Source organism: Halopseudomonas sp. T1L2, assembly GCF_055397385.1.
In genome coordinates, this window is the sequence record NZ_AP040865.1 from 2,856,567 (window position 1) to 2,912,439 (window position 55,873).

Annotated in this window: 54 protein-coding genes and 1 pseudogene (2 of these 55 only partly in view); 28 read left to right on the plus strand and 27 right to left on the minus strand. The window is 62.5% G+C overall.

What is annotated here, in order from left to right:
• Window positions 1-494, plus strand: partial view of a putative bifunctional diguanylate cyclase/phosphodiesterase gene (locus tag ACZ5WQ_RS13560; RefSeq protein ID WP_464382473.1) — the final stretch only. Its footprint begins 2,374 nt before the window's first position; only the last 494 of its 2,868 coding nucleotides appear in the window; the start codon falls outside the window, past its left edge; the stop codon is at window positions 492-494.
• Window positions 495-501: 7 nt separating this feature from the next.
• Here the strand turns inward: ACZ5WQ_RS13560 and zwf are convergent, their stop codons facing one another.
• Window positions 502-1,941, minus strand: coding sequence for a glucose-6-phosphate dehydrogenase (gene zwf, locus ACZ5WQ_RS13565; protein ID WP_088275823.1), 1,440 nt, complete (start codon window positions 1,939-1,941; stop codon window positions 502-504).
• A 162-nt stretch (window positions 1,942-2,103) separates the two neighbouring features.
• Between zwf and hexR the strand changes: the two genes are divergently transcribed.
• Window positions 2,104-2,973, plus strand: coding sequence for a transcriptional regulator HexR (gene hexR, locus ACZ5WQ_RS13570; protein ID WP_088275824.1), 870 nt, complete (start codon window positions 2,104-2,106; stop codon window positions 2,971-2,973).
• Here the strand turns inward: hexR and arsJ are convergent.
• The 3 genes from arsJ to ACZ5WQ_RS13585 all read right to left on the minus strand — a co-directional run bounded on the left by arsJ (window position 2,948) and on the right by ACZ5WQ_RS13585 (window position 5,614).
• A complete protein-coding gene (gene arsJ / locus ACZ5WQ_RS13575; RefSeq protein ID WP_269688396.1) occupies window positions 2,948-4,180 on the minus strand; it encodes an organoarsenical effux MFS transporter ArsJ in 1,233 nt (410 codons plus the stop codon). The two genes, hexR and arsJ, sit on opposite strands and share 26 nt — an antisense overlap.
• Entirely contained in the window at window positions 4,180-5,187 is a 1,008-nt protein-coding gene (locus ACZ5WQ_RS13580; protein ID WP_228245975.1) for an ArsJ-associated glyceraldehyde-3-phosphate dehydrogenase, read from the minus strand. The genes arsJ and ACZ5WQ_RS13580 overlap by 1 nt, the downstream gene beginning before the upstream one ends.
• 70 nt (window positions 5,188-5,257) lie before the next feature.
• The gene (locus ACZ5WQ_RS13585; protein ID WP_269688673.1) at window positions 5,258-5,614 is read right to left on the minus strand and encodes a metalloregulator ArsR/SmtB family transcription factor; all 357 of its coding nucleotides are present in this window, start codon (window positions 5,612-5,614) and stop codon (window positions 5,258-5,260) included.
• A gap of 98 nt (window positions 5,615-5,712) precedes the next feature.
• Here ACZ5WQ_RS13585 and arsB point away from each other — a divergent pair, with 98 nt between their 5' ends.
• Window positions 5,713-6,771, plus strand: coding sequence for an ACR3 family arsenite efflux transporter (gene arsB / locus ACZ5WQ_RS13590; protein ID WP_464382474.1), 1,059 nt, complete (start codon window positions 5,713-5,715; stop codon window positions 6,769-6,771).
• A gap of 18 nt (window positions 6,772-6,789) precedes the next feature.
• Entirely contained in the window at window positions 6,790-7,068 is a 279-nt protein-coding gene (locus tag ACZ5WQ_RS13595; protein WP_083723822.1) for a peptidylprolyl isomerase, read from the plus strand.
• Here the strand turns inward: ACZ5WQ_RS13595 and ACZ5WQ_RS13600 are convergent.
• Entirely contained in the window at window positions 7,056-7,625 is a 570-nt protein-coding gene (locus ACZ5WQ_RS13600; protein WP_233048554.1) for a helix-turn-helix domain-containing protein, read from the minus strand. The two genes, ACZ5WQ_RS13595 and ACZ5WQ_RS13600, sit on opposite strands and share 13 nt — an antisense overlap.
• Window positions 7,626-7,748: 123 nt before the next feature.
• On the opposite strand from ACZ5WQ_RS13600, the gene ACZ5WQ_RS13605 reads away from it, so the two are divergent.
• Window positions 7,749-8,909 (plus strand): benzoate/H(+) symporter BenE family transporter, encoded by a 1,161-nt coding sequence (locus tag ACZ5WQ_RS13605; RefSeq protein WP_233048555.1) that lies wholly within the window; start codon window positions 7,749-7,751, stop codon window positions 8,907-8,909.
• Here the strand turns inward: ACZ5WQ_RS13605 and ACZ5WQ_RS13610 are convergent.
• Both ACZ5WQ_RS13610 and ACZ5WQ_RS13615 read right to left on the minus strand, forming a co-directional pair.
• Window positions 8,900-9,454, minus strand: coding sequence for a DUF1003 domain-containing protein (locus ACZ5WQ_RS13610; protein ID WP_088275833.1), 555 nt, complete (start codon window positions 9,452-9,454; stop codon window positions 8,900-8,902). The genes ACZ5WQ_RS13605 and ACZ5WQ_RS13610 overlap by 10 nt on opposite strands.
• A gap of 32 nt (window positions 9,455-9,486) precedes the next feature.
• Window positions 9,487-10,248 (minus strand): TOBE domain-containing protein, encoded by a 762-nt coding sequence (locus ACZ5WQ_RS13615; protein WP_464382475.1) that lies wholly within the window; start codon window positions 10,246-10,248, stop codon window positions 9,487-9,489.
• 76 nt (window positions 10,249-10,324) lie between these two features.
• Between ACZ5WQ_RS13615 and modA the strand changes: the two genes are divergently transcribed.
• The 3 genes and pseudogenes from modA to modC all read left to right on the plus strand — a co-directional run.
• Window positions 10,325-11,074: a molybdate ABC transporter substrate-binding protein gene (modA, locus tag ACZ5WQ_RS13620; protein WP_269688393.1), complete on the plus strand. Its 750-nt coding sequence runs from the start codon at window positions 10,325-10,327 to the stop codon at window positions 11,072-11,074.
• Between the two features lie 2 nt (window positions 11,075-11,076).
• Window positions 11,077-11,772, plus strand: a complete 696-nt coding sequence (gene modB / locus ACZ5WQ_RS13625) for a molybdate ABC transporter permease subunit (RefSeq protein WP_269688392.1) — start codon at window positions 11,077-11,079, stop codon at window positions 11,770-11,772.
• Window positions 11,769-12,842, plus strand: a pseudogene (gene modC / locus ACZ5WQ_RS13630) (molybdenum ABC transporter ATP-binding protein); the annotation flags it as partial. The gene modB and the pseudogene modC, both read left to right, overlap by 4 nt.
• Here modC and ACZ5WQ_RS13635 read toward each other — a convergent pair.
• Window positions 12,838-13,545 carry a restriction endonuclease gene (locus ACZ5WQ_RS13635; protein ID WP_464382476.1) on the minus strand — a complete coding sequence of 236 codons (708 nt, stop codon included), beginning with the start codon at window positions 13,543-13,545 and terminating at the stop codon, window positions 12,838-12,840. The pseudogene modC and the gene ACZ5WQ_RS13635 sit on opposite strands and share 5 nt — an antisense overlap.
• A gap of 33 nt (window positions 13,546-13,578) precedes the next feature.
• Window positions 13,579-13,881 carry an ArsR/SmtB family transcription factor gene (locus tag ACZ5WQ_RS13640; protein WP_088275839.1) on the minus strand — a complete coding sequence of 101 codons (303 nt, stop codon included), beginning with the start codon at window positions 13,879-13,881 and terminating at the stop codon, window positions 13,579-13,581.
• A gap of 101 nt (window positions 13,882-13,982) precedes the next feature.
• Between ACZ5WQ_RS13640 and ACZ5WQ_RS13645 the strand changes: the two genes are divergently transcribed.
• Together ACZ5WQ_RS13645 and ACZ5WQ_RS13650 are read left to right on the plus strand one after the other, a co-directional pair.
• A complete protein-coding gene (locus ACZ5WQ_RS13645) occupies window positions 13,983-15,071 on the plus strand; it encodes an NADH:flavin oxidoreductase/NADH oxidase (protein ID WP_233048559.1) in 1,089 nt (362 codons plus the stop codon).
• 79 nt (window positions 15,072-15,150) lie between these two features.
• Window positions 15,151-15,771, plus strand: coding sequence for a flavin reductase family protein (locus ACZ5WQ_RS13650; protein WP_464382477.1), 621 nt, complete (start codon window positions 15,151-15,153; stop codon window positions 15,769-15,771).
• 2 nt (window positions 15,772-15,773) lie between these two features.
• Here the strand turns inward: ACZ5WQ_RS13650 and ACZ5WQ_RS13655 are convergent, their stop codons facing one another.
• From ACZ5WQ_RS13655 to ACZ5WQ_RS13680, 6 genes are all read right to left on the minus strand, one after another.
• A complete protein-coding gene (locus ACZ5WQ_RS13655; RefSeq protein WP_338212473.1) occupies window positions 15,774-16,106 on the minus strand; it encodes a DUF3325 family protein in 333 nt (110 codons plus the stop codon).
• A complete protein-coding gene (locus tag ACZ5WQ_RS13660; protein WP_464382478.1) occupies window positions 16,103-17,677 on the minus strand; it encodes a PepSY-associated TM helix domain-containing protein in 1,575 nt (524 codons plus the stop codon). The genes ACZ5WQ_RS13655 and ACZ5WQ_RS13660 overlap by 4 nt, the downstream gene beginning before the upstream one ends.
• Window positions 17,674-17,976 (minus strand): iron transporter, encoded by a 303-nt coding sequence (locus ACZ5WQ_RS13665; RefSeq protein ID WP_464382479.1) that lies wholly within the window; start codon window positions 17,974-17,976, stop codon window positions 17,674-17,676. Before ACZ5WQ_RS13665 ends, ACZ5WQ_RS13660 begins: the two co-directional genes overlap by 4 nt.
• A gap of 97 nt (window positions 17,977-18,073) precedes the next feature.
• Window positions 18,074-20,131, minus strand: coding sequence for a TonB-dependent receptor domain-containing protein (locus ACZ5WQ_RS13670; RefSeq protein ID WP_464382480.1), 2,058 nt, complete (start codon window positions 20,129-20,131; stop codon window positions 18,074-18,076).
• 141 nt (window positions 20,132-20,272) lie between these two features.
• The gene (locus ACZ5WQ_RS13675; RefSeq protein ID WP_464382481.1) at window positions 20,273-21,604 is read right to left on the minus strand and encodes a HAMP domain-containing sensor histidine kinase; all 1,332 of its coding nucleotides are present in this window, start codon (window positions 21,602-21,604) and stop codon (window positions 20,273-20,275) included.
• Window positions 21,604-22,311 carry a response regulator transcription factor gene (locus ACZ5WQ_RS13680; RefSeq protein ID WP_464382482.1) on the minus strand — a complete coding sequence of 236 codons (708 nt, stop codon included), beginning with the start codon at window positions 22,309-22,311 and terminating at the stop codon, window positions 21,604-21,606. Before ACZ5WQ_RS13680 ends, ACZ5WQ_RS13675 begins: the two co-directional genes overlap by 1 nt.
• A gap of 189 nt (window positions 22,312-22,500) precedes the next feature.
• Here ACZ5WQ_RS13680 and ACZ5WQ_RS13685 point away from each other — a divergent pair, with 189 nt between their 5' ends.
• A complete protein-coding gene (locus ACZ5WQ_RS13685; RefSeq protein ID WP_228245991.1) occupies window positions 22,501-24,090 on the plus strand; it encodes an ABC-F family ATPase in 1,590 nt (529 codons plus the stop codon).
• Between the two features lie 15 nt (window positions 24,091-24,105).
• On the opposite strand, the gene ACZ5WQ_RS13690 is transcribed toward ACZ5WQ_RS13685, so the two are convergent.
• The 4 genes from ACZ5WQ_RS13690 to ACZ5WQ_RS13705 form a co-directional block, all read right to left on the minus strand.
• Complete coding sequence (locus tag ACZ5WQ_RS13690; protein ID WP_233048565.1) at window positions 24,106-24,804, minus strand: DUF1294 domain-containing protein; 699 nt, start codon at window positions 24,802-24,804, stop codon at window positions 24,106-24,108.
• 42 nt (window positions 24,805-24,846) lie between these two features.
• Window positions 24,847-25,995: a glycerate kinase gene (locus ACZ5WQ_RS13695; protein WP_464382483.1), complete on the minus strand. Its 1,149-nt coding sequence runs from the start codon at window positions 25,993-25,995 to the stop codon at window positions 24,847-24,849.
• Entirely contained in the window at window positions 25,995-27,353 is a 1,359-nt protein-coding gene (locus tag ACZ5WQ_RS13700; protein WP_338212480.1) for a GntP family permease, read from the minus strand. The genes ACZ5WQ_RS13695 and ACZ5WQ_RS13700 overlap by 1 nt, the downstream gene beginning before the upstream one ends.
• Window positions 27,354-27,846: 493 nt before the next feature.
• Window positions 27,847-28,953 carry a sugar diacid recognition domain-containing protein gene (locus ACZ5WQ_RS13705; protein WP_088275852.1) on the minus strand — a complete coding sequence of 369 codons (1,107 nt, stop codon included), beginning with the start codon at window positions 28,951-28,953 and terminating at the stop codon, window positions 27,847-27,849.
• A gap of 95 nt (window positions 28,954-29,048) precedes the next feature.
• On the opposite strand from ACZ5WQ_RS13705, the gene ACZ5WQ_RS13710 reads away from it, so the two are divergent.
• Window positions 29,049-29,255: a PA3496 family putative envelope integrity protein gene (locus ACZ5WQ_RS13710; protein ID WP_228245996.1), complete on the plus strand. Its 207-nt coding sequence runs from the start codon at window positions 29,049-29,051 to the stop codon at window positions 29,253-29,255.
• On the opposite strand, the gene ACZ5WQ_RS13715 is transcribed toward ACZ5WQ_RS13710, so the two are convergent.
• Window positions 29,249-30,199 (minus strand): LysR family transcriptional regulator, encoded by a 951-nt coding sequence (locus ACZ5WQ_RS13715; protein WP_088275854.1) that lies wholly within the window; start codon window positions 30,197-30,199, stop codon window positions 29,249-29,251. The two genes, ACZ5WQ_RS13710 and ACZ5WQ_RS13715, sit on opposite strands and share 7 nt — an antisense overlap.
• A 222-nt stretch (window positions 30,200-30,421) precedes the next feature.
• Here ACZ5WQ_RS13715 and ACZ5WQ_RS13720 point away from each other — a divergent pair, with 222 nt between their 5' ends.
• The 6 genes from ACZ5WQ_RS13720 to ACZ5WQ_RS13745 all read left to right on the plus strand — a co-directional run bounded on the left by ACZ5WQ_RS13720 (window position 30,422) and on the right by ACZ5WQ_RS13745 (window position 37,708).
• Window positions 30,422-31,837, plus strand: coding sequence for an acetyl-CoA carboxylase biotin carboxylase subunit (locus tag ACZ5WQ_RS13720; protein WP_088275855.1), 1,416 nt, complete (start codon window positions 30,422-30,424; stop codon window positions 31,835-31,837).
• 80 nt (window positions 31,838-31,917) lie between these two features.
• Complete coding sequence (gene oadA / locus ACZ5WQ_RS13725; RefSeq protein WP_285677008.1) at window positions 31,918-33,729, plus strand: sodium-extruding oxaloacetate decarboxylase subunit alpha; 1,812 nt, start codon at window positions 31,918-31,920, stop codon at window positions 33,727-33,729.
• Window positions 33,730-33,840: 111 nt separating this feature from the next.
• Window positions 33,841-34,548, plus strand: coding sequence for a carbonic anhydrase (locus ACZ5WQ_RS13730; RefSeq protein WP_088275857.1), 708 nt, complete (start codon window positions 33,841-33,843; stop codon window positions 34,546-34,548).
• 164 nt (window positions 34,549-34,712) lie between these two features.
• Window positions 34,713-35,204, plus strand: coding sequence for a 5-(carboxyamino)imidazole ribonucleotide mutase (gene purE / locus ACZ5WQ_RS13735; protein ID WP_088275953.1), 492 nt, complete (start codon window positions 34,713-34,715; stop codon window positions 35,202-35,204).
• A gap of 10 nt (window positions 35,205-35,214) precedes the next feature.
• A complete protein-coding gene (locus tag ACZ5WQ_RS13740) occupies window positions 35,215-36,297 on the plus strand; it encodes a 5-(carboxyamino)imidazole ribonucleotide synthase (protein ID WP_464382484.1) in 1,083 nt (360 codons plus the stop codon).
• Window positions 36,298-36,539: 242 nt separating this feature from the next.
• A protein-coding gene (locus ACZ5WQ_RS13745) for an IS3 family transposase (RefSeq protein ID WP_464382447.1) occupies window positions 36,540-37,708 on the plus strand; the annotation gives its coding sequence in 2 pieces (ribosomal slippage) (window positions 36,540-36,801 and window positions 36,801-37,708; 1,170 coding nt in all).
• A 258-nt stretch (window positions 37,709-37,966) separates the two neighbouring features.
• On the opposite strand, the gene ACZ5WQ_RS13750 is transcribed toward ACZ5WQ_RS13745, so the two are convergent.
• Window positions 37,967-39,187 carry an acyl-CoA dehydrogenase family protein gene (locus ACZ5WQ_RS13750; RefSeq protein ID WP_228246000.1) on the minus strand — a complete coding sequence of 407 codons (1,221 nt, stop codon included), beginning with the start codon at window positions 39,185-39,187 and terminating at the stop codon, window positions 37,967-37,969.
• Window positions 39,188-39,347: 160 nt separating this feature from the next.
• On the opposite strand from ACZ5WQ_RS13750, the gene ACZ5WQ_RS13755 reads away from it, so the two are divergent.
• The 10 genes from ACZ5WQ_RS13755 to ACZ5WQ_RS13800 all read left to right on the plus strand — a co-directional run bounded on the left by ACZ5WQ_RS13755 (window position 39,348) and on the right by ACZ5WQ_RS13800 (window position 50,251).
• Window positions 39,348-40,001: a TetR/AcrR family transcriptional regulator gene (locus ACZ5WQ_RS13755; RefSeq protein ID WP_269688379.1), complete on the plus strand. Its 654-nt coding sequence runs from the start codon at window positions 39,348-39,350 to the stop codon at window positions 39,999-40,001.
• A 126-nt stretch (window positions 40,002-40,127) separates the two neighbouring features.
• Window positions 40,128-43,790 carry a PAS domain S-box protein gene (locus ACZ5WQ_RS13760; protein ID WP_464382485.1) on the plus strand — a complete coding sequence of 1,221 codons (3,663 nt, stop codon included), beginning with the start codon at window positions 40,128-40,130 and terminating at the stop codon, window positions 43,788-43,790.
• An 8-nt stretch (window positions 43,791-43,798) separates the two neighbouring features.
• Window positions 43,799-44,788, plus strand: coding sequence for an HD domain-containing phosphohydrolase (locus tag ACZ5WQ_RS13765; protein ID WP_464382486.1), 990 nt, complete (start codon window positions 43,799-43,801; stop codon window positions 44,786-44,788).
• 80 nt (window positions 44,789-44,868) lie between these two features.
• Window positions 44,869-45,393: a DUF3299 domain-containing protein gene (locus ACZ5WQ_RS13770; RefSeq protein WP_373315121.1), complete on the plus strand. Its 525-nt coding sequence runs from the start codon at window positions 44,869-44,871 to the stop codon at window positions 45,391-45,393.
• A gap of 92 nt (window positions 45,394-45,485) precedes the next feature.
• A complete protein-coding gene (locus ACZ5WQ_RS13775) occupies window positions 45,486-46,424 on the plus strand; it encodes an alpha/beta fold hydrolase (protein WP_464382487.1) in 939 nt (312 codons plus the stop codon).
• Window positions 46,421-47,122, plus strand: coding sequence for a tRNA (N6-threonylcarbamoyladenosine(37)-N6)-methyltransferase TrmO (gene tsaA, locus ACZ5WQ_RS13780; RefSeq protein ID WP_228246005.1), 702 nt, complete (start codon window positions 46,421-46,423; stop codon window positions 47,120-47,122). Before ACZ5WQ_RS13775 ends, tsaA begins: the two co-directional genes overlap by 4 nt.
• 107 nt (window positions 47,123-47,229) lie before the next feature.
• Window positions 47,230-48,435, plus strand: a complete 1,206-nt coding sequence (locus tag ACZ5WQ_RS13785) for a GGDEF domain-containing protein (protein WP_228246006.1) — start codon at window positions 47,230-47,232, stop codon at window positions 48,433-48,435.
• Window positions 48,436-48,465: 30 nt separating this feature from the next.
• Window positions 48,466-48,849 carry a DUF3301 domain-containing protein gene (locus ACZ5WQ_RS13790; protein ID WP_464382488.1) on the plus strand — a complete coding sequence of 128 codons (384 nt, stop codon included), beginning with the start codon at window positions 48,466-48,468 and terminating at the stop codon, window positions 48,847-48,849.
• A 54-nt stretch (window positions 48,850-48,903) separates the two neighbouring features.
• A complete protein-coding gene (locus ACZ5WQ_RS13795; protein ID WP_464382489.1) occupies window positions 48,904-49,872 on the plus strand; it encodes a CobW family GTP-binding protein in 969 nt (322 codons plus the stop codon).
• Between the two features lie 25 nt (window positions 49,873-49,897).
• Window positions 49,898-50,251 carry an NADH:ubiquinone oxidoreductase gene (locus ACZ5WQ_RS13800; RefSeq protein WP_464382490.1) on the plus strand — a complete coding sequence of 118 codons (354 nt, stop codon included), beginning with the start codon at window positions 49,898-49,900 and terminating at the stop codon, window positions 50,249-50,251.
• A 1-nt stretch (window position 50,252) separates the two neighbouring features.
• Here the strand turns inward: ACZ5WQ_RS13800 and ACZ5WQ_RS13805 are convergent, their stop codons facing one another.
• The 6 genes from ACZ5WQ_RS13805 to atpD all read right to left on the minus strand — a co-directional run.
• Window positions 50,253-50,708 carry a DUF192 domain-containing protein gene (locus tag ACZ5WQ_RS13805; RefSeq protein ID WP_228246010.1) on the minus strand — a complete coding sequence of 152 codons (456 nt, stop codon included), beginning with the start codon at window positions 50,706-50,708 and terminating at the stop codon, window positions 50,253-50,255.
• Window positions 50,705-51,559, minus strand: coding sequence for a flagellar brake protein (locus tag ACZ5WQ_RS13810; RefSeq protein WP_228246011.1), 855 nt, complete (start codon window positions 51,557-51,559; stop codon window positions 50,705-50,707). The genes ACZ5WQ_RS13805 and ACZ5WQ_RS13810 overlap by 4 nt, the downstream gene beginning before the upstream one ends.
• A gap of 63 nt (window positions 51,560-51,622) precedes the next feature.
• On the minus strand, window positions 51,623-52,837 hold the full coding sequence (cfaB, locus tag ACZ5WQ_RS13815) for a C17 cyclopropane fatty acid synthase CfaB (protein ID WP_464382491.1): 1,215 nt from the start codon (window positions 52,835-52,837) through the stop codon (window positions 51,623-51,625).
• 105 nt (window positions 52,838-52,942) lie between these two features.
• The gene (glmU, locus tag ACZ5WQ_RS13820) at window positions 52,943-54,304 is read right to left on the minus strand and encodes a bifunctional UDP-N-acetylglucosamine diphosphorylase/glucosamine-1-phosphate N-acetyltransferase GlmU (RefSeq protein WP_464382492.1); all 1,362 of its coding nucleotides are present in this window, start codon (window positions 54,302-54,304) and stop codon (window positions 52,943-52,945) included.
• Between the two features lie 203 nt (window positions 54,305-54,507).
• A complete protein-coding gene (locus ACZ5WQ_RS13825) occupies window positions 54,508-54,951 on the minus strand; it encodes a F0F1 ATP synthase subunit epsilon (protein ID WP_088275877.1) in 444 nt (147 codons plus the stop codon).
• A 42-nt stretch (window positions 54,952-54,993) separates the two neighbouring features.
• Window positions 54,994-55,873 carry the 3' portion of a F0F1 ATP synthase subunit beta gene (gene atpD / locus ACZ5WQ_RS13830; RefSeq protein ID WP_088275878.1) on the minus strand. 497 nt of this gene lie beyond the right edge of the window, so 880 of the gene's 1,377 nt are visible here — the last part of the coding sequence; its start codon lies off the right edge, out of view; its stop codon occupies window positions 54,994-54,996.

Below are 55,873 nucleotides of genomic sequence, written 5' to 3' on the forward strand. Positions count from 1 at the left end.
AGGAGGGTTTTGCCAGCCGCGTCCGACAGGCGCTGGAACGCCATAACCTGCCGGCCCGTCTGCTGGAGCTGGAGTTGACCGAAAGCATGCTGGCCGAGCACAGCGAGGCGATCGTCGACAATATCAACGCACTGCAGGCGCTGGGTGTCAGCCTGTCGGTCGATGACTTCGGCACCGGCTATTCGTCACTGGCCTACCTCAAGCGTTTCCCGATCAGCACCCTGAAGATCGACCGGGCCTTCATCGCAGCGCTTAACGACGCGCCCGGCGACGATGCCATTGTTCGCGCCGTGATTGCCATGGCCCACAGCCTGTCGCTGCAGGTCGTGGCAGAGGGCGTGGAGACCGAGGCCCAGCTGCAGTTCCTCAAGGAAAACGGCTGCGATGATGTCCAGGGCTACCTGATCAGCCGGCCGATCGACGCCGAGGCCTTTACCACCCTGCTGGAGCAGAGCCAGCCCGCCCGTGACCTGCTCGATACGCTCGGACGCTGACGCCCGCCTAGCGCTGGTCCAGCCAGCGGTGACCGCGCCGCTCGAGCAGGCTGTCGGCCGCTTCCGGGCCCCAGCTGCCAGCGGGGTAACGCTTGGGTGACCGATAGCAGTCACGCCAGCCGTCGATGATCGGATCAACCCAGCGCCAGGCGGCACCGATTTCGTCACGCCGCATGAACAGGGTAGCGTCCCCTTCGATGACATCCAGCAGCAGCCGCTCGTAGGCGTCCCAGCGGCGACGGGTAAAGGCCTCGTCGAAGTTCAGGTCCAGCTCCACTTCCTGCAATCCCATCCCGCGGCCGGGCGACTTGGCCATCAGCGACAGACGAATACCCTCATCCGGCTGCAGGCTGATGGTCAGCCGGTTATTTTCCGGGCTGTCACCATGCTGCGGGAACAGCTTGTGCGGCACCGGTTTGAACTGGATAACAATTTCGGACTTGCGCTGCGCCATGCACTTGCCCGTGCGCAGGTAAAACGGCACACCGGCCCAGCGCCAGTTGTCGATCTCGACCTGCAGGGCAACAAAGGTCTCGGTGTTGCTGTCGTGGTCGACACTTTTCTCGAAGTAGTAGGCCGGCAGCCGCTCGCCGGCATGCTCACCGGCAGCATACTGGCCACGTACGGTGCGGTCCTGGACGTCCATACCGGTAATCGGCCGCAGCGCCTCGAGAATCTTCAGCTTCTCGTTGCGCACCGCCTCAGGCTCGAAATGCACCGGCGCTTCCATGGCCACCAGGCAGAGCAGTTGCAAGAGGTGGTTCTGCACCATGTCACGCATCGCCCCGGCGCGGTCGTAATAGTCACCACGATTTTCCACGCCGACACTTTCCAGCACGCTGATCTGCACATGGTCGATATGCGCATTGCGCCACAACGGCTCGAACAGGGCGTTGCCAAAACGCAGCGCCAGCAGATTCTGTACCGCTTCCTTGCCGAGGTAGTGGTCGATCCGGAACACCCGCGACTCATCAAACACCTGGCCTATCTGCTCGTTGATCATGTTCGCCGTCTGCAGGCTCTCGCCCAGCGGCTTTTCCAGCACCACGCGGGCATGCTCGTCTACCAGGCCAACCGAGGCCAGGTGCTGAACTGTGGGCGCAAACAGATTCGGCAGGGTCGCCAGATAAAACACCCGAACCCGACCGGTGCCAGGCTTGAGAACCTTGGTCAGCCGCGGAAAGGCCACCCGCTGGCTGACATCCAGCGACAGGTAGTCCAGGCGCTCGGCGAACACCTCCCAGACGCTTTGGTCAAAATCGCGGCGTGAGACATGCTGACCAACATGGCGCTTGACCAGCTTGCGATAGCTTTCAAGGCTGTGCTCGGCGCGGGCCAGCGCCAGAATCCGCGTCTCCGGGTGCAGATGACCGTCGCGATGCAGGTAATAGAGCGCTGGCAGCAACTTGCGCATGGCCAGATCGCCGGTGCCGCCGAACACCACCATGTCACACCTGATTCCCGCCCGAGCCACGTCAAATCCTCCTGCCCGCCACACCCCGGCCGTTTTTGTAGTATAACTACAAGCATTACTACACCACGGGTGATCGAACTATCCCAGATACGGCAGCCAAGCTGCCCCTCATTCGCTGCCAGACATCATGCCATCATGAACATGCTCCAGCACATCGCTGCCCACCGTGACCAGCTCAGAAAGTCCGAGCTGAAGGTCGCCGATTTTGTCATCGCGCAGGCCGCGCAGGTGATGCACTCATCGATGGCCGACCTGTCGCAGCAGGTCGGCGTCAGCGAGCCCACCATCGTACGCTTCTGCCGGGCAATTGGCTGCAGCGGATTTCAGGATCTCAAGCTGAAACTGGCCCAGAGCCTCGCCGCCGGTGCCAGTTTCGGGCAGTTCTCGATCAGCGAGGACGACAGCGTCGACACCCTGTCGCACAAGATCTTTGACACCACCCTGGCCACCCTGATGGATGTGCGCGAACGCCTTGATCCTGCCGCCATCGAACAGGCCATCAGCGCCCTGACCCACGCCCGCCGCGTAGAGTTTTACGGCTTTGGAGCCTCCGGCGCCGTGGCCAGCGATGCCCAGCACAAGTTCTTCCGCCTGCTGGTCTCCACCGCCGCCTATTCCGACCCGCACATGCAGGCCATGTCTGCCGTGACCCTGGGCCCGGAAGATGTGGCGGTCGCGATCTCGCAGACCGGACGCACCAAGGACCTGCTGCATTCGGCCAGTCTGGTGGTGGAAACCGGCGCAACCCTGATCAGCCTGTGCCCGAGCCGAACGCCGCTGGCCGAACTCGGCCAGGTGCACATCCCGATCGACGTGCCCGAAGACACCGATATCTACACGCCGCTGTCGTCACGCATCGCCCATCTGGTGGTCATTGATGTGCTGGCGATGGGCATGGCCATGCGCCGCGGCCCGGAGTTGGTCAACCACCTCAAGAGCGTCAAGCGCAGCCTGCGCGGCCTGCGCCTGTCGAACAAGGCTAGTCGCAGCGAGCTGGGCGAGTAGCCGCCTCAGGCAGCGCCAGCGAAATCAGACCGGCTGCCAGTACCAGCACCGCCGACAGCCAGAGGCAGGCCACCAGCCCGTACTGCTGATAGATCCAGCCGGACAACAAGGTGCCAAGTAACCGCCCCGCTGCATTGGACATGTAGTAAAACCCTACATCCAGCGACACCGCATCGCGCGCAGCCCAGGATACGATCAGGTAACTGTGCAGCGCCGAATTGAGCGCGAACACCACGCCAAACACCAGCAAGCCGCCGAGCAGCGCCCAGCGCGATTGCCCATCCAGCATCAACCCAAGCGCAATCAGCGCCGGCACCACGGCCAGCGCCAGCGCCCAACCAGCCGCTGCGCGTCCGCCCGGCTGGTGACCACTGCCGCGCCCGGTCACGGCTGGTGCGCGGGCCTGCACCACGCCGTAACCAATTACCCAGAGCGCCATAAAGGCACCCACCGACCAGACATCCCAGCCAAATACCGCCGACAGATAGACCGGCAGGGCGACCACAAACCAGACGTCACGCGAGGCAAACAGGCATAGCCGAGCGGCCGACAGCAGGTTGATCGCCCGGCTCTTGGACAGCAGGTCACGAAACTTGGGTTTGCCCTTGGCGCGGCCCAGATCGCGGCGCAGCAGGCGCAAGCTCAGAAGCCAGACCAGCGCCAGCGCGATGGCCATCGCCAGCACCGCACCACGGAATCCGAGCAGCGCCAGCAGCCCCGCGCCAAGGAAGAAGCCAACGCCCTTGAGCGCGTTCTTCGAGCCGGTCAGCAGTGCCACCCAACGGTACAGCGCGCCCTGCTGTTCGTCTGGCAGCAGCAGCTTGACCGCGCTCTTGGCGCTCATCTTGTTCAGGTCCTTGGCGATGCCCGACAGCGCCTGCGCCGCCATCACCCAGCCCACCGTGAGCCAGCCGGTCGGCACCGCCAGCATGCCGAGCGCCAGCACCTGCAACGCCAGGCCGATATTCATGGTGCGGTTCAACCCGATCCGCGCACCCAGCCAGCCACCAAGCAGGTTGGTCACCACACCGAAGAATTCGTAGAACAGGAACAATCCGGCGATCTGCAGCGGGCTGTAGCCGAGCTGGTGGAAGTGCAACACCACCAGCATGCGCAGCGCCCCGTCGGTGAGAGTGAAGCTCCAGTAGTTGCCGGTAACCACCAGATACTGTCGAACCTCCGCCGGCAACTGCATCAGTCGCCGCATCAATTGCCCGCCTGCCCCACCTTGCGCGCCAGCTCGACCAGGCGGTTGCTGTAGCCCCACTCGTTGTCGTACCAGCTGTAAATCTTCACCTGGGTGCCGTTGACCACCATGGTGCTGAGCGCGTCGATGATCGAGGAGCGCGGATCGGTACGGTAATCGATCGACACCAGCGGCCGCTCCTCGTAACCGAGAATCCCCGCCAGCGGGCCCGCGGCGGCGGCCTTGAACAGCGCGTTGACCTCATCAACCGTGGTCGCACGCTCGACCTCGAACACACAATCGGTCAGCGAAGCGTTGGCCAGCGGCACCCGTACCGCGTGGCCGTTCAGCTTGCCGCGCAGCTCGGGGAAGATTTCAGCAATCGCGGTTGCCGAGCCGGTGCTGGTCGGGATCAGGCTCATGCCGCAGGCACGGGCGCGACGCATATCCTTGTGCGGCTGATCGAGAATGCTCTGGGTGTTGGTCAGGTCGTGAATGGTGGTGATCGAGCCGTGACGAATGCCCAGTGCCTCGTGGATCACCTTGACCACCGGGGCCAGGCAGTTGGTGGTGCAGGAGGCGGCGGTCACAATCGGGTGCGCGGCCGGGTCGAACAGCTGATCGTTGACGCCCAGCACAATATTCAGCACGCCCGGCTCCTTGACCGGCGCGCTCACCACCACGCGGCGTACGCCCTGATCCAGATAGGGTTGCAGCGCAGCGCGGGTCTTGTTGACGCCGCTGGCCTCGATCACCAGATCGCAGCCCGACCAGTCGGTATCGGCAATCGCCCGGTTGCGAGTGAGCGGCAGCCGGCGGCCCGCAATGACAATCGCATCACCATCGGCCTGTGCCTCGTGCTGCCAGCGCCCGTGTACCGAGTCGAAGTTGAGCAGATGGGCGTGGGTTGCCGGATCGCCGCCCGGGTCGTTGATCTGCACAAACTCCAGGTCGGGCCAGTCCCAGGCGGCGCGCAGCGCCAGTTTACCGATGCGGCCAAAGCCGTTGATACCTACCTTGATGGTCATGTTGCGTCCCTCCGGTTGACCCGCACCGATTGCGGCGGGCCCTTGTTCTCAGAATAGTCCCTGGCGCGGCTCAGCGGCGCGTGGGCGGCTCACAGCAGGTGGCCGCAGCGCCCGCCAAACGGGCCCGCTCAGCCTCCAGCCAGCCCGGCTGGCTGTGCGCGGCCTGTCTGACCACCTCGCCCGCCCAAGCCGGCAAATCCGGGTGCAGCCGGTAATAGACCCACTGCCCGCGCCGCTCATCCATCAGCACATTCAGCTTGCGCAGCGACGCCAGATGCCGGGATATCTTCGGCTGCGACAGGGCCAGCGCGCCGGTCAGCTCGCAGACGCAGAGTTCCGGGCTGTCGACCAGCAGCGCGCAGATGCGGGCACGGGTATCATCGGCCAGCGCCTTGAACAGTGCCGGCGGCGTCAAAGGGTCATTCAACATAAAATTCACTTGTACCATCAGCCTGCGGGCAATATATATGAAATTCCGTATATACGGGAAAGTGAATATTTCGTGACACCAGACAAGGTCCGCCCATGCACAGCAGCGCTGAATCCACCCGCCAACCCTCACCCATGGGCCGCTTTGAACGTTACCTGACGCTCTGGGTTGCCCTCTGTATCGCCTTGGGCACCCTGCTCGGCGTGCTGCTGCCGGCCCCCATTCAGGCGCTCGGCTCGCTCAGCGTGGCCAACGTCAACCTGCCGGTCGGTCTGCTGATCTGGGTGATGATCATCCCGATGCTGATGAAGGTCGATTTCGCCGCGCTCGGCGAAGTGCGGCAGCAGACCCGCGGCATTGCCATCACCCTGCTGGTGAACTGGGCGGTAAAACCCTTCTCGATGGCGCTGTTTGCCTGGCTGTTCATTCGTCATCTGTTTGCCGGCTGGCTGCCGGCCGAGCAGCTCGATCACTACGTCGCAGGTCTGATCCTGCTGGGTGCTGCGCCCTGCACGGCAATGGTGTTTGTCTGGAGCAACCTGTGCCGCGGCAACCCGCAGTTCACCCTGAGTCAGGTGGCTTTGAACGACGCGGTGATGGTGGTCGCCTTTGCGCCGATCGTCGCGCTGCTGCTCGGCGTCAGCGATATCGTCGTGCCCTGGGATACCCTGCTGCTGTCGGTCGGCCTGTATATCGTGCTGCCGCTGGCCGTTGCCCAGGCCGCCCGCTACCTGCTGCTGCGCCGCGGCAAGGCGGCGCTGGAGCAGGCGCTGAGCGCCATTGCACCCTTGTCGATGGGTGCGCTGCTGGCGACGCTGGTGCTGCTGTTCTCGTTTCAGGGCGAGGCGCTGGTGCAGCAACCACTGGTGATTGCCCTGCTGGCCATCCCGATTCTGCTGCAGACGCTGTTTATCGCCGCGCTCGGCTACGGCCTGAACCGGCGCTTTGGGGTACGCCATGACGTGGCGGCACCCTCGACCCTGATTGGCGCCTCCAATTTCTTTGAGCTGGCCGTCGCGGTAGCCATCGCGCTGTACGGGTTCAACTCCGGCGCCGCACTGGCAACGGTCGTCGGCGTGCTGATTGAAGTACCATTGATGCTCTGGCTGGTCGGTATCATCAACCGTAGCCGCCCCTGGTACGAATCCCGCTGAACCGAGAGGACCCCCGTCATGCCCGTCGCCATGGCCCGCCATATTCTGGTCAAGACCGAAGCCGAAGCCGCCGCGCTGAAGAAACGCATCGCCGCCGGTGAAGCCTTCGATGTGCTGGCAAAGAAATATTCGACCTGCCCGTCGAAGAAGCGCGGCGGCGATCTGGGCGAGGTACGTCCCGGTCAGATGGTTCGCGCCATCGACCAGATCATCTTCAAGAAGCCGCTGAAAGTGGTGCACGGCCCGGTCAAGAGCCAGTTCGGCTACCACCTGGTGCAGGTGTTCTACCGCGACTGAGGCGGGTAGTAGATCAAATCATGAAATACCGCGGGCTCGGTGCCCGCGTTGCGATAACCGTGCGGCTGATCCGCGGCGAAGCGCACCGCCTCACCTTCTTTCAGTTGCTGCCAGACGCCCCGCACCAGCAGCTCCATGACCCCGCGCACCACGATTACATGCTCAACGACGCCTTCACTGTGCGGCTCTGACAGCCGCTCATAACCCGGCAACAGGGTCAGCTCGAACAGCTCAAAGCCGTAGCGCGCATCAAACGGAAACAGCGGTGCAATCAGCATGGCATCGGCGGCCGGGCGCTGGCGCAGGGTGTCGGCACTGCGCAGGGTAACGCCACGTTGCTCGGCCGGCGGTGGCTCGATAAAGCTCGACAGCGACGTACCAAAGCCCGAGGCAATCTTCCACAGTGTCGCCACCGTCGGACTGGATTCGCCGCGCTCGATCTGGCCGAGCATCGCCTTGCTGACGCCACATTCGGTCGCCGCACGGTCCAGACTCCAGCCACGGTCAGTGCGCAGCTGCCTGAGGGTATCGGCGAGGTACTGGCTGATTTCCTGCATCACAGGTCCACTAAGTTGAGGGTCGCACAGCATAGCAACTTCCCTTTGTGCGTTATAGCGCACGATGCTAAGATCGGCCAACCGTGCGCTATAACGCACAACCCGCCGATTGAGGATCGCCACATGCTGAAGGCCTGGTTCAACCCGTCCCACATTGCCGCCGGTTTTATCGCCGTGCTGGTGGGGTACACCAGCTCGGCAGTGATCATCTTTCAGGCCGCCGCGGCGGCCGGCGCCTCGCCGGACCAGATCAGCTCATGGTTGTGGGCATTGGGCATCGGCATGGCCGTTACCAGCATCGGCCTCTCGCTGCGCTTTCGCGCCCCGGTGCTGATCGCCTGGAGTACCCCCGGCGGCGCGCTGCTGGCTACCGGGCTGCCCGGGTTCAGCCTGAACGAGGCCATTGGGGTGTTTCTGTTCAATGCCGTGCTGATCACTCTGTGCGGTCTGCTCGGCTGGTTCGATCGCATCATGCGACTGATTCCCGCGCCGCTGGCCGGCGCCATGCTGGCCGGCGTGCTGCTGCCGTTCGGGCTCAACCTGTTTGGCGCACTGCAGGAGCAAACCCTGCTGGTTGGTCTGATGCTGGCCTGCTACCTGGCCGGAAAGCTGTTGTTCCCGCGCTATGTGATTCCATTGACTCTGCTGGTCGGCGTGCTGGTTGCCGCCTTGGCTGGACAATTACACTTGGAGCAGCTGGAGTGGTCACTGGCTCAGCCGGTCTGGACAACCCCGGCGCTGTCGGTTCCGGCATTGCTCGGGGTCGGCATTCCGCTGTTTATCGTCACCATGGCGTCGCAGAACGTGCCGGGCATGGCAGTACTGCGCGCCAATGGCTATCAGTTGCCCGCCTCGCCGCTGATGACCACCACCGGCATCACCGGCCTGCTGCTGGCGCCCTTTGGCGGTTACACCTTCAACCTGGCCGCGATCAGCGCTGCAATCTGCGCCGGTAAAGATGCCGACCCGGACCCAGCCCAGCGCTTTCGCGCCAGTGCCTGGGGTGGCTTTTTCTATCTGCTGACCGGATTGTTTGGCGCGACCGTCGCCAGTCTGTTCGCCGCCTTCCCGCAGGCGCTGGTGATGGCGATTGCCGGTCTGGCACTGCTTGGCACCATCGGCAACGCGCTGGCTACCGCACTGCACGATGATCAGCAACGCGAGGCAGCCTTTCTGACCTTTCTGGTGACCGCATCAGGGCTGGCGCTATGGGGCATCGGCAGTGCCTTCTGGGGGTTGCTGCTGGGCCTGCTGGTGCTGCGACTGCCACGCCGTCACGGTTGAGCAGGACGCTGACAAACCCCGCGGTGAATCTCGCTGGTCAGGGTTTCGATACGCTGACTCAGCTGGTGAACGGTCTCGGTCAGCCGGGTGTTTTGCTCAAGTAACAGCAGCAGTTGCTCGGTCTGCTCGGCGGCGTGGGCGGCGCGCTGCTCACTGGCCTCGGCAAGGGCCTCACGGTGCAATGCATCAGCCTGCGCCGATGCCTTGTCACGGTCTGCCTGACGGGTCTGCGCCAGCAGGATCAGGGGCGCAGCGTAGGCCGCCTGCAAACTGAACGCCAGGTTCAGCAGAATAAACGGGTAACGGTCAAAACTGACCAGATCGGAAACGTTGATGGTGATCCACAGCGCGACGATCAGGGTCTGCGCGATCAGAAACACCGGAGTACCGAAGAAGCGGGCAAAGGCTTCGGCACGCAGGGCAAACCAGCCATCACCGAATACCGAGTCCAGATGCATGTTCGGTCGGTGAAAGCGAAAGTGATGGGTGCCAGGCACTGCGCCTGCCGCGGCGGATTCGGTTTTGCCTTGCTTGGGCGTGGTCATCGGCTGACTCCTTGGCCAACGGGATACAAGCACTATAGTGCGCAGAGGATGATCTGTTCAGGGTCAATCCACAGGGTTATCGATTCGCCAAGCCCCGGCACAGACAGATCATCAACCAGTGAGGCCACCAGCAGTACGCCACCGGGCAGCTCTGCCTCCAGCGCCAGCTGATCGCCAACCTGCTCCCGGCCCACTACCGTAGCGGTCAGTCGGTTACCAGACATCACGTCGCCCGCCAGCTTTACCCAGGGCGCCTTGATCAGCGCAAATACCTCCGCACCCTCGCACAATCCAAGCCGTTCACCGCTGTTACGCGTGATCACCGTCATAAGCGCATGGCCACCATCGAGGGTCAACTCCACCCGCGTGTTCAATCCGTCCGGACGCAGGGCGGCAACCCGGGCAAACAGCTGATTGCGCGCGCTGGTACGCAGGCGCAGCCGGTTCATCACCTGCAGGTAGGGGTCGAGGCTGTCGTCTTCGCTGAGCCGTTGCAGGAAAGCCGCGTGCTCCTGCTGATAGCGCCGAAACGCCGCGACCAACTGTTCGCCAGCCCCGGTCAGCCGCGTACCACCGCCGCCACGTCCGCCAACCGAGCGCTCTACCAGCGGGCTGCCAGACGCCTTGTTCATCGCATCGACCGCGTCCCACGCCGTCTTGTAGCTCATGCCCGCCGCGCTGGCCGCCTTGCTGATAGAGCCGGTTTCGCTGATGCAGACCAGCAGCTCGATGCGATCCTGCCCCGCCAGCGGGCGACCCTGATGGGAAAACCAGACCTGTCCTTCAAGTTTCATTACCTGCGACCCGTTGCCAAACGCTATATAACGAATAATATAACGGTCAGTCGCCGTCCACTGCCAAGGAGATTCCATGCGTCTGCCGCTGCTCATCACCGCCATCGCCTGCCTGAGTGTCAACCCGCTGGCGCTGGCCGACGAGGTGCAGGTCGCGGTCGCCGCCAACTTTACCGCGCCGATGCAGGAGATTGCCCAGGCATTCGAGCAGGACACCGGAAACCGCGTCGTCGCCGCCTTCGGCTCGACCGGCCAACTGTACGCCCAGATCAGCCACGGCGCGCCGTTCGAGGTTTTCCTGGCTGCCGATGCCACGACGCCGGCGCGTATCGAGCAGGACGGCCTCGCGGTCACCGGTACGCGCTTCACCTACGCCACCGGCGCGCTGGCGCTGTGGTCGGCTGACGCCAGCCTGATCAGCGATGGCGAGCAACTGCTGCGCAGCGGTAGCTTCCAGCACCTGGCCATCGCCAACCCGAAAACCGCCCCTTATGGGCTGGCCGCCAAACAGGTCATGCAGCGGCTGGGGCTGAGCGCGGCGCTGGCACACACGCTGGTCGAGGGCCAGAGCATCGGCCAGACCTATCAATTTGTCGCCAGCGGCAATGCCGAGCTTGGCTTCGTTGCGCTCTCACAGGTCTACCGCAACGGCGAGATCACCACTGGCTCGGCGTGGCAGCTGCCGGCAGAGCTATATGAGCCAATCCATCAGGACGCCGTGCTGCTCGACAAGGGCGCCGACAACCCGGCAGCGGCAGCACTGCTGAGCTACCTCAAAGGCGAACGCGCCGCCGCAATCATCCGTAGTTACGGCTACGGGCTCTGAGCATGAGTCTACCGCTGGACAGTGCCGACCTCGCCGCCATCTGGCTGACGCTCAAGCTGGCGGCGCTGACCACCGTGCTGTTACTGCTGGTCGGCACGCCGCTGGCCTGGTGGCTGGCGCATACCCGCTCACGACTCAAGGGGCCGATCGGCGCGCTGGTTGCCCTGCCGCTGGTGCTGCCGCCGACGGTGATCGGCTTTTATCTGCTGGTCGCGATGGGGCCGAACGGTCCGCTTGGTGCACTAACCCAAAAAATGGGTCTCGGCACCCTCGCCTTCAGCTTCAGCGGACTGGTGATCGGCTCGGTGTGCTACTCCATGCCCTTTGTGGTGCAACCGATTCAGAACGCCTTTGAAGCCATCGGCAAGCGCCCCCTCGAAGTGGCAGCAACCCTCGGTGCCAGCCCGCTGGACCGTTTTTTCACCATCGCCCTGCCGCTGGCCCGCCCCGGCATCATTACTGCCAGCGTGCTCGGCTTTGCCCACACCCTTGGCGAGTTCGGCGTAGTGCTGATGATTGGCGGCAACATTCCCGAGCGCACCCGGGTGGTCTCGGTGCAGATTTTCAATCACGTCGAGGCAATGGACTACGCCAGTGCCCACTGGCTAGCCGGCGGCGTCCTGATCTGCTCGTTTCTGATTCTGCTGCTGCTCAACCGGCGCGGCCGCCCGAGCGTCATGCCGGGGGCCCGCGCATGATTCGTCTGCAGCTGAAACAGCGGCTGGCCGACTTCACCCTCGATCTGGACCTGACCCTGCCCGGTCGCGGCGTCACCGCCATCGTCGGCCCCTCCGGCTCCGGCAAGACCACGCTGCTGCGCTGCGTCGCCGGTCTGGAGCGGGCGGCCGAGGCGCGAATCGAGGTCAACGGCATCAGCTGGCAGGACAGCGGGCACGCTGTCTGGCTGCCGCCCCACCAGCGCGCACTCGGCTACGTTTTTCAGGAGGCCAGCCTGTTCCCACACCTCGATGTGCAGGGCAACCTCGACTACGGCCGGCGCCGCAGCCGCACCCCGGCAGACGCAGGACAGGTTGCGCAGATCGTTGAACTGCTGGGTATCGGCCACTTGCTGAAACGTGACATCGCCGGGCTGTCCGGCGGCGAGCGCCAGCGCGTCGGTATTGCCCGGGCCCTGCTTGGCAGCCCTGGGCTGCTGCTGATGGACGAGCCGCTGACCGCCCTCGACCCGCAACGCAAGGCCGAGATCCTGCCGTATCTGGAGCGATTGCACGCCGAGCTGGAGATTCCGCTGCTGTATGTCAGTCACGCGCCGGACGAGGTCGCCAGACTGGCCGACCACCTGGTGCTGCTGAACAACGGTCGGATGCAGGCCAGCGGCCCGCTGCAGGCGCTGCTGCCCCGTCTGGATCTGCCATTGGCACACAGCGACGACGCTCGTGTCGTGCTTGAAGGCGTGGTCAGCGGCTACCGCTCAGCCTATCAGTTGCTCAGCCTGCGGCTGGCTGGCGACGAGCACTTGCATGTTATCCATGGCGAACTGCCGCCGGGGACGCGGGTGCGGGTAGCGGTGCAGGCTCGGGACGTCAGTCTGGTGCTGGAGCAACCGCAGCACAGCAGCATGCTCAACCGCTTGCCGGCAACCGTTTGCGCCGTCGAAACCATTGCCGATGCCGCTCAGGTACTCGTCAGGCTGGATGTTCAGGGTCAGCCCCTGCTGGCCAGGGTAACCCGCTTCTCCGCTGACCAGCTGGAGCTGCACCCGGGCCAGACGCTGTGGGCTCAAATCAAGGCGGTCGCGCTGCTCAGTCAGGCTGCCGGCCCGCCGTCGTCTCGCTCTGCGACAACCATTGCAGCATCAGCCCCCGATCAATAAGACGAATGCCGCGTCGCCGTGCAGCAGCGGGCGCGGGCGCACCGATTCGTCCGCCACAGACCAGGATCACACCCTCGGCATCCACCCGGTCGGCGCGGTCGACGGCTCGCTCCAGTTGCGCGGGCTCCAGCACGGGATCGCGCCAATGCTCGGTGACCAACAGCACTTTCTGCTCCTGTCGCTGCAGCAGCAGATCGCTACCCGAGATGGGACCAATCACCGGCTCATATCCCTCGGTCTCCAGGGTCAGCTCAATCAGATCACGCATTTCCTGCCAGCTGAGCTGCTCCAGCAGCGAGTCAGCCGCCCGTTCCTGTCGCAGCCGATCCAGCCGCCGCCGCCAGGACACCCGGTTGAACAGGTCAGCGACGCCGGCACACAGCAATGCCAGCGGCAGCAACACCTGACCGACCAGCGCAAAGCTGTGCAGCAAGGTAGCCGAGCCATCACCGATACGGCTGGAAGGAAGCGCCCACTGGGCGATGGCCCGCAGCCCGAGCCAGCAAAATGCGGCCAGCAGCAGGTAGAGCCACCACGGCACGAGGTGACGGACCAGCACGGCCTGTTCGAGGGGAGTACTACTTTGACGACGAGGCATCCCTGACTCCTGAAAGATGGCTCCATGCCACCAGACCATAACGATAGCCGCTGCCGGCGATCCGGTAAAGAATCAGCTGCGCTGGGCGAGAATTGCGTCCAGCAGGCCGGGGAAGCGCGCGTCCAGATCGGACCGGCGCAGCGAATTCATGTGAGTCGTGCCGACACTCTTGGTCATGACCAGCCCGGCATCGCGCAACACGCGGAAATGATGCGACATGCTCGACTTCGGTCGACCGCCATCAAGCTCGCCACAGCTGGCCTCACTGACTTCGGCCAGACGCTGGACAATTTCCAGTCGCACCGGATCACTCAGGGCGTAGAGCACACGCTCGAGAATCAGGTCGCTGGCAGGGGGGTGTTTGAACGGTCGCATGGACAAAGATCATACACAGAGGTTTACTTCCGATCCATAGTTCCAATATTATCGAACTATTGAATCAAGCCATATTCCAATCCTGCTGTCGGAGGTTATCCATGTCAGCCCTGTTTCAACCCTTTACTCTCAAGGACGTATCCCTGCGCAACCGCATCGCGGTCCCGCCAATGTGTCAGTACTCGGCCAACGACGGCCTGATCAATGAATGGCACCTCGCCAATTACACCAGTCAGGCCCGTGGCGGCGCCGGTCTGGTGATCGTCGAGGCCACCGCCGTCTCACCGGAAGGCCGCATCACCCCCGGCTGCGCCGGTATCTGGAACGACCAGCTGGCCGAAGCGTTCGTCCCGGTGGTGCGCGGCATCAAGGCCAATGGCGCGGTGCCGGGCATCCAGATTGCCCACGCCGGGCGCAAGGCCAGCGCCAACCGCCCCTGGGAAGGCGACGACCATATCCCCAATGACGCGGCCAACGGCTGGCAGACCATCGCCCCATCGGCCATCCCCTTCGGCGCACACCTGCCGAAAGTTCCCGAAGCAATGACCCTGCAGGACATCGAGCGGGTCAAGGCCGATTTCGTTGCGGCCGCACGCCGCGCCCTGGCAGTCGGCTTCGAGTGGCTGGAACTGCACTTCGCCCACGGCTATCTGGCCCAAAGCTTCTTCTCACCGCACGCCAACCAGCGCACCGACGCTTACGGCGGCAGCGCCGATAACCGCGGCCGCTTCCTGCTGGAAACCCTGGCCGCCGTGCGCGAAGTCTGGCCGGAACATCTGCCACTGACCATCCGCTTTGGCGTCATCGAGTTCGACGGCAATGACGAGCAGACCATGACCGAGTCGATTGACCTCACCCGCCGCTTCAAGGCCGCCGGCATGGACATGATGAGCGTCAGCATGGGATTTAATATCCCGACCGCCAAAATCCCCTGGGCTCCGGCGTTCATGGGCCCGATTGCCAAGCGCGTGCGTGATGAAGCCGGCGTGCCGGTCTCCTCGGCCTGGGGCTTTGGCGAGCCGCATATCGCCGAGAAAGCAGTACAGGACGGTCAACTGGATCTGGTCATGGTCGGCAAGGCGCATCTGGCCAACCCGCACTGGGCCTACCACGCCGCCCGCGAACTGAAGGTGGAGCGCCCATCCTGGGTCATGCCGGCACCCTATGCCCACTGGCTGGAACGCTACTGATCCACAGCCACCCCTTGCGCGCGCCGCCACGGCGCGCTGCAATGGCAGGCAACCAATCAGATAACCGGATGGGGGCAACATGCAGGACAACAGCTACTACTATGAACCCGCGCAGGGCCACGGGCTGGCCCACGACCCGTTCAATTCCATCGTTGGCCCCCGCCCGATCGGCTGGATCAGCAGCCGCAGCAGCGACGGTATCCTGAACCTCGCTCCCTACAGTTTTTTCAATGCGTTCAATTACATACCGCCGATCATCGGCTTTGCCAGCATTGGCCACAAGGACAGCCTGAGCAATATCGAGCAGACCGGCGAGTTCGTCTGGAATCTGGCCACCCTGCCACTGGCCGAGGCGATGAACCAGAGCTGCGCGGCGGTAGCGCCCGAGGTCGACGAGTTTGCCCTGGCCGGCCTGACGCCCTTGCCGTCACGCCAGATCGACGTGCCCCGGGTAGCCGAAAGCCCGGTCGCCTTCGAATGCCGCAAGACCCAGATCATCCAGCTGCAGAGCGCGGCGGGTGATGCACTCAATACCTGGCTGGTGCTCGGCGAAGTCATTGGCGTGCATATCGACCGCCGCCTGCTGGTCGACGGTGTCTACCAGACCGCTGCCGCCGAGCCGATTCTGCGCGGCGGTGGCCCGGCCGATTACTTCCGCGTCGAGACGGGCGCGCTGTTTCGCATGCACCGCCCCGGCTGAACTCACCCCAGCATGAACACTGGCGCCAGCAGCACGCCCAGCAGTGGCAAGCCTAGCGCCAACCTTGGCGCATAGGGCAACAGCAGTAACAGAACCAGGCCGCACAGCGACAGCATGCCCAGCCAGCCGACCAGCGCCATGCTGGCTGGCCAGATCTGCAGACTCAGCAGCAGTGCCAGCAACAGCAGCAACACGCCCAGCGGGCGGCACCAGGCTCGCAAACTCAGCGGCGCCGCTGCGGCCAGTTGCTTCCAGTGCCGCTCCGTGCCCAGACACAGCGCCAGCATACCGGCGTAGCTGGCACTCAGGGCCAGACACAACAGGCTGGCGCTCATGACTGCACCTCCGCCATCGCGGCAGGCGCTCGTCGGGCAGCCCGAACCGTTGCCGCCGGCCGCTTTGCCACTTTCCACGCCGCCAGCGCCAGCAAGGCTCCGAGCCCAAGCCCGGTCAAATCGACCCCCAGTCGTATACCGTCAGGCACGGCAAGCGCGGTTTGCAGATCCAGCAGCGGCAAGCCCAGCAGCAGCAACGCACCCACTGCCAGTTGCTCTGCCCACCCACGCAACGGCGCGCGCAACCGCGCATGCACCAGCGCCAGCAACCAGACGCCGAAGAACACCCGCAGCTCCCAACCCTCACGCTCGGCCAGATCCGCCGGCAACAGGCGGTTGGCCCACAGCAGCGCCACGCAGGCCAGCATCAGTCCACCCACGCACGCCAGATTGAGCCACTCCACCTGACGCAGCCAGACGCCCTGTGCCGCAGGCTGCCGTCGCCGCTTGACGGTATACAGCACCAGTCCACTGGCGGTCATGGCACTGCTGACCAGACCACAGATGAAATACAGCCAGCGCATCGAGTAACCACCAAACTGAGCAAAGTGCAGCCCCGCCATGACTTTCTGCACCAGCAGACTGGTGCGAGTCGGCGGCGGCGCGCGCAGCAGCTCGCCGGTGATCGCGTTGAAGGCCAGCGCCTCGCCCTTGGTCAACTCCAGCCGACTGCCAAGCAGCGGCCGCACCTCGACCCGCGCATTGACGCGGCCCGGTTGACTGACCGACAGAGAGGACAGCATGCCGGCACCGTAATGGGCTTCGCCCAGGGCAATGAACTGCTCCAGCGGCAGCATGGCGGCGCTCGCCGCCGGCACCTCACGCGATGGCCGACCGCCCTCGCCCCCGCGCGCCGCGCCCTGTTGCTGCTGGACACCCGGGCGCAGCTCGCGCAGCAGCGCATCGCGATCGCCGTTGTACAGCGCATCGGTTGCGGCCGGCATGTAGATCAGGAAGAAGATCACCAGACCGGTGTAGGTAATCATCAGATGGAACGGCAACAGCAGCACGGCGCTGGCGTTGTGACCATCCAGCCAGCTGCGCTGACCCTTGCCCGGGCGGAAGGTAAAGAAGTCCTTGAAGATCTTCTTGTGGATGATGATGCCGCTGATAATTGCCACCAGCATCGCCATGGCAGCAAAGCCGACTACCCAGATGCCGATAACGCGCGGCATATGCAGGGTGTAATGGAAACGGAAGAAAAAGCTGCCACCCACCGTCTCACGCGGTTCCACCTGCTCGCCACTTTCGGCATCAATCAGCGTACGCTGACCACGCCGCTGCTCACCCGCCGAGACGCTCAGCGAGGGATCACGCGCCGTCGGCAGGCCGATATTCCAGGCACTCGCCGCCGGATGGTTGGCTTCCAGCCAGCGCTGGGCAACCTGCACGGCACTGGCCTGATCGACCTGCCGGTCCTGCAGTTCCGGTTGCATCCACCAGTTCAGCTCCCGATCAAACACCGCCAGCGTACCGGTCAGAAAGATCGCAAACAGCAACCAGCCCAGCACCAGGCCGGCCCAGGTGTGCAACGCAGACATAGACTGGGTCAATGAGGGTTGGCGACTCATACCTCCCCCCCTGCAAACCAGTGCGGGCCAAAGCCGATCAGCAGCAATACCAGCGTCACCGGCAGCGCCCAGAGCGCGCGCCGCAACGGGCGGGCAAATACCCAAAGCACAAACAAGGTGTAGACCGCAAACGACAGCAGCGTCGCGCTGATCAGTGCATCGACCCGCTCCAGCAGCAGCAACCGGGCCAGAGCTGCGGTCACGCTGTAGGTGAACAGGTAACCGCCCGGAACAGCCAGCAGAAGGCGGCCAAGGGTCCTTGGCCACACCGCTGTCGTCGAGAAAACCAGCTTATTCATCCAACACACCCCTGCAGGGCGAGGGCCCTGACGCAAAACGCAGCCCGCCCGCTAAGCGGGTTCAGCGGGCGGGCTGACAGACAGTCTGACCGGCGGATCAGAAATCGACCGTCATGCCCACCGTCAACCGGCGGCCATCGAGTACCACGCCGTAGCTGTCGTTGGTCACTTCCTTGTTGGCGACGTTGTAGAGGCCGGCCTTGACGTTGACGTTATCGGTCAGGCGATAGCCCGCGCCGATATCGACAAAACCGTATCCGGGCGTGCCGTCCGACATGCTGGTGCGGCCCATGTAATCGGAGGTTTTGCTGCGATAGTTACCCTGCAGCCAGGCGTTCAGGCGCGCATTGACGTCCCATTCCAGCAGGCCGTTGAGCATATGGCGTGGCTGCCGGTTCAGAGGCTCGCCCTTGAACTCGCCGGACTTCTGCTCGGAACGGGTAAAGGTGTAGCTGCTGGAGAGGTTCCAGTTCGGCTGGAAGCGGTAGTCGAACGTCAGCTCGACGCCCTGCATAACGGCCTCGGAGATGTTCTGGCGGGTGCTGAGGAAGAAATAGTTGTTGCCACCGAACGAACAGGTCCAGGTCGCCGGATCGTTGCGATCACCGTTGGGGCTTTCGCACAGGCGGTCCTCGGCAATCTTGTCCTTGTACTGGGTGTGGAACAGCATCGCGCTGGTATTGAGTCCCAGCGTGGCGTTGTCGTAGACGTAACCGATCTCGTAGTTGGTGCTGGTTTCCGGCTTCAGGTCCGGGTTGCCGATGATCAGTGCACGGGGATGCGGGGCCGGCGAGCCGCCACCGCCGGTACCGCGACCGAAGCCCTCGGTGGCATCGGACAGGGTCGGCTGACGGTAACCGGTAGACACCCCACCCTTGATCACCCACTCCGGGTTCAGCCGGTAGACGCCGTACAGACGCGGCGACAGCTCGCCACCAAACAGCTCGTCATCGTTGTAGCGCAGTCCGGTGGTAACAGACAGATCGTCGGTGAGCGCCCAGTCCACCTCGGTGTAAAGCGCCGCAATCCAGCGATCGACGCTTTTTACCGCTCCCGGAATGTTGGAGGTCAGCAGACCGTTGGTTTCATCAACAAACTCCTCCTGCTTGTATTGCCCGCCGAAGGTCACCACGTGATCACCCCAGAAGTAGCTTGCCTGGGTATTGAGCAGGCTGACCTCCTCCTGCTTGGTGCTGCCGGTGCCCGGCTTGTCGGACACATCGTGCTGCAGGAAGCTGTTGATGATCAGGTCGCCATAATTGCCATCATGGCTGAAGGCATACACATCCTTCTCGTAGCGGTAAGTCGACGGATCAGCGTCCGCAGCGATGCTCTTGCCCGGCGTGTGGGTATATTTCAGCTCGGATGCGGTGTAGCCGAGGCTGAAGCGGTTCTGCTCGTTGGGCGTCAGGTAGAACTCGGCGCCACCCTGTTTGCGGGTACTCTCCGGCATGCTGGCGGCGGCATCGCCACCACCGATGTAGTCGCTCTCGTCGGTGCCGACATAGGTGCCGGTGAACTGCGCACCGAGCAGGCCCTGAATGATCGGACCGGCCAGATAGAAATCAGCCTGCTGCGCGTCGCTGCTGATATCGTTCATGGCGCCGGTGTACTCGGTCGAGATGCTGCCGGCCCATTCGTCACCGCCGCGACGGGTGATGATATTGATCACCCCGCCCATGGCTTCAGAGCCATAGAGCGAGGACATCGGCCCGCGGATCACCTCGATCCGCTCGATCATCGAGATCGGCGGCAGGCCGATCTGCTTGCCGCCATCGGCACCGTTGGTGTTGACCATGCGGCCGGCGGAAATCGGCCTGCCATCGACCAGATACAGCGTATAGGTGTCATCCATGCCGCGAATGCTGATGTCCTGCATATTGCCGCCGCCGGTGACGAACACACCGGGGACGTTACGCACGGCATCGGTGACGTCCGAGTAGGACTGCTTCTCCAGCTGCTCGCGGGTAATGACCGAGATGCTGGCAGGCGCATCGGCGATGTTCTGCTCGTAGCCTGCGGCGGTCACCACGGTAATGGGCTGCAGCTCGACCATTCCGTCGCTTGTCGTATCCTCGGCTATCGCATTGACCGACAGCCCCAACGCAGCGGTCGCCACCGCCAGAGCCAGTTGCTGGCGCTTGAACATTCCCATGCACTTCACTCCCCTATGACAGAATTCAGCAGACAGTCACCGAGCCATTCCCTGCGCTGCGCCCCCGCGAGAGAGGACGGCAGAGCTCGATTCGCGACAAATGCTAATTATTCCTATTTGAGAGTAAAGCGCATTTACAAACTATACAGCCGGCAGTTGCATGCAGATTCGCAGTCCGGGTTGACCGTTTTCCGCCCAGATATGCCCCTGCTGCAGGTTGATCTGACGCTGCGCGATGGCAAGCCCAAGACCAAAACCGTCGCCATCCGGCCGGGCCTTGTTCAGTCGAGCAAAGGGCCGAAAGATGATCTCCAGCTCGGCCTCGGCTACACCCGGCCCCTGATCGGCAAGGCACAGGGTCCAGCAGCCGTCGGCCTGCTCGGCACTGAAACAGACCCGCCCCTGCGGCGGTGAGTGGCGAATGGCATTGCGCAACACGTTTTCCAGCGCCTGCGCCAGCGCGTTCAGATTACCCAGCACTTGGCAGCCCGGCGGCAAGGCGGTCACGATTCGCTCCGGCTGCCAGCCCGACTCGAACAGGGCGTCCTCGCGCAATACATCCCAGAGCGCATTGACATCAACCGCGCCGCAATCCAGCCGCCCGGGCACGCTGTCGAGCCAGGCCAGCTCCAGCGTACTGTCGACCAGCTCTCGCATGTTGCCGACTTCGCGCTCCAGTCTGTTACGCAGTTCGGGCAACGGCAGTTCGGTTTCGGCTGCCACACCCAGCCGACTCAGAGGGGTGCGCAACTCATGGGAAAGGTCTCGCATCAGTTGGCGCTGCTGGGCGACCGACTGACGCAGGCGCAGGGTCAGAAACTCCAGCGAGCGCCCCAGCTCACCAAGTTCGTCACGACGCCGTGCCAGCGATGCCGGCAGCAGACTTTGCAAGGGATCGGCACGCATCGCGTTGGCCTGTCGACGCAAGCGCTCGAGCGGCGAGATAAGCAGCCAGTAAAGCAACACGCAGAACAATACCGCGAGCAACCCGGGCACCACGTACAGCAGCAGCAGATTGAGCAGCGCGCGCTGCCCCCAGGGTGCCAGTGCCTCAGGCAAACGCAGAACCAGGTAATGAGACTGATCCGGCAGAGGCACCCGGATGGTCGGCCGACCATCGCCGCGGCGGCTCATAAGCCCATCATAGTCACGGACAAAGCCGAGCATGCGCCGCTGCCGCTCGGTCAATGCCTGCCCTGCCAGCGGTCGTCGATCCTCGTCCACCAGCACCAGCAACTCCGGCGACACCTCAATGCGTTGCCTGCGCCAGCGTTCCAGTGCGTCGGGCCCTTCAGCGAGCGCTTGCGCGGCTTCGGCGGCATAGCCCTGCAGGGTACTGAGCGCCGGGTCCGGCAAAAAGGACAGGTAACGATCAATACGCGCACTCAGGTAGTGCGTTGCGCCGATCAGGCTCAGGCAGAATCCGGCCACCAGAATCATCAGGGGCCAGAACAGCGAGCGGCGCCCCGGCATCAGGGTTGCCAACTGAGCAGATAACCCTGCCCCCAGACCGACTCCAGTCGCAGGTTGTGTATTCCGGCCTGGGTCAGCTTGCGACGCAGGTTGCTGATATGCATGTCCAATACCCGGTCATGCCGGGCGTAGCCGCGGCGCAGCACCTGCTGGTACAGAAAGGCCTTGGTCAGCACCTCATTCATCTGTTCGTACAATACCTGCAGCAATCGAAACTCGGTCGGTGTGACACTCAACCAGCAATCCCCGCAACGCACGCGCATGGCAGGCTCATCAAACGCCACCAGATCGTCGTTGGCTGCCGGCGGCACAACGCAGTCGCGCTCCCGCTCGTAGGCCACCCGACGCAGGATGGCGGCAATCCGCACCTGTAACTCGCGGGTGCTGAACGGCTTGGGCAGATAGTCATCGGCACCGCCGTCAAACCCGGCAATACGGTGTCCTTCATCACCCTGGGCAGACATCATCAGCACCGGTGTGGCGTGCTGGCGCCGCAAACGCCTGAGCAGCTCCATCCCATCGATGCCGGGCAGCATCACATCCAGCAGAATCAGGTCGTAGGCTGTCCGCTGCGCCAGGGTCAGGCCGCTGTCGCCATCGGCAGCAACGGTGATGGCGAAACCCGCGCGCTCAAGCGACGTTTTCAGATGGAGACCCAGAACCGGGTCGTCCTCGATAGCCAGAATGTGGGGGTGAAATGCTTGCACGGCGCGCCTCGTTACAAACGATAATTGTTTGCACCTGTAAAAATACTGCATCAGAGCACTGCAAAGCAAACGACCTTCGGTCGGCGCGGCCCTGTCGCCGCGTCAACGCAACCGCTACAATGCGCGGCTTTGCGCCGCCCCTCGCGGCTGCCCTTTCAGTCCGCTTCTTTGCTCAGCCAGGATTCTCCCGTGATCGCCACCGCCAACATCACCATGCAGTTTGGTCCCAAGCCGCTGTTCGAAAACGTTTCCGTCAAGTTCGGCAACGGCAACCGCTACGGCCTGATCGGCGCCAACGGTTGCGGCAAGTCGACCTTCATGAAGATCCTCGGCGGCGAGCTGGAACCCTCCGGCGGCCAGGTCATGCTCGAACAGAACGTGCGTCTGGGTAAGCTGCGTCAGAACCAGTTTGCCTACGAAGAGTTCAGCGTGATCGACACTGTGATCATGGGTCACGAGGAGCTGTGGAAGGTCAAGGCCGAGCGTGATCGCATCTACTCGCTGCCGGAAATGAGCGAAGAAGACGGGATGAAAGTCGGCGAACTGGAGGGCGAGTTCGCGGAAATGGACGGCTACACCGCCGAATCCCGCGCCGGTGAACTGCTGCTCGGTCTCGGCATTCCGCTGGAACAGCACTTTGGCCCGATGAGCGAAGTCGCCCCCGGCTGGAAGCTGCGTGTGCTGCTGGCCCAGGCGCTGTTCTCCGATCCGGATGTGCTGCTGCTGGACGAACCGACCAACCACCTGGATATCAACACCATCCGCTGGCTGGAAGACGTACTCAAGGCGCGTACCAGCACCATGATCATCATTTCCCACGACCGTCACTTCCTGAACTCGGTCTGCACCCACATGGCCGACCTGGATTACGGCGAACTGCGCCTGTTCCCCGGCAACTACGACGAGTACATGACCGCCGCCACTCAGGCGCGCGAGCGGCTGCTGTCGGACAACGCCAAGAAGAAAGCCCAGATCGCCGAACTGCAGACCTTTGTCAGCCGCTTCTCGGCCAACGCCTCGAAGGCCAAGCAGGCCACCAGCCGCGCCAAGCAGATCGACAAGATCCAGCTGGAAGAGGTCAAACCCTCCAGCCGCGTCAGCCCGTTCATCCGCTTCGAGCAGTTCAAGAAGCTGCACCGCCAGGCAGTGACCCTGCAGAACGTCAGCCAGGGCTTCGACGGCGAAGCCCTGTTCAAGGGCCTGAACCTGCAGATCGAAGCCGGCGAGCGAGTCGCCATCATCGGCCCCAACGGTATCGGCAAGACCACCCTGCTGCGCACCATGGTCGGTGAACTGGCACCGATGGCCGGTGAGGTGAAATGGGCCGAAAGCGCCGACATCGGCTACTTCGCGCAGGACCACGCCGACGACTTCAAGGACGACTGCACCCTGTTCGAATGGATGGCGCAGTGGACCCAGGGCGGCGAACAGCTGGTGCGCGGCACCCTCGGCCGCATGCTGTTCTCGAACGACGAGATCGGCAAATCGGTGAAGGTGATCTCCGGTGGTGAGCAGGGCCGCATGCTGTTCGGCAAGCTGATCCTCGGCAAGTCCAACGTCATGCTGATGGACGAGCCGACCAACCACCTCGACATGGAGTCGATCGAAGCGCTCAACCTGGCGCTGGAGAACTACCCGGGCACGCTGATCTTCGTCAGCCACGACCGTGAGTTCGTCAGCTCGCTGGCCACCCGCATCATCGAGCTGTCGGAAAATGGCGTGACCGACTTCTCCGGCAGCTACGACGACTACCTGCGCAGTCAGGGCGTGCTGGTCTGATCTGACGGTTCGCCGTCAGGGCGATACAAAGGGCAATAGCGCCAAAAGGCTGCCGTCGAACACCAGCAGGTCGAGCCAGGCCAGCTGGTGCAGGACAACAATCAGCCAGAACAGCACCTGAAAGGACGCCTTGCGGGTCTTGTGGCGAAGCAGCTGCTGGGCCACCAGCGCGCCTGGCCAGCCGCCCAGCAGCGCAGAGAGATGCAGAGTCTTTTCCGGCGTGCGCCAGCGCCCCGTCTCGGCACTGCGTTTATCGAGCCAATACTGAACAAAGCTGACGACGCTGACCACGGCGTAGGCCAACAGCCACCAGGGCTGACCCTGTTCCAGCCACAGCTGCAGGCTGCCGAACAGTGGCAGTATGCATAGCAGCGCCAGCACCACCAGCTTGGCACCCCGATTATGTACCCGGTGCCGGTGCCGCCCGGTACGGAGCGCGGCCCCGCGGGTCGGCGTCAGCGCGCTGCGCTCGCGCGGCTTGCGGCGAATGGCCGGGCGATCCAGCGCCAGCCCCTCACCACGCATGTGCTCGGCCCGTCGTCGCCCCTGCTCGTCGGCGACGGCCACAAAGCGCACCGCCATACCGGTCACCGGCCTGGCGTCACCGCGCATGACCGAAATATGGGCAAACACCCGCTCACTGCCGTCATCGGGCTGAATGAAACCGAAGCCCTTGGCGTCGTTCCAGTTCACCAACTTGCCGCCCTGCTCCATCCACATCCCTCCCGCGTCTCTGCGCCGGAGTATAGCCCGCCCTCAGACGCGCCGGGCAGCCATGCCCGCAATCTGCCACAAGCGCGCCAGGTCGGCGGCGCGGGCACTGAGCTGGTCGGCGGCCTGCTGCATGGCCTGCTCGAGACTGAGCGGTCCCGGTGCCAGACTGAAGGCCGCGCCGATGCCTTCGGCATAGAGGCGCTGATAGCCTTCACCGAGACTGCCAGCCAGAGCAATGACCGGCACGCCGGCGGCACGGGCAATGCGCGCCACCCCGACGGGTGTCTTGCCGTGCAGACTCTGGCCATCCAGCCGACCCTCACCGGTGATCACCAGATCGGCACCCTGCACGGCCTCGGCCAGCCCGGCCAGCTCCGCCACCAGTTCAATACCGGGGCGAAAGCCTGCCTTTAGCACCGCGCGGGCGGCAAAACCGAGCCCGCCAGCAGCGCCAACGCCGGGCAAGTTGCGCAGATCCTCGCCCAGAGTCGACGCCATAACATCGGCATAATGGCCCAGCGCGGCGTCCAGTTGGTCCACCTGCGCCGGAGTCGCGCTCTTCTGCGGGCCAAATACCGCCGAGGCGCCACGTGGCCCACAGAGCGGATTGTCGACATCGGCGGCAACCAGCACTTCAACCTGCGCCAGCCGGGTATCCAGTCCGGTCAGGTCGATATGGCGCAGCCGCGCCAGCGCCTCGCCGCCCGGTGGCAGATCCCCACCATCGGCATCCAGCAGGCGCACACCAAGTGCGCACAGCAAACCGGCACCGCCATCGTTGGTTGCGCTGCCGCCGAGGCCCAGCACGATCCGCCGCACCCCGGCATCCAGCGCCGCGCGGATCAGCTCGCCGGTGCCGAAGCTGCTCGCCCTCAGCACATCGCGCCGCGCCGGCTCGACCCGATGCAGTCCGCTGGCCTCGGCCATTTCGATCACAGCCCGACGCCCCGGCAACAATCCCCAGTTGGCGGTTACCGGATCACCCAGCGGGCCGCTGACCTCGGTCCATTGCCGCTCGCCCCCGGTCGCGGCCAATACCGCATCAACCGTGCCTTCGCCGCCATCAGCCATCGGGCAGAGCAGCAGTTCAGAATCAGGATAAACCCGCGCCCAGCCCGCCGCGATGGCTTCGGCGACAGCACGGGCACTCAGGCTTTCCTTGAACGAATCGGGGGCGATAACCAGTTTCATCAGAGCAGTACCAGACTCAGCAGCCAGACGGTGATAATGCCGGCGATGCCCTGCATCAGGGTGCCGAGGGTTTGCGCACGGTAAGCGGTGCCGACACTCATGCGGCTGAACTGGGTCACGACCCAGAAGAAGCTGTCGTTGGCGTGGGACACGGTCATCGCGCCGGCCCCAATGGCCATCACGCAGAGCACCCGGCCCATCTCGCTATCCAGCCCCAACTCCGGCAGCAGCGGTGCAACCAGCGCCGAGGTAGTCACCAGCGCCACGGTAGTTGAACCCTGCGCCGACTTCAGCGCAGCAGACACCACAAACGGCATGAACAGCCCGATACCCAGCGCCGACAGGGTCGCCCCCAGATAGTCGCCCAACGGCGTCACCTTGAGCATGGCGCCGAAGGCACCGCCGGCACCGGTGATCAGCAGAATCGGAGCGGCGGCCTGAATACCCTCCAACACGCGGTCATGGAACTCCTGACGCTTTTTGTCCGCGCGCAACAGCGTGCAGGCCAGCGCCAGACCGACTGCCAGCGCCACAACCGGCTGACCGAGGAAGGCCAGCAGCGTGTAGACGAAGCCCTCACCCACCGGCTTGGCCGGCAGATTGGCGAGGGTGCCCAGACAGATCAGGCCGATCGGCAGAAAGATCGGTGCAAAAGCCTTGGTCGCGCTGGGCAGCACACCGTACTTGGCGCGGATCTGGGCATAGTCTTCAGCGTCCATCACGTGGGTGCCGTTGTCTTCCAGCGGGATGTCCTTGCCGATAAACCGATTGGCCCACCACATCCCGGCAAAGGCAGTCACCAGCGACACCACCAGACCGACCAGTATCACCAGACCAAGGTTGTTCTCCAGCCCCAGATTACCGGCCGCGGCAATCGGGCCGGGGGTCGGCGGCACAAAGGTGTGGGACGCGTAGAGGCCGGTCGCCAAGGCCACGCTCATGGCGATGACCGAGACCTTCATGCGCGCGGCCAGAGCATTCTTCAGCGAGTTAAGGATGACGTAGCCCGAATCACAGAACACCGGGATCGACACCAGATAGCCGATGATCGACATGGTCAGCGTCGGGAAACGCTCGCCGAGCAGCTTGATCACCGTCTCCGCCATGGTGATTGCCGCGCCGCTGCGCTCAAGAATCACGCCGATGATGGTCCCCAGCACAATGACAATGCCGATATAACCAAGGATGCCGCCAAAGCCACCGGTGATCGTCTTGACGATCTCCATAGTCGGCACCTGATAGGCGAAACCGGCCAGCAACGCCGCCGCCAGCAAGGCAAGAAAGGGGTGTAACTTGAGGCGCGATGTCGCCAGAACGATAAAGGCAATCAGGGCGACCAGAATCAGTACCAGACCCATGCTGAACTCCTTTTTATTGTGTTTGCCGCGATGGGCGGCGATGACAACGGCCATTGTCACCCAGCCTGCGGGACAAAAGCCTTATGCCCACGCACAACAATAGACGGGAATTAGCAACGCATTCTTGTTCGCTCGCCCAATAGCAATGAACCTGAAACTGGGTAGATCCGCTCTGGTTAGGGGGCGGTGGCGGAGAGCAAGACCAGTCGGAAGTGACGTGCTCGCGAAAGCGTGTAAACCATCAGTCGCAGCGAACCGACTACAGCATGAGTGCGACTGCCAAATCAGCTTTTCGCCTTTTACGGCGAGCCAAGGGGGGCCGGGCAAGCGGCCCCCCTTGGCTCGCCGTGAAAGGCGAAAAGCGCGTTATCAGGCAACACTGCAGCAGAAAATAATACAAAGAACCGTACGCAGCGCGTCCTGACAGGCGTTCCACGCAGGAGCGTGGGATCGATCAATGGCTAGCGGGAACGTAGCGGCAGCCGCCGCCCAGCTACTCCGGAAACAACGCCAACCCGATACTCAACAGCATTCGATCCGTCATCCGATCCAGATCCAGCCCGGTAATCTCGGCAATCCGGTCCAGCCGGTAGCGCAGGGTATTGCGATGCACCTGCAGCTGCTCGGCGCAGGCCTGAGTATGGCCATTGTGCTGCAACCAGCTGCGCAGGGTGGCCACCAGCTGACCATTGCCATCGGCCCGGCGCAGCGGCTGAATCGGCGCCAGCAGTTGCTGCACTGTCCAGCTGCCCTGCTGCTGATGGAGCAGCACCGCCAGCCGATTGTCGGCCAGACTGACCATACGCTCGGACACCCGCATCTCCTGCACATAATCGCGCAGACTGATCAGAGCCTCGGTCGCCTCGCGCAGATCCGCCAGCGACGTGACCGCCTCGGCCAGCAGCACCCGGCCCACCGGCCAGCCCCGCTGATCGGCCTGCTCCAGCCAGCTGCGGCGCGGAGGTTGCGGCTTGCCACTGCGCAACCAAAGGACCTCGTGCAGCCCGAGCGGAAGAATGATGTCGTGCGGGTGACGGGCACGCATCAGCGTCACCAGTTGCCCTTGGGAATGCTGATGGTCGCTTTCTGTAGCCAGGCACAGCAGACAGCACTGCAGCGGCCATTTCCAGCGCATACGCAGGCGTTCCGCATCCTCCTCCAGACTGGCTACCGGGTAGCCACGCTCCAGCAGGTTGACCAGCCAGGCCTCCTGCTGCTGACCGCGCCAGTGCTGCTCTGCCTGCAACACGCGCTGTTCGACCAGCATCTCGGCGGTCATGCGCAGCAGCTCGGCAAACGGCCTGACCTGCTCTGGATCACCGGTAATACCCAGCACGCCAACCAGCCTCCCACCGTGCAGCAACGGCAGGTTGATACCGGGTTTGACGCCCTGCAGACAGGCTGCCGCCTGCTCGTCCAGCGCCACTACCCGCTGGTTGGCAAGCACCAGTTGGGCGCCCTCGTGCCGGCTGTCGATGCGCTCGGCATCGCCGCTGCCGATGATCACTCCCTGGCGATCCATCACATTGACGTTGTACGGCAGGATAGCCATCGCTCGATTGACGATGTCCTGGGCCAGATGACGGTCCAGTTCAAACATGCTCGTGCTCCTCAGCGGCTGTCATCACCGCGTCATGCTCTGAGGCCATGCTGACTCCGTGAAGCCAGAACACCACTGACTCGGGAGATGCCAACATGGCCTTTGATCCGGAATTTGCAGGTGACTTCAACTCCGCCGTGGACCAGCGCCGCGAACGCCGTCGCAACGAAGACAAGAAGCGCATGGCCTATCGCCGCGCGATCGAGGCCTATCGAGAAAGCCAGGCCCTGCAGGCCTCCTTCAGCGACTTCCCCGAACTGCTCGGCCAGACCGATTTTCATCGTTCGCAGCGCCTCTACTGAGTCGCAGGCGACGGTTCGAAGGGTTCTGCCAACTGCCGGATCAACGCCTTCTCCTCGCGCAAAAAGGCGAGGAAGGCCTCTGCCACCGGGCTCAGGCGCTTGCCCCGGGCATGCACGGCACACCAGCTGCGCTTGAGCGGCAATTCGCTGATATTGAGACAGACCAGTTCCCCCTGTCGTATCCAGGCCGCCGCTGCATGCCCCGGCACCAGCGCCACCCCCAGCCCGGCAATTGCGCCCTGCACCAGCGCCTCGGTCGACCCGAGCTGCATGGTCTGGCCCAGATGTACCCGCTTGAGCTGAAGAAATTCGTCGCAGGCCTTGCGAATGCCCGACCCGCTCTCGCGCTGCAGGACCATTTCCTCTTCCAGTCTAGCCAGCGGAATCTGACTCTGCCGCGCGAGCGGGTGATCCGGCCGCACCACCGCCACGATCGGGTTGTTGAGGAACGGGAAGAACTCCAGGGCGCGATCCGCCGGCACCAGCCCCATAATCACCAGATCATCACGGTTGTCGGCCAGACGCTGAATGATCTGTGCCCGGCTGGTTACGTCCAGTCGAAAGGTAACCTGCGGGTAGCGCTGGCGGAACGCAGCCAACAGATGCGGCAGGACGTATTGCACGCTGCTCGCCGCCGCCAGGCGCAACTCGCCACGCAGGCTGCCTTCCAGCGTCGACAGGTTCATATCCAGGCTTTCCAGCCGATCAAAGATGTCAGCAGAGGTCTCCAGCAACGACTCCGCAGCCTCGGTCAGGTACAGCTTGCGGCCAACATATTCGAACAACGGCAGACCGACCTGTTCTTCAAGCTGGCGAATCTGCAGGCTGACCGCCGGCTGGGTCAGTGCCATGGTTTCGGCCGCGCGGCTGTAGGAGCGGTGCTCACACACCGCGCGGAACACCTGCAACTGGCGCAGGGTCATTCGCAGCAAAGATTTGCGCATGATGGTCTAGCCTTGATGAACGGAGCAGCTTTGTATGGCCGCAGTATATATAAGCAATAACTTATATATAAGCCAAGTATTATTCATTTCACAGAATAGAGGCGTCCGCTTAGGGTAGCCGGGAAACATTTTGCAATGTGTCGCACCGGAACCACGCATTCCGGTCGCGGTACGCAACCTGTTCACCGCATCCACTCGATCACCCACACGAGGAACGCGTACGTGATCAAGAAAATTCTGATTGCCAACCGGGGCGAGATTGCCGTTCGCATCGTCCGCGCTTGCGCGGAGATGGGCATCACCTCGGTTGCGGTCTACACCGATCCCGACCGCTATGCCCTGCACGTCAAACGCGCCGACGAGTCCTACAACGTCGGCAGCGACCCGCTGGCCGGTTATCTGAACCCGCGCCAACTGGTTAACCTGGCGGTAGAAACCGGCTGTGACGCCCTGCACCCGGGCTACGGCTTCCTGTCCGAGAACGCTGAGCTGGCAAAGATCTGTGCCGAGCGCGGCATCAAGTTCATCGGTCCGGCAGCCGATGTGATTACCCGAATGGGCGACAAGACCGAAGCACGCCGCAGCATGATCGCCGCCGGCGTACCGGTCACCCCCGGCACCGAAGGCAATCTGGCAGATCTTGACGAGGCGCTGCGCGAAGCCGAGCGCGTCGGTTACCCGGTCATGCTCAAGGCAACGTCCGGTGGTGGTGGTCGCGGTATTCGTCGTTGCAACAACCGCGAAGAGCTGGAATCGGCCTACCCGCGAGTCATCTCCGAGGCCACCAAGGCCTTCGGCAGCGCGGAAGTCTTCCTCGAGAAGTGCATCGTCAACCCGAAACACATCGAAGCGCAGATTCTCGCCGACAGCTTCGGCAACACCGTGCACCTGTTCGAGCGCGACTGCTCGATCCAGCGCCGCAACCAGAAGCTGATCGAGATCGCGCCCAGCCCGCAGCTAACCCCGGAACAGCGTGCCTACATCGGTGATCTGGCGGTCAAGGCCGCGCAGGCGGTCGGTTACGAGAACGCCGGCACCGTCGAATTCCTGCTGGCCGACGACGAAGTGTATTTCATGGAAATGAATACCCGGGTTCAGGTCGAGCACACCATTACCGAGCAGATCACCGGCGTCGACATCGTCCGCGAGCAGATCCGCATCGCCTCCGGCCTGCCGCTGTCGATCAAGCAGGAAGACATCCAGCACCAGGGCTTTGCGATCCAGTTCCGGATCAACGCCGAAGACCCGAAGAACAACTTCTTCCCCTCCTTCGGCAAGGTTACCCGCTACTACGCACCGGGCGGTCCGGGCGTGCGGGTCGATACCGCGATCTACACCGGTTACACCATTCCGCCGAACTTCGACTCCATGTGTCTCAAGCTCATCGTCTGGGCCATGACCTGGGAAGAGGCGCTGGACCGCGGCCTGCGTGCGCTGGACGACATGCGCCTGCAGGGGGTCAAGACCACAACCCCGTACTACCAGGAAATCCTGCGTAATGCCGAGTTCCGCTCCGGCGTGTTCAACACCAGCTTCGTGGAAGCCCACCCCGAGCTGCTGAACTACTCGATCAAACGCAAACCCGAGGAGCTGGCGCTCGCCATCGCAGCCGCGATTGCCGCCCACGCCGGACTATGACACTAGCGGCAAGCTTCAAGCCGCAAGCGACAAGACACACCGCTTGCAGCTTGGCGCTTGAAGCTGATGAGGAACAGAAAATGAGCAACACACGCAAAATCACAGTTACCGATACCATCCTGCGCGACGCCCACCAGTCTCTGCTGGCGACCCGTCTGCGTACCGAAGACATGCTGCCGATCTGCGACAAGCTGGATCAGGTCGGCTACTGGTCGCTGGAAGTCTGGGGCGGCGCGACCTTTGACGCCTGCGTGCGCTTTCTGAAAGAAGATCCCTGGGAGCGTCTGCGCACCCTGCGCAAGGCGCTGCCGAACACCCGCCTGCAAATGCTGCTGCGTGGCCAGAACCTGCTTGGCTACCGTCACTACAGCGACGACGTGGTTCGCGCCTTTGTTGCCAAGGCTGCCGAAAACGGTATTGACGTATTCCGCATCTTTGATGCCATGAACGACGTGCGCAACCTCAAGGTCGCCATCGAAGCAGTCAAGGCGGCCGGCAAGCACGCCCAGGGCACCATCGCCTATACCACCAGCCCGGTGCATACGGTTGAAACCTTCGTGCAGCAGGCCAAGGACATGGCAGCGATGGGCATCGATTCCATCGCCATCAAGGACATGGCCGGTCTGCTGACCCCATTCGCCACCGGCGATCTGGTCAAGGCGCTGAAAGCCGAACTCGACCTGCCGGTGTTCATTCACTCGCACGACACCGCCGGCCTGGCCGCCATGTGTCAGCTCAAGGCGATCGAAAACGGTGCCGACCACATCGACACCGCTATCTCGTCCATGGCCTGGGGCACCAGCCACCCGGGCACCGAGTCGATGGTTGCCGCGCTGAAAGGCACCCCGTACGACACCGGTCTGGATCTGGAGCTGCTGCAGGAAATCGGCATGTACTTCCACGCCGTGCGCAAGAAGTACCACCAGTTCGAGAGCGACTTCACCGGCGTGGATACCCGCGTGCAGGTCAACCAGGTACCGGGCGGCATGATGTCCAACCTGGCCAACCAGCTGAAGGAACAAGGCGCACTGGACCGCATCCAGGACGTATTCGCGGAAATCCCGCGGGTGCGTGAGGACCTCGGCTTCCCGCCGCTGGTGACCCCGACCTCGCAGATCGTCGGCACCCAGGCGGTGTTCAACGTGCTGGCCGGCGAACGCTACAAGACCATCACCAACGAAGTGAAGCTGTACCTGCAGGGCCGTTACGGTCAGGCACCGGGTACCGTCAACGAGAAGCTGCGTCGTCAGGCCATCGGCGGCGAAGAGGTCATTGACGTGCGCCCGGCCGACCTGATCAAGCCGGAAATGGACCGCCTGCGCAGCGAAGTCGGCGCGCTGGCCAAGTCGGAAGAAGATGTGCTGACCTTCGCCATGTTCCCGGACATTGGCCGCAAATTCCTCGAAGAACGCGAAGCCGGCACCCTCAAGCCCGAGCAACTGCTGCCGGCGCCCGGCCAGGGCGCTCCGGCTGCCGCCAGCGAAGGCGTACCGACCGAGTTCATCATTGATGTTCACGGCGAGTCCTACCGCGTCGATATCACCGGCGTCGGCGTCAAGGGCGACGGCAAGCGTCACTTCTACCTGAGCCTCGACGGCATGCCGGAAGAAGTGGTGTTCGAGCCGCTGAACGCCTTCGTTGGCGAGGGCAGCAGCAAGCGCAAGCAGGCCAGCGAACCAGGCCACGTGACCACCAGCATGCCAGGCAACGTGGTTGACGTGCTGGTCAAGGTCGGCGACAGCGTCAAGGCCGGTCAGGCCGTACTGGTCAGCGAAGCCATGAAGATGGAAAGCGAAATCCAGGCGGCCATCGCCGGGACCGTCAAGGCGGTCAACGTCGCCAAGGGTGATCGCGTCAATCCGGGCGAGATCCTGATCGAGATTGAGGCCTGACACCACACGGGTGCCGTTGCGGCGCTGCGAGCAGCGCTGCAACGGCGTCGGTGTCGTGACCGGGAAACTGATCGTCTACCGTTCAGCCCAACCAAGGATTGAGACTGCGACATGAATAAAGATTCCAGACGCAACGAAAGCGCCGAAGAAGCCCTCAAGCAGATCGTCGACGGCTTCAACCGCTTTCGTAACGAGGTCTACCCGGAACAGCAGGAGCTGTTCAAGAAGCTGGCGCACGAGCAGGTCCCGCGTGCCATGTTCATTACCTGCGCCGATTCGCGCGTGGCGCCGGAACTGATCACCCAGAGTGCGCCGGGCGACCTGTTCGTCTCCCGTAACGTCGGTAATGTGGTACCCCCCTACGGCCAGATGATGGGCGGCGTGTCCACCGCCATCGAGTTCGCAGTGCTGGCGCTCAACGTGCAGCACATCATCATCTGCGGCCATTCCGACTGCGGCGCGATGAAGGCGGTTCTGAATCCGGAAACCCTCGACTCGCTGCCGACCGTCAAGGCCTGGCTGCGTCACGCCGAAGTTGCCAAGATCGTGGTCGAAGACAACTGCGACTGCTGCGACAACAAGCTGGCGATGATGACCGAAGAAAACGTCATCGCTCAGCTGCAGCATCTGGCCACCCACCCCTCGGTGGCTTCGCGACTGGCTCGCGGCGAACTGTTCATTCACGGCTGGGTGTACGACATCGAGACCGCGCACATTCGCGCCTACGACTCGGAAACCAACGAGTTTCGCCAGATCGGCGAAGGCCCGCTGCCGATGGCCACACCGCGCGCGCGCTACCCCGGCCGCAACGCCAGCTAACCGACAGGCGCATTACTGCATTTGCCCAATTACGGGTATACTGCGCCGTCTGTTTAGCGGCAGACCCCACGGGGTCTGCACTCTCCAAGCAAGCCACGCCAGTCCGCTGCCGTGGCTTGTTGGTTTCTGCCGCCGAGGCGGCCCTGATGAGCGAGGCACTACAGATGACCGCACTGGTTGGCGTGATCATGGGCTCCAAGTCCGACTGGTCCACCCTGAGCCATACGGCCGACATGCTTGAACAGTTGGGCATTCCCTACGAAGTGAAGGTGGTTTCCGCCCACCGCACCCCTGATCTGCTGTTCCAATACGCTGAAGAAGCGGCCGATCGCGGCATCGAAGTGATCATCGCCGGCGCCGGCGGCGCAGCCCACCTGCCGGGCATGTGCGCGGCCAAGACTCACCTGCCGGTGCTCGGCGTGCCGGTGCAGTCCTCCATGCTCTCCGGTGTCGATTCGCTGCTGTCCATCGTGCAGATGCCGGCCGGCGTGCCGGTCGCCACTCTGGCCATCGGCAAGGCCGGTGCGGTTAACGCAGCGCTGCTGTCGGCCAGCATTCTCGGCGGCAAGCACCCGCAGTTCAGCAAGGCGCTGCAGGAATTCCGCACCCAGCAGACCGACAACGTGCTGAACAACCCAGACCCGCGTCAGGCTTGAGGAATCGGATATGAAGATCGGCGTCATCGGTGGTGGACAACTGGGTCGCATGCTGGCTTTGGCCGGCACCCCGCTCGGCCAGCAGTTCGCGTTTCTCGACCCGGCCCCGGATGCCTGCGCCCAGGCCCTCGGTGAGCACATCCGCGCCGACTACAGCGATACCGATCACCTGCGCCAGCTGGCCGAAGAAGTCGACGTGGTGACCTTCGAGTTCGAAAGCGTCCCGGCCGAAACCGTCGCCTTCCTCTCGCAGTTCGTCCCGGTCTACCCGAACGCCGAATCACTGCGCATCGCTCGCGACCGCTGGTTTGAAAAGTCGATGTTCCAGGACCTCGGCATCCCGACCCCGGAGTTTGCCGACATCCAGTCGCAGGACAACCTCGATGCCGCGGTCAAGCGCATCGGCCTGCCGGCGGTGATGAAGACCCGGACCCTGGGTTATGACGGCAAGGGCCAGAAAGTCCTGCGCCACCCGGAAGACGTGGTTGGCGCCTTTGCCGAGCTGGGCAGCGTGCCCTGCATTCTGGAAGGCTTTGTGCCCTTCACCGGCGAGGTGTCGCTGGTTGCCGTACGTGCCCGCGACGGTGAAACCCGCTTCTACCCGCTGGTGCACAACACCCACGAGAACGGCATCCTCAAGCTGTCGATCGCCAGTACCGCGCATCCGCTGCAGGCACTGGCCGAAGACTACGTCGGCCGCGTGCTCGACAAACTGGACTACGTCGGCGTGCTGGCTTTTGAGTTCTTTGAAGTCGACGGCGGCCTGAAAGCCAACGAAATCGCCCCGCGCGTGCACAACTCCGGCCACTGGACCATCGAAGGCGCCGAGTGCAGCCAGTTCGAAAACCACCTGCGCGCCATCGCCGGCCTGCCGCTGGGCTCGACCGCCAAGGTCGGTGAAAGCGCGATGCTCAACTTTATCGGCGAAGTCCCCGCCGTCGACGCCGTCGCTGCCATTGAGCACTGCCATCTGCACCACTACGGCAAGGCCTTCAAGGCCGGTCGCAAGGTCGGCCACGCGACCCTGCGCTGCCCGGATATGGCGACGCTGAAAGCGCGCATTGCCGAGGTTGAGGCGCTGATCGGCAAATAAGTTTGCTGGCGGGATAACCGAGAAAGGCGCAACACTGGGTGTTGCGCCTTTTTTGTTGGGTTAAATATCCAGAAGCGACAACTGCACGGACCAATCCCCGTTTACGCGGGCGAGTAGCGCAGGGCTGACGGGAGATAGGACGGCAGCCTGTCTGAGGAGCGTAGCGACGAGTTCTGCCTGTAGTGGTCTACTAATCCCGGACACCAAGTTAGGCGGTAGAATCGCCATCAGCGAGGTGTTCAATGAGCAAACAACGTCGATCCTTTTCGGTCGAGTTCAAACATGATGCAGCGGCCTTGGTCGTCGACCAAGGCTATAGCGTGGCAGAAGCCTGCAAGTCGATGGGTGTCGGAGAAACCGCTCTCCGGCGCTGGGTCGATCAACTGCGCGAGGAGCGTGGTGGAGTGACGCCAAACAGCAAGGCGCTCACGGCTGAACAGCAGGAAATTCAAGCCCTGAAGGCGCGTATCAATCGCCTTGAGCTGGAGAAGAAAATCTTAAAGGAGGCCACTGCGCTCTTGATGGCCGAGGAGCACGGGCGCAGACGTTGAGGTCGATTCGGCAACTGGCCAAGCGCTATCCCGTCCAACTGTTGTGTGCTGTTTTCGACGTGTCGCGCTCTAGCTATTACGCCTACCTGGCCAGATGCAGGCGCGTTAATGTTCAGCGGCTACTGCTGCGTCGTCGAGTGAACGAGCTGTTTACTCAAAGCCGCAGTGCCGCGGGTAGTCGCAGCATAGCCGCCATGCTCCAAGCAGAAGGCACAGTGATCGGTCGCTTTAAGGTAAGAGCGCTGATGAAAGAGCAGGGCCTGATTAGTAAGCAACCGGGGACACACGCCTACAAGAAGTCGACAGTGGAGCGGCCTGACATACCGAACATTTTGGAGCGGCAGTTCACTGTCGAGGCCCCCAATACGGTTTGGTGTGGCGACATTACCTATATCTGGGCGCAGGGCAAATGGCATTACCTCGCCGCAGTATTGGACTTGTTCAGTCGCAGAGTGGTGGGCTGGGCGATGTCTGCCAAGCCGGATGCTGATCTGGTCGTAAAGGCGCTCGACAGAGCCTACGAGATGCGTGGGCGCCCAAGTGGTGTCTTGTTCCACAGCGATCAAGGTAGCCAATACAGCAGTCGCCACTTCCGCCAGAGGCTATGGCGATACCGGATGCCCCAGAGCATGAGTCGGCGCGGAAACTGTTGGGATAATGCACCGATGGAGCGCCTGTTCCGTAGCCTGAAAACGGAGTGGGTTCCGACGGTAGGCTACATGACCGCTGCACTGGCTGAGCAGGATATAGGTCGCTACCTAATGCAATGCTACAACTGGACAAGACCACATCAGCACAACGGCCTCGTGCCGCCGGCTGTTGTAGAAGAAAAACTTAAATCACTGTCCGGAAATTGTTGACCACTACAGCCGGCCCCCGTCAGGCCGAGCAACGCAGCGAACCCGAAGGGCCGCGTAGCCGGGTGCCCGGGGGGATCGCTAAGGGGGGCCGGGCAAGCGGCCCCCCTTGGCTCGCCGGAGAAGGCGAAAAGCGAACTGTCAGATTACGCGCCAACTAGCCCTAAAAAACGCCCCAACAAAAAGCGTCCTCACAGGCGTTCCCAAGCAAAAACCCCGCAGCACCATGTGGCACTGCGGAGTTGCTCACCACTCACCGCATTACTGGAAGCGCTTGAGCTCCGCCTTGGCAATCGCGTTGCGGTGCACTTCATCCGGACCATCGGCGGTGCGCAGGTGCCGGGCGTAGACGTACAGCTGCGCCAGCGGGAAGTCGGAGGAGAAACCACCGGCGCCGTGGGCCTGAATCGCCCAGTCGATGACCTGACACGCCATGTTCGGCGCTGCCACCTTGATCATCGCAATCTGCTTGGCCGCGACCTTGTTGCCAACGGTATCCATCAGGTACGCCGCGTTCATGACCAGGAAGCGCGCCTGATCGATCATGATCCGCGACTCGGCGATGCGCTCACGCCACACGCCCTGCTCGGCCAGCGTCTTGCCGAACGCAACGCGCTTGCTCAGACGCTCACACATCAGCGCCAGCGCGCGTTCAGCCTGACCGATCACCCGCATGCAGTGGTGAATACGACCCGGGCCAAGGCGGCCCTGAGCAATCTCGAAGCCCCGGCCTTCACCCAGCAGCATGTTGCTGGCCGGCACGCGCACGTTCTCGAAGATGATTTCCGGGTGACCATAGGGCGGGTCCATATAGCCGTAGCAGCCCATATCACGCAGCACGGTGACGCCAGGGGTATTCATCGGCACCAGAATCATCGACTGCTGCTGGTGGCGGTTCGGGTTGTCCGGGTCGCTCTTGCCCATCACCACCATGATCTCGCAGCGCTCGTTGGCGGCGCCAGAGATATACCACTTGCGGCCGTTGATCACATACTCGTCGCCGTCGCGCTCGATGCGGGTTTCCACATTGGTGGCATCGGAGGACGCCACCAGTGGCTCGGTCATGGCAAAGGCAGAGCGGATTTCGCCGTTCAGCAGCGGGGTCAGCCAGCGCTCCTGCTGCTCCTTGGTGCCGTAGCGGGCCAGCACTTCCATGTTGCCGGTATCCGGCGCGCCGCAGTTGAACACCTCGGACGCCCACATGCCCGGCACCCGCCCCATCAGCTCGGCCAGCGGGGCGTACTCCATGTTGCTCAGACCCGGGCCGTGCTCGGCTTCCGGCAGAAACAGGTTCCACAGGCCTTCGGCGCGGGCCTTGGCCTTCAGCTCTTCCATCAGTTTGACGGTGGTGTAGGCATTGCCGGCCTTCTCGTTGGCGCGGATTTCTTCTTCGTAACGCTGTTCATTGGGGAAAATGTGCGCGTCCATAAAATCGGAAACGCGCTTTTGCAGATCCAGTGAGCGTTCGGTCTGGTGGTACATGGCGAACTCCTGAGGTGTCGATCATGCGGTTGCGATGGCAGCCGTCCTGAAGACAAAATCTCAATACACATGTGTATTGTCAATTGTGTATGGAAATAGATATGACGCAGGCTTCGTCCGACTTATAATGCTCGGCCGAAACATTCACCGGAGTCATCACATGCCGACTGCCAGCAAACCCGGGCGCCGCGGTCGCCCAACCGGCCGCGCCGTGCTGACCCCACAGGACTGGTTCAACGCCGCCACCGAGGCCATCCTTGAGGGCGGCTTCGATCAATTGCGGGTACTGCCTCTGGCCAAGCGCCTGAAGGTGACCCGCGGCAGTTTCTACTGGCACTTCGAGGACCTGCCGCAGTTCATTCGGCTGTTTCTTGATCAGTGGCAGGCCCAGCGCATAAAGGGCCTGCGCTACTGGCAACCGGGGCTGGATCCGCAGTTGAGCCCCGAGCAGGAGGTTGAACGGGTACTGCTGTTGATGTTCGAGGGGCCGGCGGTCGAGTTCAAACGCATGAAGGTCGAGTTCGCCATCCGCGACTTTGCCCAGCGCGACCTTTACGCCCGCGATATTGTTGCCGCCGTGGACGAGGCCCGGGTCGAGCAGACCGCCCGCCTGCTTGCGCCGCTGGTGCCCGCCGGCACTGCCCGTGGCATGGCAATGATTCAGTACGCGACGATCCTGGGCAGCGTGCTGCTGTTCCGCGGTCAACTGGGCGGGGAACGCGCCCTGCAGACCATACGTCAGCAGTGGCAGGCGTTGCTGCAGCCCGCTCAAGCCGCGGGCTTGCCCGCCGATAACCCGAATGCTGAGTGCTGATACGGTGCGGGCTGGGCAGCCAGCACCGACGACGCTATGATAACCCTGTGCTGTCACACGCCGGATGCGGGATGACCGCGCGCTTCCTTGCGCCCCTGGGCGCACCAGGCCTGTAAGGAGCGAGCCGTGTTGACCCATTCCTGGTTCTATCAGGCAGATCTGCACCAAGGCCAGCTGCTGCATGGCCACCACCATGACGTCCTTTTGCTGGTTTCGGTGCTTGTCGCCATCGCTGCCTCATGGCTCGGCTTGCAGGTAGCCGGCCTCGCGCGGCAAGCAACCACCACCCCCACCCGCCAGGGCGCGCTGATCAGCGGAGCCATGGTACTGGGCGGCGGCATCTGGGCCATGCACTTTATCGGCATGTTGTCGTTCACCCTGCCGTTGCCTGTCCGATACGACCAGGCAACTACGCTGCTGTCGATGCTGCCGGCAATGGCTGCGTCGCTGCTGGCCCTGCATCTGCTCGCACGACCGAATCTCGACTGGCGAATCATGCTCAGTGGTGGTGTTCTGATTGGTGCCGGAATCGGCATGATGCATTACTACGGCATGACAGCCATGCGCATGGACGCCCTGTTACGGTTCGACCCGCTATGGTTTTTCGCATCGCTGATCATCGCCGTGGCCATGGCGGTTCTGGCGCTCTGGGTGCGCTTTGGTCTGGGTCATGAGAGCCGCACCCATCTGCTGATTGCCGCCATCGTCATGGGGCTGGCAATTTCATCCATGCATTATGCCGGTATGGCGGCAGCCCGCTTTGTCGGTAGCGCCCAGCCGGATTTCGTGCCGCAGCTCAACGACCAGGAAAACAACGGACTGCTGATCGCCTTCGCCGTTGTCGTGTTCGGCGGTCTGGTTGGCGTAATCAACGCGATGGTGCGCTTCAGTCAGCTGTACCAGCGGGTCCAGGCCAATACCGAGCGCATCCGCAGCATCGCCGATACCGCCATTGATGCCATCATTACCTGGGATACCAGCGGCATCATCGAGGAAGCCAACCATGCCGCAGAAAGCCTGTTTGGCTGGCCGCGCGATGAACTGGTCGGACAACATATCGATATCCTGCTGCCCGAGGATTCGGCGGCACAGACACACGCCTTCCTGCAGGATTTCAGCAATGCCGGACATCCCCCTCGCACCGGGATGAATCTGGAAACCTGGTGTCGCCGGCGCAATGGCACACTATTTCCGGTCAGGGTTGCCCTGGGCCAGGCGACGCTCAAGGGTCGGAATCATTTCGTCGGATTTATCAGCGACATAACCGAGCGTCACCTGCTGGAGAAGTCGCTGCGTGAGCGCGAGGAGCAATACCGCAGCCTCATTGCCAACATCCCCGGGGTTACCTTTCGCTGCCTGCCTAGGGAAGACTGGCGCATGCTGTTCATCAGCGACGCTGTTGAACAGATGACCGGCTGGCCGGCCGAGCGTTTCCTCAGTGGCGAGCTGAGCTTCGCCGACCTGATTCATCCGGACGACAGCGACTTCACCGTTGAGCACGTCATGGGCGCCATCGGCCGACGCGAGAAACACACGCTCGAATACCGTATTTTCCATCGCGACGGCCAACTGCGCTGGGTATGCGAATATGCCAGCGCGATTTTCGACGAACAGGGAAATGCCGAGTGGATCGACGGCGTGATCATCGATATCACCGATGCCAAACTGCGCACTGCCGAGTTCAAGGGTATCGTTCGGGCCATCAGTCAGGCTCAGGGCATGGCGGATATCGACCTCGACGGCCGGATCATCTTCTCCAACCGCCGCTTTATCGATCTGTCCGGTTACCCGGCGGAGCAGCTGGAGGGTCGGCATCTGCAGCAACTGCTGGTAAGCGGACAATTTGATCCGCAGCAGTGGCAGAAGGTACGCGAAGGCGAGTATCTGGCAGGCGAATACACCCTGCGTCATGCCAACGGCAGCAGCATTCACACCCAGATCTACTTCAACCCCATCATCGACGCCTATGGCCGCCCGGCAAAGGTGGTCATGCTGGTTACCGATCTCAGCGAACGTCACCGTATGGAATTGGCGCTGCTCGCCGCCAAGGAGCGCGCGGAACTGGCCGCCGAGTCCAAGGGCGCCTTCCTTGCCAATATGAGCCACGAAATTCGCACCCCGATGAACGCCATTATCGGCTTCAGCGAAGTGCTGTTGAATGAGTCGCTGAGCAGCACCCAGCGCAAGTACCTGAAAACCGTAAACCAGTCTGCACGCTCACTGCTCGGGCTGCTTAACGACATTCTTGATACTGCCAAGCTGGAGAAGGGAGCGGTCCAGCTTGAAGAAAACGCCTTCTCGCTGCGCGACCTGTGCCGACAGCTGATCAATGTATTTTCGCTGGAAGCCGGTCAGAAGGGCCTGGCGCTCGAGTTCGACTATCACGCGCAACAGGAGCATTACCGTGGTGACCCCATGCGGGTGCGGCAGGTGTTGACCAATCTGCTGGGTAACGCCATCAAGTTTACCCGTCAGGGCAGCGTGCGCCTGCAGGTCGACGCTGACAGCGATGGAGTATGCCTGCGTATCAGCGATACCGGCATCGGCATTGAGCCCGAGCGTATTCAGCAAATCTTCGAACCGTTCGCGCAGGCAGACGCCTCAATGAGCCGGCGTTTCGGCGGCACCGGCCTGGGCACCACCATTGCGCGCCAGCTGGTTGAGCTGATGGGCGGCGAGATCCGGGTCAGCAGCGTGCCGGAACAGGGCTCCACGTTTGCGGTCAGGCTGCCACTGGAGCCGCTGGACGACCTCACCGCGCAGCTGGCAAATAAAACTGCCGGCAATATCGAACTGCCGCCGCTGCGCATTCTGGTCGCCGATGACGTCGCCGAAAACGTGCAACTGATGGAAGTGATGCTGCGTGCCGAGGGCCACCGGGTGTACAGCGCCGGTAATGGCCTGAGTGCCTTCGAGCGCGTTGTCGACGACCGCTTTGACCTGATCCTGATGGATATGCAGATGCCCGAGGTGGATGGCCTGGAAGCTACCCGGATCATCCGCCGCTACGAGGCCAACATGGGCTATCCGCCCACCCCCATCATCGCCCTGACAGCCAGCGTGCTGGACCGCGACCGCGAGGCGGCCCGTGCCGCCGGCATGGAGGGCTTCGCCTCCAAGCCGGTTGATCGCGAGGCACTTAAGCGCGAGATTGCCCGGGTCTTGGGTCTGCAACTTGCTGATGAGGTGTCGTTGAAGCCCGCTACCGCCAGGGGGCCGCAGCTGGTTGACTGGTACGCTGGCGAGCAGCGCTGGGGCGATCGTCAGGCGCTGATTGAGGCGATCCAGCGCTTCCTGGCCGATCTGCCGGCGCGGCTCGCAGAGCTCGAACAGGCGCTGCAGCAACCGTCAGCCGAACAGGCCCGCAGCCTGGTTCATCGCATCAACGGGAGCGCCGGCAACCTGTCGCTGCAGCAGCTGCAGCAGGCCGCTGCCGAACTCGAGAAACGTCTCACACAAACACCGACGCCTGCGCTGGCAGACGCCCTGCACGCCCTGTTGACCGCCGCGGAGCAGACCCGGGCCGCCATGCCAGAGCCTGGCCAACGCCGGCATCACAATAGCCACAGCACTCTGTCTAGAGAGCAGCGCCAGCACTTGGTCGATAATCTGATCACGGTTCTCAACCGCGGCGAGGTCAACGAACAGGCGCTGCAGCAACTGGCCGACACGCTGGAGCAGGACAAGCGCCAGGCTCTGGAGCAGGCGCTGGACAACTTTGATTTTGCGACTGCGATCTCGCTGCTGGAAGCCGAGCGCAGCCTTGCCGCTACCGAGACCGAGGGCTGAATCCGCCAATGCCATTCAAGGACAAACGCCCGGCGCTGCTGCTGGTCGACGACGAACCCGCGAACCTGCACGTGCTGAAACACATTCTGCAGGATGACTACCGACTGCTGTTTGCCCGTGACGGCCAGCGAGCACTGGAGCTGGCTGCCGCCGAACGGCCACAGCTGATTCTGCTGGATGTCATGATGCCGGGCATGACCGGCCATGAGGTCTGCGCGCAGCTGAAAAGTGATCCACACACCAGCGATATCCCGGTGATCTTCGTCACCGCCCTGTCCAGCGTAGAGGACGAGATACGCGGCTTTGAGCTGGGCGCGGTCGATTACATCAGCAAACCGGTCAGCGCCCCGATCGTCAAGGCACGGGTACGCACCCATCTGTCTCTGGTGCGCGCCGAAGTGCTGCGCCAGACCCGTCTGAATATCGTTCAGGCCCTGGGCATGGCGGCCGAATACAAGGATAACGAGACCGGCCTGCATCTCATCCGAATGAGCCACTTCTCGCGCATCATCGCGCTGGAGGCCGGCTTCAGCCCGGACGAAGCCGAAGAACTGCTGCACGCTGCGCCCATGCACGATGTCGGCAAGATCGGCATCCCGGACGCCATTTTGCAAAAGCCGGGCAAGCTCGACGAAAACGAATGGCTGATCATGCAGAAGCACCCGGAAATCGGCGCACAGATCATCGGCGAGCACAACGCCAGCATGCTGCAGATGGCTCGGCGTATTGCTCTCGGGCATCACGAAAAATGGGACGGCAGCGGCTATCCGGCCGGACTCGCCGGCGATGACATCCCCATTGAGGCGCGCATTGTTGCCATCGCCGACGTATTTGACGCACTCACCAGCGTACGCCCCTACAAAAAGGCCTGGACAGTCGAGGATGCCGTTGCACTGATTCGCGAACAGAGCGGCAGACACTTCGATCCGCAACTGGTCGAGTGCTTTATAAGGCGTCTGGACGAAATAAATCAGATCCGCGAACGCTGGGCCGAGTAGCCGGCAACCAGCGACTGTGGAACACTGCGCACCAACGCCGGTCTGATGCCGGCCCCGCTCCTGTGATGGAAACCCCAATGCTGCTGCGCTACGCCCTTTTGACGCTTGCTATTGCCCTGCCAGTCCATGCCGCGCAACCGTTGACGGTCGACTGGCTCGATCTGCTGCCCGCCGAGGACTACCAGGCGATGCTCGACATGCCCGATATCGAACATGGCTTCGGACCCGATGCCGATGGCAACTTCGACACCAGTCTGCGACAACGCGAGGGGCTCCCCGAGGTGATGTACTCGACCCGCGTCGTCGGCGAGTACGATGGCAAGGAGTTGCGTATAGGCGGCTATCCGGTCCCGCTGGAAACCGACGATCAGGGACGCTACACCAGCCTCTTTCTGGTGCCGTACGCCGGCGCCTGCATCCATGTGCCGCCACCACCGCCCAACCAGATCATCCTGGTTGAGTATCCGGATGGCGTGGTGATCGACGACATCTACCAACCCTACTGGGTACAGGGTACCCTGCGCGTCGAGCAGACCAGCAACGCGCTGGCGGATGCAAGCTATCAGCTGCAGGCCAGTCGGGTATGGCTCTACGATGGCGAGTAGATCAGCCCGCAATCGCCCACCCGGGTGGCATCACGCCATTATCAACTGCGCTAAGCTCGTATTTTTGAAACCCGCTTTCAGGAGAAGGCCCCATGCAACTGCTGATAGGTCTGATCGGCCTGTTCGTTCTGATTGCGTTCAGCCTGCGTCGCTGGCTGCTGCGCCGCGAGTCACCGCAGGTGCAGGCAGTCGATTTCGACGGTGAACTGTTTCGAATCGGACAGGCCTGCGTGGCCCGCCGCGGCCCGCAGGATGCCGAACAGACTGTCCTGGTGATGCCCGGGTTTGTGGAGAATTTTCTCTACTTCACCGAGCACTATGAAAACCCATCCCTGCAGCTGATCCTGCTTACCAGTGCCGACTACCATGTGCCGGTCAACCGGCCCCGCTTCAGCGAGGCAGACTGGATCAGCCAGCCGAAGGCCCGCGCCGGCACCATTGCCTACGACGCAGAGGTACTCAACCAGGCCCTGCAGCACCTGGCGACCGGCAAACAGATACGCGTGCATGGCCACTCACGCGGCGGCGCCGTAGTACTGGAGGCGGCGCGCCAGCACCCGGACCTGTTCACGCGGGTTGAGGTCATACTGGAGGCGCCGGTACTGCCCCAGGGCAAGCCCTATCGCGATGTACCACGATTCTTCCGCTGGTTTCTGCCCTTCTATCTGTTTGCCTGGCAACAGCAGCCCATCTCGGCCGCCAACCGCAGCCTGTTCGGTCCACTCGACAATCCGCGCAAGCGCGAGCTGATCATGGCACTGCCATTCAACCCGAAACGCGGCAGCACCTTCGTCCACAATATTCTGGATCTGGCCAACTGGATGCAGACCAATACCCCGGACATCTATCAGCACGTCTGCCGCGGGGCGATTCTGGTTCCCAGCGCGGATCGTATTCTGGAGCCCCGTGCGATGCTGCACAGCGCCCGCCAGGCAGAACGCCTGCAAATCATCGAAATCGAGGGCTGCAGCCATCTGATCACCGCCGATCGCCCGGACTGCATTCCCCCGCTGACGACCTTGACCCCATGAGCTGGCAGTTTGACCCGGTAGGTATCATCCACTCCTGCTTCGCAGAAAAGTTCGCCATTCCGCGCCAGCCCCTGCTGGCGCCCGCCGCAACCGCAAGCCTGGAGCTGTTGCCGCCCTACAACCAGCCGGAAGCACTCGAAGGGCTTGAGGGCGTCAGTCATCTGTGGCTGATCTTTGTCTTTCACGCGGCCGCCAGTGGCCCGCAGCACCTGCGCGTGCGGCCGCCCAGGCTGGGCGGCAATCAGCGTATCGGCGTATTTGCCAGCCGCGCTACCCATCGTCCCAACCCGATTGGCCAATCGGTGGTAAGGCTGGAAGGTATCGAGCAAAACCGCCTGCTGCTGTCCGGCGTGGATCTGCTGGACGGCACCCCAGTGCTGGATATAAAGCCCTACGTGCCCTACGCTGACTGTATTGAGAATGCCGTCAACCCGCTTGCACCAATACCGCCGCCAGCCCTGCCGGTGAGCTGGAGCGATGCAGCACTGGCACAGGCACAGGCACATCAGACACGGCTTGGGCAGCCGCTGGTAGCGCTGATCGAGCAATGCCTGAGTCAGGACCCGAAGCCGGCCTACCAGCAACCCGGCCCGGAGCGCGAGTATGGCGTGACTCTCTGGGATGTGAATGTTCGCTGGCATTATCCGCAGCCCGACAGGATTAGGGTGCTTGAGGTCAGTCAGCCGCAGCGTTCCTAGTCCGAAGACCCTCGCTCATCAGTCGTCCGACGCGGCGATCCGCCTGGCATCCTGGCGACATGACGATATACTCACCCAACGCATAAACAGGGGACGTTCCTTTCGCCATGACCCAGCTGTACTTTTCTCCAATCCTGCTGGGTATCCTCCTGTTGGTCGCCATCGCGCTCTGCGCAACCGCGCTGTACCGCATGGCGCCCGGGGAACCGGGCCCGGGCTTCTGGATGGCCGGTAGCTGGACCCTGATCGGTGGCGTAGCGCTGTTCATCGGCTTTATCGTGACCCGCAGCCCGCTGCTTAATGTCCTTGGCAACGCTGCCCAGCTCGCCGGCGAAGCCCTGTTCCTGATTGGCATCTTCAGGTTCATGGGCCGACCTCTGCCCTGGTGGACACTACCGGTCAGCGTGGGCGCCATGGTGATTGCCAATACCCATTACTGGCTGGTGCACGGCAACTCCGACCTGCTGATGGGCATCTACTCCAGCATCGCCGGACTGCTGCCGGTGCAGGCCATCTGGCTGCTGTTCAGAGAGCGCAGCGACCCCGACACCCGACCTGCCCGGCTACTGGTAGGGGCAAGCCTGATGGTTTATTCGATCACCACGCTGCTGCGCGGCACACTCTCCTATCTCGACTGGTGGCACGACGCGCCCTATGTTCAACCCTATGCGTCCTTTACTTACCTGCTGTCGTACAACTTCGCCATTCCGGCGCTGGTGCTGGGCTTCGTCGGCTGCAGCCTGATGACCACGCAGCGGGTACTCGCACGCAGTCGGCAGATGGCTGCCCAGCTGAAGGAACAGGCTACGCGCGACCCGCTGACCGGCACCCTGAACCGGCGAGCTTTCCATCAGGAACTCATTGCCGAGGTCGGCCGCAGCCAGCGGTATGGCCGCCCGCTCTGCCTGGCCATGTTTGATCTGGACCATTTCAAGCAACTGAACGACGAACTGGGCCACCTGGCTGGTGACCAGGCGCTGCAGAATTTCTGCCGCCTGTGCGAACAACAGGCACGCCGCACGGATATCTTCGCGCGTTTCGGTGGAGAGGAGTTTGTGCTGCTGATGCCCGAAACCGACGCAAAACAGGCACAGCTGCTACTGGAGCGCATTCGCCAAACCCTAGCCGAGCAGCAGTTCCTTTATCTGGACCAACGCTACCAACTGCAGGTCAGCATCGGTGTGGCCGATCTGGCCACCAGCGGCAGCCCGGACCAGTTGCTGCGTCAGGCAGACCTGGCGCTTTATCAGGCCAAGGCATCGGGTCGCAACCGGGTGCAGCTGTGGTCACCACCCGCTTCCATGGCATACTGACCGGCACCACCGCCACTCGAGCCTGTCCACGTGTTTACCCTTGCTCACGCCACCCTGCTGATTGCCGGCACCTTTCTCGCCTGGTGGCTGTGGCAGGTGCTGGGCCAGCGCGATTACGCCCTTGCCCTGGTTCGCCGCCACTGCGAGCACAACGCACTGCAACTACTCGATGACAGCGTCGCGCTCAGCGGCGTGCGGCTGTCCCGCCTGCATCGAGGCCGGTACGGGCTGGTTCGGCGTTACGCTTTCGAATTTACCGTTACCGGCGAGCACCGCTACAGTGGCTATATCGATCTGCATGGAACCCGTCAGTTGCACATCGAGCTGGCACCCCACCCATTCCCGCATGGCAAGGACGATGAGCCAGCGACAGAAACCGCGCGCGAAAGCGCCAAAATATACAAAATCTATTAAGAATAAGATATTAGATAGTCTTTATATTTTGTTCCACGTGGAACCCACCTTACCATGCTAAGCCAGATACCCACTCATCTGATCGCAGGTCCGCTGGGGGCAGGCAAGACCAGTCTTCTGCGGGCATTGCTGGCGCAACGTCCCGCTGAAGAGCGCTGGGCGATCCTGATCAATGAGTTTGGCCAGATCGGGCTGGACCAGGCGCTGTTGAGCGCCAATGCTGATGACGCTGTCAGCCTGAGCGAAATACCTGGAGGCTGCCTGTGCTGCGTTAACGGCGTGCCGTTCCAGGTCGGACTGACGCGCCTGCTGCGCAAGGCCAGGCCTGACCGGTTATGGATTGAGTGCTCGGGCCTGGGACATCCCGTCAGCCTGCTGCAACAGCTCGCTGATGCGCCCTGGCGGGGAGTACTCGACCTGAAACTACTGATCATGGTGTGTGAAGCATCCCAACTGCTGGATCTGGATAGCCTGCCGCCAGTGCAGCGACAGGCACTGCCACTGACCGGACTGCTGATCGCCAACAAGATCGATGAGCTGGGTGCGCAACAACAGCAGATACTCCGGACCCAATGGCCCGATGCCATTCCCTGCAGCCACGGCAAAGTCGAACGCCAGCTGTTGCCCGGTGCCACAACGCCGGGGCAGCAGCCGGTACTGGCAGCGCTGCCGGCTGCTGCCGACGCGGGTATCAGCGGTCGACTCTGGCAAGCGAATGATCCCTGGCAGTGCGAAAGCCAGCTCAACCAGACACCGTACAGCGTTGGCTGGCGCATCGCACCGCAGCAGCAATTCGAACAAGCCGCACTCAGGCGCTGGCTGGCCGAACAGAGCGTATTGCGCGCCAAGGGCGTGATCCATACCGACGCAGGGTGGTGCTCGTTCAATCAGCTTGGCCAACCTGATACAAACTGGCAGCCAAGCCCATGGCGTCGTGACAATCGGCTGGAACTGCTGTTTGCCCACAAACCTGACACCAGCGCACTGGAGCAGGGCTTGCGGGCCTGCCTGCGGAGCCAGTAAGGTGGTGGTTTTACCCGGAACCGTCATGCGCCGCGTCATCACACTGCTGCTTTGTCTGGTCAGCCCACCCTTGCTGGCCAGTGCCTGCCTGATCGAGTCGACAGACGATCAGTTGCCGGTGCGCATGTGCCAGCAAAACGGGACCATTCCGCCAGCCCTGTTCGAGCAACAGTTCTGCCAACCCCGGATTCCCGGTCGCGAGTTCCGTATTCAGATGCAGGACAGTTGCCCCGGGGACGCCTACGGCATCTGCCGTGGCGCACACACCGAGGGCGTGGCTTATCAACAGGATATCCACTATTACACTGCCCCCGATGACGCGCCGGTTTTAAAGGCCTACTGCGAGCAAATCAGCAGGGGACGCTGGGACCAGCCGTGATTCAGTTGAGCGGCGGCTCAGCAGGCAGCATCGACAGATCAAGGTTATCCCCAACCTTCAAGCCCAGGGTATCCACACTGCCGGCCGGCAGCTCGAGTACCCAGCGCAGCGGAGCCTCTGCCTGATAGATCGCACAGGGCAGATCGGCACAGGGCGGTACCCTCTCGAACAAATGCGCTATCCGGCCATCAGCAGCCACAAACACCAGATCCAGGCTGATCTGCATATTGCGCATCCAGATCGCCGGACGCGTCCCGTCGGGAAAGTCGAACAGCATGCCGGTACCGAAGGGCAGGTTTTCTCGCCCCATCAGTCCCTGACGCCGGCTGTCCGGGTCGGCCACAACCTCCATCACGAAATCGGTATCGGCCAGCCGCACCGTCAGGGCGGAACCGATGGCTGCAAGGGGAGCCATCAGCAGGGTGCTGAAGGCCAGAGCGCAGGCAATGGGTTTCATAGGGTATCTTTCAACAGATTCTGGTAGACCATGTTGGTCAGATAGAGACGGTCCTGTTCACTGATATCGGTGAACTCGATACCGGTTGCAATCAGGCCGTCGAGCGACTCGTCAGTGCTGACCGCCCTCACCCGCGCATTCAAGGTCATATACACATCCAGCCCCGCAGGATTGATACGGAAGGACACCTTGACCGTCTCATCCTTGTTGGCCACTGCACGGGGCGAGACCAGGCGCGCACCGCCCACGCTGATATCGGTCATGCGTGCCGAACCCTGGGCACCCTGCTCACGGTTGATGGCAGTCACCAGATCGACCGACACCCGGGCGGAGCTGCGAATACGCATCGACTGCACGCTGTCGGGATAGGCCAGATGCAGATACGGGAAAGGAGACAGGTTCGACTTCAGCACCCGGGTCTTGTAGGCCACGGCATCCTTGCCGACAAAGCCGCGCACCAGAAGCTGCTGACCTTCCTTGACGAACACCAGCTTGCCCTGACTGGTGGGCGCAGTAACCAGCAAGCTGACCGGTGCATGGAAGCCGATCATGCGAACCTGATAGCGCTCTGCGTTGGTAGCACTCATCGTCTGCAGCTGGACCAGATCACCCGGGGCGAGCTGAATCTGCTCCAGCCTGGATACCACCTTCTCCGGCGCAGGCCCGGCACTGTTGTCGCTGTTCTGCTGTGCGTTACGGAACAGCCCAAGCTTGAGCAGTTGCTGAAGCAGCGGTTTGTTATCGACTACCTTCGAGTGCGGAAACAGCACCTTGCCATCGGAGTCGACAATGTTCCACGGCAGGGGCTTGCCAAGGGGTATTTCTTCTTCCGTCAATGGAATCAGCGACACGCACATACTCCGTAAACGCAAATCAATCGTGCCGAACAATGTAGCAGCCCCGACGTGTGGCCGCTATCTCTGACTGTCTCCAGCACCCCGACCCTGCAAATAAATGTCGTCTCGCGTCAGCGGCAGGTGATGACCGCCACCAGGCAGCGGCCTGACCGCCAGTATCTGGTGAATATTCATCCAGTTGCGCGAAAATCCGTAGGCGCAGCCGGCCAGGTAAATACGCCAGATGCGTAACGCGCGCTCATCCACCAGCGCCGCTGCCGCGTCCCTGTTTGCCTCGAGATTCCGGCTCCAGTGCTCCAGTGTAAGCGCATAATGCATGCGCAGGCTCTCGACATCGACCACCTCAAGCCCCTGATCACTCATCGCTTTAACAGCGGTGGCAAGGTGCGGCAGTTCACCATGGGGGAACACATAGCGGGCTATAAAGGCACCCGCACCATGGCCAACCGGCCGGCCATCGGTATGCCGCGCGGTGATGCCGTGGTTCATGACCAGGCCACCCGGTTTGACCTGTTGATGCAGTATCTGAAAGTACGCCGGCAGATTGGCATGCCCCACATGCTCGAACATGCCGACACTGACGACCTTGTCGTAGTTCTCCCTACCCGTCAGATCGCGATAGTCGCGCAGCTCCAATTGAATACGGTCGCCCAGCCCCTGGGCTGCTACCCGCTCGCGGGCGAGTTTCAGTTGCTGCCTGCTGAGGGTAATGCCGTGTACCTGAACCCCGTATTCTTTCGCCGCGTGACGGGCCAGCCCTCCCCAACCGCAGCCAACATCCAGCAGCCGTTGGCCCCTGCGCAGGCGGAGCTTGCGACAGAGATGGTCCAGCTTCTGCACCTGAGCCCTGGCGAGGGTATCGTCCGGATGTCGAAAGTAGCCGCATGAATAGACCATCTCGGGGTCCAGCCAGAGCGCGTAAAAGTCATTCGACAGGTCGTAGTGATAGGCAATAGCCTCGGCATCGGTCTGCCGGTCGTGGGGATCGTGCGGCGGTGGGCCGTCATCCTCATCCCGCACCAGCGCCTGACTCAGCCTGTCAGCAACACCGATGGCATCCAGAACGCTGCCACGAATGTCCATGCGCTGCTGAATGAAGGCTTCACCGAGTCGGTCAAGACTCGGTGTCTGCAACTCTTCCAGCAAGGCGGGATCGTGAATCTGCAGTTCGACCCGGGGCGAGGGCCCCAGATCCACACTTCCGCCGCCGGGCAGGGTGAGGCGCAGCGGAAGCTTGAGCGCACCCAACGATGCGGCCAGTTGCGCGAGCATACGGACATCTCCCGAGGTAAAACAAAACTCCCTTCACTATAGAACACCAGAGGGAGCATGCCTCACGCTGCGGATAACCGCCCGAACGCTATTGCCAACCGCCTCTCACTGTTTTGACGGTCGCTTCCAGCCTTCGATGTTGCGCTGACGTGCACGACTGACGCCCAGACTATCGGCCGGAATATCCGCAGTGATGGTTGACCCTGCAGCGGTGGTTGCCCGAGCGCCGACGGTGACCGGGGCAACCAGCGCCGTATTGGTACCGATAAAGGCGCCCTCTTCAATCGTGGTCAGATGCTTGTTGACCCCATCGTAATTGCAGGTAATGGTGCCAGCGCCGATGTTCACTCCAGGGCCGACCTCCGCATCGCCGATATAGGACAGGTGGTTGACCTTGGAGCCTTCGCCGATATTGACCTTCTTGGTTTCCACAAAGTTGCCGATCCTGGCACCGCGTGCCAGGTTGGTGCCGGGGCGCAAGCGCGCGTAAGGACCCACATCGCAATCAGCGGCCAGCGTTGCGTCTTCGATATGGCTGAACGCCTTGATATGGCTTCCTGCGCCAATGCGGCAGTTGCGCAGCACGCAGTTGGCGTCAATGATGACGTCGTCCTCAATGACAACGGTCCCTTCCAATACCACATTGACGTCGATGCTGATGTCTCGGCCAACGGTTACCTCACCCCGCACATCGATGCGCAACGGATCGGCCAGCGTTACGCCTTCTGTCATCAGTCGCTCAGCCTGGCGGCGGCGGTACTCGGCTTCCAGCACCGCCAACTGCACGCGGTTGTTGGCGCCCAGCACTTCCGGTTCATCTTCCGGTTGGGCCACTTCAACCTGCACCTGCTCTGCCACCGCCATGGCGACAACGTCAGTCAGGTAGTACTCGCCCTGTGCATTCTGGTTGGACAGGCTGTTCAGCCAGCGGGCCGCCTGGCTGCCCGGGAGCGCCATGATGCCGGTGTTGCCTTCGGTGATCAGCAACTGCTCGGCCGAGGCGTCCTTCTGCTCGATGATGGCCTGCACCTGACCCGATGCATCACGGACGATACGACCATACCCCGTTGGATTGACCATATTGACCGTCAGCATGCCCAGCGCCTGTGTCCCCGCCTGTTTGCTCAGCTTCTCCAGCGTCTCGGCCCGCAGCAAAGGTACATCTCCATACAGCACCAGAATCTGGTCTGCATCTACAATGGCCGGCAGCGCCTGGGCAACGGCATGGCCGGTACCCAGTTGCTCGGACTGCAGCACCCAGTTCAGGTCTTCAGCATCCAGGTGTTCACGCACCAGTTCGGCACCGTGCCCGATAACAACATGAATCTTCGTCGGCTTCAGGGTTCTCGCGCAGTCAATCACATGCCCCAGCATGGGTTTTCCGGCGACCGGATGCAGCACCTTCGGCAGTTTGGAACGCATGCGGGTGCCCTGACCGGCGGCGAGAATAACGACGTGAAGATTCATCTGGGAAACATCCTGTGAAAAATGGCAGTGCGCGCATTCTAGCAAAGCCGAGCGGCGCAAGCCGCACACTGCACAGGGTCATCGCGCCAGCCTGCAACTAATCGCCTGATAGCCGTTGCAGCTGTCGAGACGCAAAAAAAACCGCCCGGCTTGGCGCCGTGCGGTTTTTCCTGCAGCTTGCGGCTTGAAGCTTGCCGCCAGCCTTACCGGTTGTTGAGCGCCGGTCCGCCGTACTTCTTGCGAAGTTCCTGCACTGTCCGCAATTGGGCCGCGGCCTCGGCAAGACGGGCAGAAGCCGAACCGTAGTCGAATTCTGCGCCTTTCTCGCTGAGGGCGAGTTCTGCGGCTTTCTTTGCTTCCAGAGCGGCTGCCTCGTCGATGTCACCAGCACGGATTGCCGTGTCAGCGAGCACCTTGACCACTTTCGGCTGAACTTCCAGGAAACCACCGGAGATGTAAAACACCTCTTCTGTGCCATCCTGCTTGATCACCCGAATGGGGCCCGGCTTGAGGTCGGTCAGCAGCGGTGCGTGGCCGGGCATGATGCCCAGGTCACCCAGGTTACCGTGTGCAATGACACTCTCTACCAGGCCCGAGAACAGCTCTTCTTCCGCGCTTACGATATCGCAGTGCACTGTCATAGCCATTGTATCGCCTCGGTCTTGCGCCCCCTTGCGGGGGCACACCCATTACAGTTTCTTCGCTTTCTCGATCGCTTCGTCGATGGTACCAACCATGTAGAAGGCCTGCTCGGGCAGGTGATCGAATTCGCCTTTGAGGATGCCACCGAATGCACGGATGGTCTCTTTCAGCGGAACGTACTTGCCGGGCGCACCGGTAAATACTTCAGCAACGAAGAACGGCTGGGACAGGAAGCGCTGGATCTTACGAGCGCGCGCTACCAGTTGCTTGTCTTCTTCAGACAGCTCGTCCATACCGAGAATCGCGATGATGTCCTTCAGCTCCTTGTAGCGCTGCAGAACATACTGAACGCCACGAGCAACGTCGTAGTGTTCCTGACCGATTACCAGCGGATCCAGCTGACGGGAGGTGGAATCCAGCGGGTCAACGGCCGGGTAGATACCCAGAGACGCGATGTCACGGGACAGTACGACGGTCGCATCAAGGTGCGCGAAGGTCGTTGCCGGAGACGGGTCAGTCAGGTCGTCCGCGGGAACGTATACGGCCTGAATGGAGGTGATGGAACCGGTCTTGGTGGAGGTAATACGCTCCTGCAGAACGCCCATCTCTTCAGCCAGAGTCGGCTGGTAACCTACCGCGGACGGCATACGACCCAGCAGAGCGGATACTTCGGTACCGGCCAGGGTGTAACGGTAGATGTTGTCGATGAACAGCAGAACGTCACGACCTTCGTCACGGAACTTCTCGGCCATGGTCAGACCGGTCAGTGCAACGCGCAGACGGTTACCCGGCGGCTCGTTCATCTGGCCGTATACCAGGGCTACCTTGTCCAGTACGTTGGAATCCTTCATCTCGTGATAGAAGTCGTTACCTTCACGAGTACGCTCACCTACACCGGCGAATACAGAGTAACCGCTGTGCTCGATC

Excerpts from the sequence above, each read along its gene's own strand:
- glmU (WP_464382492.1), bottom strand. The coding sequence starts at position 54,304 with ATGAATCTTCACGTCGTTATTCTCGCCGCCGGTCAGGGCACCCGCATG.
- ACZ5WQ_RS13710 (WP_228245996.1), top strand. The coding sequence starts at position 29,049 with ATGGCCTTTGATCCGGAATTTGCAGGTGACTTCAACTCCGCCGTGGAC.
- ACZ5WQ_RS13600 (WP_233048554.1), bottom strand. The coding sequence starts at position 7,625 with ATGCAGGAAATCAGCCAGTACCTCGCCGATACCCTCAGGCAGCTGCGC.
- ACZ5WQ_RS13715 (WP_088275854.1), bottom strand. The coding sequence starts at position 30,199 with ATGCGCAAATCTTTGCTGCGAATGACCCTGCGCCAGTTGCAGGTGTTC.
- ACZ5WQ_RS13640 (WP_088275839.1), bottom strand. The coding sequence starts at position 13,881 with ATGCGACCGTTCAAACACCCCCCTGCCAGCGACCTGATTCTCGAGCGT.
- ACZ5WQ_RS13755 (WP_269688379.1), top strand. The coding sequence starts at position 39,348 with ATGCCGACTGCCAGCAAACCCGGGCGCCGCGGTCGCCCAACCGGCCGC.
- ACZ5WQ_RS13580 (WP_228245975.1), bottom strand. The coding sequence starts at position 5,187 with ATGACCATCAAGGTAGGTATCAACGGCTTTGGCCGCATCGGTAAACTG.
- ACZ5WQ_RS13595 (WP_083723822.1), top strand. The coding sequence starts at position 6,790 with ATGCCCGTCGCCATGGCCCGCCATATTCTGGTCAAGACCGAAGCCGAA.
- tsaA (WP_228246005.1), top strand. The coding sequence starts at position 46,421 with ATGAGCTGGCAGTTTGACCCGGTAGGTATCATCCACTCCTGCTTCGCA.
- ACZ5WQ_RS13775 (WP_464382487.1), top strand. The coding sequence starts at position 45,486 with ATGCAACTGCTGATAGGTCTGATCGGCCTGTTCGTTCTGATTGCGTTC.
- purE (WP_088275953.1), top strand. The coding sequence starts at position 34,713 with ATGACCGCACTGGTTGGCGTGATCATGGGCTCCAAGTCCGACTGGTCC.
- arsB (WP_464382474.1), top strand. The coding sequence starts at position 5,713 with ATGCACAGCAGCGCTGAATCCACCCGCCAACCCTCACCCATGGGCCGC.
- ACZ5WQ_RS13805 (WP_228246010.1), bottom strand. The coding sequence starts at position 50,708 with ATGAAACCCATTGCCTGCGCTCTGGCCTTCAGCACCCTGCTGATGGCT.
- ACZ5WQ_RS13610 (WP_088275833.1), bottom strand. The coding sequence starts at position 9,454 with ATGACCACGCCCAAGCAAGGCAAAACCGAATCCGCCGCGGCAGGCGCA.
- hexR (WP_088275824.1), top strand. The coding sequence starts at position 2,104 with ATGAACATGCTCCAGCACATCGCTGCCCACCGTGACCAGCTCAGAAAG.
- ACZ5WQ_RS13650 (WP_464382477.1), top strand. The coding sequence starts at position 15,151 with ATGCAGGACAACAGCTACTACTATGAACCCGCGCAGGGCCACGGGCTG.
- ACZ5WQ_RS13765 (WP_464382486.1), top strand. The coding sequence starts at position 43,799 with ATGCCATTCAAGGACAAACGCCCGGCGCTGCTGCTGGTCGACGACGAA.
- ACZ5WQ_RS13800 (WP_464382490.1), top strand. The coding sequence starts at position 49,898 with ATGCGCCGCGTCATCACACTGCTGCTTTGTCTGGTCAGCCCACCCTTG.
- arsJ (WP_269688396.1), bottom strand. The coding sequence starts at position 4,180 with ATGCGGCGACTGATGCAGTTGCCGGCGGAGGTTCGACAGTATCTGGTG.
- oadA (WP_285677008.1), top strand. The coding sequence starts at position 31,918 with ATGAGCAACACACGCAAAATCACAGTTACCGATACCATCCTGCGCGAC.
- ACZ5WQ_RS13700 (WP_338212480.1), bottom strand. The coding sequence starts at position 27,353 with ATGGGTCTGGTACTGATTCTGGTCGCCCTGATTGCCTTTATCGTTCTG.
- ACZ5WQ_RS13675 (WP_464382481.1), bottom strand. The coding sequence starts at position 21,604 with ATGCCGGGGCGCCGCTCGCTGTTCTGGCCCCTGATGATTCTGGTGGCC.
- ACZ5WQ_RS13615 (WP_464382475.1), bottom strand. The coding sequence starts at position 10,248 with ATGAAACTTGAAGGACAGGTCTGGTTTTCCCATCAGGGTCGCCCGCTG.
- ACZ5WQ_RS13730 (WP_088275857.1), top strand. The coding sequence starts at position 33,841 with ATGAATAAAGATTCCAGACGCAACGAAAGCGCCGAAGAAGCCCTCAAG.
- ACZ5WQ_RS13695 (WP_464382483.1), bottom strand. The coding sequence starts at position 25,995 with ATGAAACTGGTTATCGCCCCCGATTCGTTCAAGGAAAGCCTGAGTGCC.
- modA (WP_269688393.1), top strand. The coding sequence starts at position 10,325 with ATGCGTCTGCCGCTGCTCATCACCGCCATCGCCTGCCTGAGTGTCAAC.
- zwf (WP_088275823.1), bottom strand. The coding sequence starts at position 1,941 with ATGGTGGTGTTCGGCGGCACCGGCGATCTGGCCATGCGCAAGTTGCTG.
- ACZ5WQ_RS13750 (WP_228246000.1), bottom strand. The coding sequence starts at position 39,187 with ATGTACCACCAGACCGAACGCTCACTGGATCTGCAAAAGCGCGTTTCC.
- ACZ5WQ_RS13690 (WP_233048565.1), bottom strand. The coding sequence starts at position 24,804 with ATGGAGCAGGGCGGCAAGTTGGTGAACTGGAACGACGCCAAGGGCTTC.
- ACZ5WQ_RS13670 (WP_464382480.1), bottom strand. The coding sequence starts at position 20,131 with ATGGGAATGTTCAAGCGCCAGCAACTGGCTCTGGCGGTGGCGACCGCT.
- ACZ5WQ_RS13785 (WP_228246006.1), top strand. The coding sequence starts at position 47,230 with ATGACCCAGCTGTACTTTTCTCCAATCCTGCTGGGTATCCTCCTGTTG.
- ACZ5WQ_RS13740 (WP_464382484.1), top strand. The coding sequence starts at position 35,215 with ATGAAGATCGGCGTCATCGGTGGTGGACAACTGGGTCGCATGCTGGCT.
- ACZ5WQ_RS13705 (WP_088275852.1), bottom strand. The coding sequence starts at position 28,953 with ATGTTTGAACTGGACCGTCATCTGGCCCAGGACATCGTCAATCGAGCG.
- ACZ5WQ_RS13825 (WP_088275877.1), bottom strand. The coding sequence starts at position 54,951 with ATGGCTATGACAGTGCACTGCGATATCGTAAGCGCGGAAGAAGAGCTG.
- ACZ5WQ_RS13655 (WP_338212473.1), bottom strand. The coding sequence starts at position 16,106 with ATGAGCGCCAGCCTGTTGTGTCTGGCCCTGAGTGCCAGCTACGCCGGT.
- ACZ5WQ_RS13660 (WP_464382478.1), bottom strand. The coding sequence starts at position 17,677 with ATGAGTCGCCAACCCTCATTGACCCAGTCTATGTCTGCGTTGCACACC.
- ACZ5WQ_RS13635 (WP_464382476.1), bottom strand. The coding sequence starts at position 13,545 with ATGGTCTGGTGGCATGGAGCCATCTTTCAGGAGTCAGGGATGCCTCGT.
- ACZ5WQ_RS13645 (WP_233048559.1), top strand. The coding sequence starts at position 13,983 with ATGTCAGCCCTGTTTCAACCCTTTACTCTCAAGGACGTATCCCTGCGC.
- ACZ5WQ_RS13795 (WP_464382489.1), top strand. The coding sequence starts at position 48,904 with ATGCTAAGCCAGATACCCACTCATCTGATCGCAGGTCCGCTGGGGGCA.
- ACZ5WQ_RS13605 (WP_233048555.1), top strand. The coding sequence starts at position 7,749 with ATGCTGAAGGCCTGGTTCAACCCGTCCCACATTGCCGCCGGTTTTATC.
- ACZ5WQ_RS13665 (WP_464382479.1), bottom strand. The coding sequence starts at position 17,976 with ATGAATAAGCTGGTTTTCTCGACGACAGCGGTGTGGCCAAGGACCCTT.
- modB (WP_269688392.1), top strand. The coding sequence starts at position 11,077 with ATGAGTCTACCGCTGGACAGTGCCGACCTCGCCGCCATCTGGCTGACG.
- cfaB (WP_464382491.1), bottom strand. The coding sequence starts at position 52,837 with ATGCTCGCGCAACTGGCCGCATCGTTGGGTGCGCTCAAGCTTCCGCTG.